At 68.5% G+C, this 55,881-nt stretch carries 50 protein-coding genes (2 of these 50 running past the window's edge); 22 read left to right on the top strand and 28 right to left on the bottom strand.

Annotated elements, in window-relative coordinates; all coding sequences use genetic code 11:
* Window positions 1-649, top strand: the 3' portion of a protein-coding gene (locus tag AC1Q87_RS15605; protein ID WP_492609832.1) for a CorA family divalent cation transporter. It extends 323 nt beyond the left edge of the window; 649 of the gene's 972 nt are visible here — the last part of the coding sequence; its start codon lies beyond the left edge, outside the window; it ends in the stop codon at window positions 647-649.
* Between the two features lie 69 nt (window positions 650-718).
* A complete protein-coding gene (locus AC1Q87_RS15610; protein WP_492609833.1) occupies window positions 719-1,774 on the top strand; it encodes an alpha/beta fold hydrolase in 1,056 nt (351 codons plus the stop codon).
* Here AC1Q87_RS15610 and AC1Q87_RS15615 read toward each other — a convergent pair.
* Both AC1Q87_RS15615 and AC1Q87_RS15620 read right to left on the bottom strand, forming a co-directional pair.
* Complete coding sequence (locus tag AC1Q87_RS15615) at window positions 1,771-3,045, bottom strand: dicarboxylate/amino acid:cation symporter (protein WP_492609834.1); 1,275 nt, start codon at window positions 3,043-3,045, stop codon at window positions 1,771-1,773. The two genes, AC1Q87_RS15610 and AC1Q87_RS15615, sit on opposite strands and share 4 nt — an antisense overlap.
* Before the next feature lie 132 nt (window positions 3,046-3,177).
* Window positions 3,178-4,764, bottom strand: coding sequence for a putative 2OG-Fe(II) oxygenase (locus AC1Q87_RS15620; RefSeq protein WP_492609835.1), 1,587 nt, complete (start codon window positions 4,762-4,764; stop codon window positions 3,178-3,180).
* A gap of 294 nt (window positions 4,765-5,058) precedes the next feature.
* Here AC1Q87_RS15620 and AC1Q87_RS15625 point away from each other — a divergent pair, with 294 nt between their 5' ends.
* Entirely contained in the window at window positions 5,059-8,046 is a 2,988-nt protein-coding gene (locus tag AC1Q87_RS15625; RefSeq protein WP_492609836.1) for a TonB-dependent receptor domain-containing protein, read from the top strand.
* Between the two features lie 212 nt (window positions 8,047-8,258).
* Here AC1Q87_RS15625 and AC1Q87_RS15630 read toward each other — a convergent pair whose 3' ends face one another.
* The 4 genes from AC1Q87_RS15630 to AC1Q87_RS15645 all read right to left on the bottom strand — a co-directional run bounded on the left by AC1Q87_RS15630 (window position 8,259) and on the right by AC1Q87_RS15645 (window position 14,329).
* Window positions 8,259-11,018, bottom strand: a complete 2,760-nt coding sequence (locus tag AC1Q87_RS15630) for a M14 family metallopeptidase (protein ID WP_492609837.1) — start codon at window positions 11,016-11,018, stop codon at window positions 8,259-8,261.
* 196 nt (window positions 11,019-11,214) lie between these two features.
* Window positions 11,215-12,705, bottom strand: coding sequence for an amidohydrolase (locus AC1Q87_RS15635; protein ID WP_492609838.1), 1,491 nt, complete (start codon window positions 12,703-12,705; stop codon window positions 11,215-11,217).
* Between the two features lie 69 nt (window positions 12,706-12,774).
* On the bottom strand, window positions 12,775-13,803 hold the full coding sequence (locus AC1Q87_RS15640) for a FecR family protein (RefSeq protein WP_492609839.1): 1,029 nt from the start codon (window positions 13,801-13,803) through the stop codon (window positions 12,775-12,777).
* Window positions 13,766-14,329: an RNA polymerase sigma factor gene (locus AC1Q87_RS15645; RefSeq protein ID WP_492609840.1), complete on the bottom strand. Its 564-nt coding sequence runs from the start codon at window positions 14,327-14,329 to the stop codon at window positions 13,766-13,768. Before AC1Q87_RS15645 ends, AC1Q87_RS15640 begins: the two co-directional genes overlap by 38 nt.
* Window positions 14,330-14,625: 296 nt before the next feature.
* On the opposite strand from AC1Q87_RS15645, the gene AC1Q87_RS15650 reads away from it, so the two are divergent.
* The 4 genes from AC1Q87_RS15650 to AC1Q87_RS15665 all read left to right on the top strand — a co-directional run bounded on the left by AC1Q87_RS15650 (window position 14,626) and on the right by AC1Q87_RS15665 (window position 22,054).
* Window positions 14,626-17,070 carry a TonB-dependent receptor gene (locus AC1Q87_RS15650; RefSeq protein ID WP_492609841.1) on the top strand — a complete coding sequence of 815 codons (2,445 nt, stop codon included), beginning with the start codon at window positions 14,626-14,628 and terminating at the stop codon, window positions 17,068-17,070.
* Between the two features lie 166 nt (window positions 17,071-17,236).
* Window positions 17,237-18,307, top strand: a complete 1,071-nt coding sequence (gene recA, locus AC1Q87_RS15655; RefSeq protein WP_492609842.1) for a recombinase RecA — start codon at window positions 17,237-17,239, stop codon at window positions 18,305-18,307.
* Window positions 18,308-18,559: 252 nt separating this feature from the next.
* Entirely contained in the window at window positions 18,560-21,199 is a 2,640-nt protein-coding gene (alaS, locus tag AC1Q87_RS15660; protein ID WP_492609843.1) for an alanine--tRNA ligase, read from the top strand.
* A 225-nt stretch (window positions 21,200-21,424) separates the two neighbouring features.
* On the top strand, window positions 21,425-22,054 hold the full coding sequence (locus tag AC1Q87_RS15665) for a PEPxxWA-CTERM sorting domain-containing protein (RefSeq protein WP_492609844.1): 630 nt from the start codon (window positions 21,425-21,427) through the stop codon (window positions 22,052-22,054).
* Window positions 22,055-22,383: 329 nt separating this feature from the next.
* On the opposite strand, the gene AC1Q87_RS15670 is transcribed toward AC1Q87_RS15665, so the two are convergent.
* The 4 genes from AC1Q87_RS15670 to AC1Q87_RS15685 all read right to left on the bottom strand — a co-directional run bounded on the left by AC1Q87_RS15670 (window position 22,384) and on the right by AC1Q87_RS15685 (window position 25,318).
* A complete protein-coding gene (locus tag AC1Q87_RS15670; protein WP_492609845.1) occupies window positions 22,384-22,761 on the bottom strand; it encodes a VOC family protein in 378 nt (125 codons plus the stop codon).
* A 67-nt stretch (window positions 22,762-22,828) separates the two neighbouring features.
* A complete protein-coding gene (locus tag AC1Q87_RS15675; protein WP_492609846.1) occupies window positions 22,829-23,530 on the bottom strand; it encodes a ribonuclease T2 family protein in 702 nt (233 codons plus the stop codon).
* Entirely contained in the window at window positions 23,527-24,090 is a 564-nt protein-coding gene (locus tag AC1Q87_RS15680) for a DUF2939 domain-containing protein (protein ID WP_492609847.1), read from the bottom strand. Before AC1Q87_RS15680 ends, AC1Q87_RS15675 begins: the two co-directional genes overlap by 4 nt.
* Window positions 24,091-24,094: 4 nt before the next feature.
* Window positions 24,095-25,318 carry an NADP-dependent isocitrate dehydrogenase gene (locus AC1Q87_RS15685; protein ID WP_492609848.1) on the bottom strand — a complete coding sequence of 408 codons (1,224 nt, stop codon included), beginning with the start codon at window positions 25,316-25,318 and terminating at the stop codon, window positions 24,095-24,097.
* A gap of 177 nt (window positions 25,319-25,495) precedes the next feature.
* Between AC1Q87_RS15685 and AC1Q87_RS15690 the strand changes: the two genes are divergently transcribed.
* The 5 genes from AC1Q87_RS15690 (at window position 25,496) to AC1Q87_RS15710 (ending at window position 29,014) form a co-directional block, all read left to right on the top strand.
* Window positions 25,496-26,272 (top strand): RNA methyltransferase, encoded by a 777-nt coding sequence (locus tag AC1Q87_RS15690; RefSeq protein ID WP_492609849.1) that lies wholly within the window; start codon window positions 25,496-25,498, stop codon window positions 26,270-26,272.
* Window positions 26,272-27,345, top strand: coding sequence for an NAD(P)H-dependent flavin oxidoreductase (locus AC1Q87_RS15695; RefSeq protein ID WP_492609850.1), 1,074 nt, complete (start codon window positions 26,272-26,274; stop codon window positions 27,343-27,345). Before AC1Q87_RS15690 ends, AC1Q87_RS15695 begins: the two co-directional genes overlap by 1 nt.
* A 66-nt stretch (window positions 27,346-27,411) precedes the next feature.
* Window positions 27,412-27,756 carry a hypothetical protein gene (locus AC1Q87_RS15700; RefSeq protein WP_492609851.1) on the top strand — a complete coding sequence of 115 codons (345 nt, stop codon included), beginning with the start codon at window positions 27,412-27,414 and terminating at the stop codon, window positions 27,754-27,756.
* 175 nt (window positions 27,757-27,931) lie between these two features.
* Window positions 27,932-28,549 (top strand): 30S ribosomal protein S4, encoded by a 618-nt coding sequence (gene rpsD / locus AC1Q87_RS15705; protein ID WP_492609852.1) that lies wholly within the window; start codon window positions 27,932-27,934, stop codon window positions 28,547-28,549.
* An 81-nt stretch (window positions 28,550-28,630) separates the two neighbouring features.
* Entirely contained in the window at window positions 28,631-29,014 is a 384-nt protein-coding gene (locus AC1Q87_RS15710; protein WP_492609853.1) for a hypothetical protein, read from the top strand.
* A 4-nt stretch (window positions 29,015-29,018) separates the two neighbouring features.
* On the opposite strand, the gene AC1Q87_RS15715 is transcribed toward AC1Q87_RS15710, so the two are convergent.
* The 6 genes from AC1Q87_RS15715 to AC1Q87_RS15740 form a co-directional block, all read right to left on the bottom strand.
* Entirely contained in the window at window positions 29,019-29,438 is a 420-nt protein-coding gene (locus AC1Q87_RS15715) for an acyl-CoA thioesterase (RefSeq protein ID WP_492609854.1), read from the bottom strand.
* Window positions 29,435-29,779: a Grx4 family monothiol glutaredoxin gene (gene grxD, locus AC1Q87_RS15720; protein ID WP_492609855.1), complete on the bottom strand. Its 345-nt coding sequence runs from the start codon at window positions 29,777-29,779 to the stop codon at window positions 29,435-29,437. The genes AC1Q87_RS15715 and grxD overlap by 4 nt, the downstream gene beginning before the upstream one ends.
* Before the next feature lie 74 nt (window positions 29,780-29,853).
* Entirely contained in the window at window positions 29,854-30,684 is an 831-nt protein-coding gene (locus AC1Q87_RS15725) for an aldo/keto reductase (RefSeq protein WP_492609856.1), read from the bottom strand.
* A gap of 88 nt (window positions 30,685-30,772) precedes the next feature.
* A complete protein-coding gene (locus tag AC1Q87_RS15730) occupies window positions 30,773-31,006 on the bottom strand; it encodes a BolA family protein (RefSeq protein ID WP_183773527.1) in 234 nt (77 codons plus the stop codon).
* An 86-nt stretch (window positions 31,007-31,092) separates the two neighbouring features.
* Window positions 31,093-31,497, bottom strand: coding sequence for a VOC family protein (locus tag AC1Q87_RS15735; protein WP_492609857.1), 405 nt, complete (start codon window positions 31,495-31,497; stop codon window positions 31,093-31,095).
* 17 nt (window positions 31,498-31,514) lie between these two features.
* A complete protein-coding gene (locus tag AC1Q87_RS15740) occupies window positions 31,515-32,747 on the bottom strand; it encodes a serine hydrolase domain-containing protein (RefSeq protein ID WP_492609858.1) in 1,233 nt (410 codons plus the stop codon).
* Window positions 32,748-32,842: 95 nt separating this feature from the next.
* Here AC1Q87_RS15740 and AC1Q87_RS15745 point away from each other — a divergent pair, with 95 nt between their 5' ends.
* Both AC1Q87_RS15745 and AC1Q87_RS15750 read left to right on the top strand, forming a co-directional pair.
* On the top strand, window positions 32,843-33,823 hold the full coding sequence (locus tag AC1Q87_RS15745) for an amidohydrolase family protein (protein ID WP_492609859.1): 981 nt from the start codon (window positions 32,843-32,845) through the stop codon (window positions 33,821-33,823).
* A 2-nt stretch (window positions 33,824-33,825) separates the two neighbouring features.
* Window positions 33,826-34,305, top strand: a complete 480-nt coding sequence (locus tag AC1Q87_RS15750) for a CinA family protein (protein WP_492609860.1) — start codon at window positions 33,826-33,828, stop codon at window positions 34,303-34,305.
* Here AC1Q87_RS15750 and AC1Q87_RS15755 read toward each other — a convergent pair.
* The 4 genes from AC1Q87_RS15755 to AC1Q87_RS15770 form a co-directional block, all read right to left on the bottom strand.
* Window positions 34,302-35,057, bottom strand: coding sequence for a DUF3313 domain-containing protein (locus AC1Q87_RS15755; protein ID WP_492609861.1), 756 nt, complete (start codon window positions 35,055-35,057; stop codon window positions 34,302-34,304). The genes AC1Q87_RS15750 and AC1Q87_RS15755 overlap by 4 nt on opposite strands.
* Window positions 35,058-35,119: 62 nt before the next feature.
* Window positions 35,120-35,545 (bottom strand): hypothetical protein, encoded by a 426-nt coding sequence (locus AC1Q87_RS15760; RefSeq protein WP_492609862.1) that lies wholly within the window; start codon window positions 35,543-35,545, stop codon window positions 35,120-35,122.
* The gene (purL, locus tag AC1Q87_RS15765) at window positions 35,545-37,746 is read right to left on the bottom strand and encodes a phosphoribosylformylglycinamidine synthase subunit PurL (protein ID WP_492609863.1); all 2,202 of its coding nucleotides are present in this window, start codon (window positions 37,744-37,746) and stop codon (window positions 35,545-35,547) included. Before purL ends, AC1Q87_RS15760 begins: the two co-directional genes overlap by 1 nt.
* Window positions 37,747-37,823: 77 nt before the next feature.
* Entirely contained in the window at window positions 37,824-39,206 is a 1,383-nt protein-coding gene (locus AC1Q87_RS15770; RefSeq protein ID WP_492609864.1) for a metal-dependent hydrolase family protein, read from the bottom strand.
* Window positions 39,207-39,472: 266 nt separating this feature from the next.
* Here AC1Q87_RS15770 and AC1Q87_RS15775 point away from each other — a divergent pair, with 266 nt between their 5' ends.
* The 4 genes from AC1Q87_RS15775 (at window position 39,473) to AC1Q87_RS15790 (ending at window position 44,538) form a co-directional block, all read left to right on the top strand.
* On the top strand, window positions 39,473-41,599 hold the full coding sequence (locus AC1Q87_RS15775; protein ID WP_492609865.1) for a TonB-dependent siderophore receptor: 2,127 nt from the start codon (window positions 39,473-39,475) through the stop codon (window positions 41,597-41,599).
* A gap of 74 nt (window positions 41,600-41,673) precedes the next feature.
* Entirely contained in the window at window positions 41,674-42,504 is an 831-nt protein-coding gene (locus tag AC1Q87_RS15780; RefSeq protein WP_492609866.1) for a thioesterase family protein, read from the top strand.
* A 109-nt stretch (window positions 42,505-42,613) separates the two neighbouring features.
* Window positions 42,614-44,215, top strand: coding sequence for an AbgT family transporter (locus tag AC1Q87_RS15785; protein ID WP_492609867.1), 1,602 nt, complete (start codon window positions 42,614-42,616; stop codon window positions 44,213-44,215).
* Between the two features lie 32 nt (window positions 44,216-44,247).
* A complete protein-coding gene (locus AC1Q87_RS15790; RefSeq protein WP_492609868.1) occupies window positions 44,248-44,538 on the top strand; it encodes a DUF6958 family protein in 291 nt (96 codons plus the stop codon).
* Here the strand turns inward: AC1Q87_RS15790 and AC1Q87_RS15795 are convergent.
* A complete protein-coding gene (locus AC1Q87_RS15795) occupies window positions 44,535-45,023 on the bottom strand; it encodes a pyridoxamine 5'-phosphate oxidase family protein (RefSeq protein ID WP_492609869.1) in 489 nt (162 codons plus the stop codon). The two genes, AC1Q87_RS15790 and AC1Q87_RS15795, sit on opposite strands and share 4 nt — an antisense overlap.
* Before the next feature lie 129 nt (window positions 45,024-45,152).
* Here AC1Q87_RS15795 and AC1Q87_RS15800 point away from each other — a divergent pair, with 129 nt between their 5' ends.
* Window positions 45,153-45,863 carry a glutathione S-transferase family protein gene (locus AC1Q87_RS15800; RefSeq protein WP_492609870.1) on the top strand — a complete coding sequence of 237 codons (711 nt, stop codon included), beginning with the start codon at window positions 45,153-45,155 and terminating at the stop codon, window positions 45,861-45,863.
* Here AC1Q87_RS15800 and AC1Q87_RS15805 read toward each other — a convergent pair.
* Window positions 45,860-48,007, bottom strand: a complete 2,148-nt coding sequence (locus AC1Q87_RS15805) for a TonB-dependent receptor plug domain-containing protein (protein ID WP_492609871.1) — start codon at window positions 48,005-48,007, stop codon at window positions 45,860-45,862. The genes AC1Q87_RS15800 and AC1Q87_RS15805 overlap by 4 nt on opposite strands.
* A gap of 30 nt (window positions 48,008-48,037) precedes the next feature.
* Window positions 48,038-48,892 carry an acyl-CoA thioesterase gene (locus AC1Q87_RS15810; RefSeq protein WP_492609872.1) on the bottom strand — a complete coding sequence of 285 codons (855 nt, stop codon included), beginning with the start codon at window positions 48,890-48,892 and terminating at the stop codon, window positions 48,038-48,040.
* A gap of 123 nt (window positions 48,893-49,015) precedes the next feature.
* On the opposite strand from AC1Q87_RS15810, the gene AC1Q87_RS15815 reads away from it, so the two are divergent.
* Window positions 49,016-49,606: a TetR/AcrR family transcriptional regulator gene (locus tag AC1Q87_RS15815; RefSeq protein ID WP_492609873.1), complete on the top strand. Its 591-nt coding sequence runs from the start codon at window positions 49,016-49,018 to the stop codon at window positions 49,604-49,606.
* Here the strand turns inward: AC1Q87_RS15815 and AC1Q87_RS15820 are convergent.
* The 4 genes from AC1Q87_RS15820 to AC1Q87_RS15835 form a co-directional block, all read right to left on the bottom strand.
* Complete coding sequence (locus tag AC1Q87_RS15820) at window positions 49,603-50,241, bottom strand: histidine phosphatase family protein (RefSeq protein ID WP_492609874.1); 639 nt, start codon at window positions 50,239-50,241, stop codon at window positions 49,603-49,605. The two genes, AC1Q87_RS15815 and AC1Q87_RS15820, sit on opposite strands and share 4 nt — an antisense overlap.
* Window positions 50,238-50,624 (bottom strand): hypothetical protein, encoded by a 387-nt coding sequence (locus tag AC1Q87_RS15825; protein ID WP_492609875.1) that lies wholly within the window; start codon window positions 50,622-50,624, stop codon window positions 50,238-50,240. The genes AC1Q87_RS15820 and AC1Q87_RS15825 overlap by 4 nt, the downstream gene beginning before the upstream one ends.
* A gap of 63 nt (window positions 50,625-50,687) precedes the next feature.
* Window positions 50,688-51,272, bottom strand: coding sequence for a TetR/AcrR family transcriptional regulator (locus AC1Q87_RS15830; RefSeq protein ID WP_492609876.1), 585 nt, complete (start codon window positions 51,270-51,272; stop codon window positions 50,688-50,690).
* Window positions 51,273-51,319: 47 nt separating this feature from the next.
* A complete protein-coding gene (locus tag AC1Q87_RS15835; RefSeq protein WP_436060535.1) occupies window positions 51,320-51,634 on the bottom strand; it encodes a DMT family transporter in 315 nt (104 codons plus the stop codon).
* A gap of 212 nt (window positions 51,635-51,846) precedes the next feature.
* Here AC1Q87_RS15835 and AC1Q87_RS15840 point away from each other — a divergent pair, with 212 nt between their 5' ends.
* A complete protein-coding gene (locus AC1Q87_RS15840) occupies window positions 51,847-52,455 on the top strand; it encodes a TetR/AcrR family transcriptional regulator (RefSeq protein WP_492609877.1) in 609 nt (202 codons plus the stop codon).
* A gap of 69 nt (window positions 52,456-52,524) precedes the next feature.
* On the top strand, window positions 52,525-54,231 hold the full coding sequence (locus AC1Q87_RS15845) for an arylsulfatase (RefSeq protein WP_492609878.1): 1,707 nt from the start codon (window positions 52,525-52,527) through the stop codon (window positions 54,229-54,231).
* A gap of 88 nt (window positions 54,232-54,319) precedes the next feature.
* Here AC1Q87_RS15845 and AC1Q87_RS15850 read toward each other — a convergent pair whose 3' ends face one another.
* Window positions 54,320-55,881, bottom strand: the 3' portion of a protein-coding gene (locus AC1Q87_RS15850; RefSeq protein ID WP_492609879.1) for a TonB-dependent receptor. 754 nt of this gene lie beyond the right edge of the window; 1,562 of the gene's 2,316 nt are visible here — the last part of the coding sequence; its start codon lies off the right edge, out of view; the stop codon is at window positions 54,320-54,322.

A 55,881-nucleotide genomic window follows, 5' to 3' on the forward strand; every position in this document is an offset into this window, starting at 1 on the left:
TCGGCTTATCACCGCCCGTCGCCAGGCCCTGCGCGTCGTCGACGAAGTGCGGCGGGAGGCCGAGCGGGGCGAGCTGCTGGAGTCGCCGGCCGAGGCGGCGATCCGCCTGATCGAACGCTATGTCGACGTCTCCGAAATGCGGCTGCACGCCGCCGCCGAGGCCCTGGACCGCGTCGAAGACCGCATGCTGAACGGTCACGGGGAAATCGATGGCCTGAAGCTGGGCCCGACCCGCCGCGGACTGTCGCGCGACCATCGGGAGTATCTCGGCCTGCGCAGCGCCCTGCACCGCGCCTGCGCCCCGCGGGCCGTCCATGGCGTCGAGGCGCTGTCCTCACAGCTGCCGCGCCTGGCGCAGGAGGCCGAGGACCTCGACCGCGAGGCGGCCAGCTTGCAGGAGCGTGCCCGGCTGATCCACGAAGAGATCGACACCCAGATAACCAGCGCCACCAACCGCAGCATGAAGGCGCTGACCGTGATGTCGAGCCTGCTGATCCCGCCGACGGTGATCGTCGGGGCCTTCGGCATGAACCTGGAAGGCATGCCGTTCGCCGCCTCGCACGTCGGCTTCGCGGTCGCCTGCGGGCTCTGCCTGGCCGTGGTCGGAGGCGCCTACTGGCTGCTGCGGCGCATGCGCATCATGTCCTGACGCCACGGCGCCCTGGCACGGCGCGGCGAACTGGTCTCAGTGGTCGTCAAAGACCGGGGAGAGAACGCCGTGAAACTGCTGAGCCTGACCCTTGCCGCCTGTCTGCTGGCCACGGGGGCGCATGCGCAAGCGCCCACCGTCGCCAAGGTCGGGGAGTTGCCCATCGCTTTCGACGATCTCGGCGCGGCGGTTCAAACCGTGAAGACCGCGGACGGCCGCACCGTCCACTTCACCGACACCGGCGAGGCCGGGTTCAGGCCGGTGCTGTTCATCGGCGGCACGGGCACCAGCGCCCGGGCGTTCGAGATGACCGAATTCCTCAAGTCGATGCGCAAGCAGCTGAAGCTGCGGTTCATCACGGTGGAGCGGAACGGCTTCGGCGACAGTCCGATCGCCGCCGGTTGGGGCTATGGCGACTATGTCGCCGAGGTGCGGGCGGTGCTCGACCACCTGGGCGTCCAGCGGATGGCCGGCGTCGCGATCTCCGGCGGCGGGCCGTACATGGCGCAGGTCGCCGCGGCGATGCCCGAACGCTTCATCTCGCTGCACCTGCTGGCCGCGGCCACCCAGCGTCCGGACGGCGATCCGATCTGCAAGCTGAGCGCCGAGCAGCTGACCGGCGTCATGAAGGCCCAGGTGCAAAACCCGAAGGTCTGGTGGGGCTTTCCGAAGGACAGCCCCACCCACCAGATCCCCGGCTTCGCCGACCGCGCCTATGACGAGGGCGCGCGCGCCTTCTACATTCGCGGCCAGATGGGCGATCCGGCGCCGGAGGTGGCGGAGATCATGCGCTACTGCGGACCGGCTCCGGACCTCTCCGCGGTGAAGGCGCCGGCCTTCATCTATCAGGGCTCGGCCGACAAGCTGGTGACCGCGGACACCGCCGAGCGGTGGAAGGCGCAATTGTCGAACGTGGTCGAGATGCGCCTCTACCCGGGCGAGGGGCACGACGTGCAGTACCGGCACTGGGACCAGCTGCTGCTGGATGTGGCCGGGCATTCCCAGCTCACCGTAGTCTGCGCCTCGGGCCGCTCGCGGGCGGTTCCCAAGGCGCATGCCGATCAGATGCTCAAGGCCGGCGCCACGCTGGGCGTCTGCGCCTGGACCAGGCCGGCGGCCGGCTAGGCGTTGGCCTTGGCGGGCTCGCCGGGGGCGTCGGGATCCTGGTCCTCGATGTCCTCGAGCTCGCCCTCCCACTTGGCCACCACCGCGGCGGCGACGGAGTTGCCGACCACGTTGGTCGCCGAGCGGCCCATGTCGAGCAGGTGGTCGACGCCGAGCACGATGGCGATCCAGGCTTCCGGCAGGCCGAAGTAGGTGAGGGTGGCCATGATCACCACCAGCGAGGCGCGCGGCACGCCGGCGATGCCCTTCGAGGTCACCATCAGCAGCAGCAGCATGAAGATCTGCTGCTGGACCGTCAGGTGCACGCCGTGCGCCTGGGTGATGAAGATGGTCGCGAAGGTGCAGTAGAGCATCGAGCCGTCGAGGTTGAACGAGTAGCCCAGCGGCAACACGAACGAGACGATGCGACGACGCACGCCGACCTTCGGTAGGGCGTCGAGGATGCGCGGGTAGGCTGCTTCCGAGCTGGCGGTCGAGAAGGCCAGCAGGGCCGGCGTGCGGATCACGCCGAACAGCGGGATCACGCGCCTTCCGATGACGAAGAAGCCGGCGATGAACAGCAGCCCCCACAGCACGCCCATGGTCGCATAGAAGCCGACGACGAACTTGCCGTAGACCGCCAGCATCGCCAGGCCCTGCGTCGCGATGGTCGAGGCCAGCGCCGCGAAGATCGCCAGCGGGGCCAGCTTCATCACGAACTCGGTGACCTTCAGCATGATCTGGGCGCCCTGCTCCACCAGGACGGCCACGGCCGGCGCACGGTCGTCGACCGCGGCGACCGCGGTGCCGACGAACAGCGAGAAGACGACGATCTGCAGGATCTCGTTCTTGGCCATGGCGTCGACGATCGAGGTCGGCACCAGGTGGGTGATGAAGCCCTTGAGCGTGAAGGCGTCGGTGCTGGCCGCGGTCGGCGCGGCGGCGGCCGCGGTCTCCAGATGCAGGCCGGCGCCCGGCTGCAGCAGGTGGACCATGAGGAGACCGACCAGCAGGGAGACGATCGAGGCGCAAATGAACCAGCCCATGGTCTTGGCGCCGATCCTGCCGACGGCTGCGGCGTCTTCCATGTGGGCGATGCCGGCCACCAGGGTGGTGAACACCAGCGGCGCGATGATCATCTTGATCAGCCGCAGGAAGACGTCGGTGATCAGCGACAGGTTTTCGGCCGCGCCCTTGGCTTGTTCGGGGCTGAGGAACTGGTTGCAGGCCCACCCGACCCCCACGCCGAGCACCATGGAAAGGACGATCAGCAGGGCGAAACGGCGGTTCATAGGCGGCTCACGGCTCGTGGAAAGCGGTCGGCGCGGGCGGGCCGCGAATTCCGACTTTCCATCAAGACGCACGCAAGGCTCGGCGCCTCATGCCAAATCGTCGCCCGGCCATAACCTTTCCGTGGGCGAGCCCTAGGTCGGGGCGATGTCGAAGGCGATGGTCGTGCGCACCTGGTCGCCGCCGAACGGGACGGTGCCGTGCCACATGTACGAGGGGAACAGCGCCAGCAGCCCGGGCTCCGGCCGCACGAAGTGCTCGGCCTCCAGCGTCGGCCGGGTCGGGATCGGCGGAGCCCCGAAGCGTAGCCAGCCGGCGCGGTCGGCTTCGTCTCCCAGTGCCTGCGGCACGTCGATGTAGCAGGCCGAGGAGATCCAGCCCTGCGGATGGATGTGGTCGACGTGGAAGCCGCCGGGCCGCAGCCGCACCGACCATGCGCCCAGCACGCGGTGGCCGCCGCCGTTGCGGCTGCGGAACATGTCGTCGCCTCCGCCGACCGCGGCGCGATACGCGGCGATCGGGCCTTCGACCGCCTGGAAGAAGGCGCGGATGACCGGATGCTCGGAGGCGAGCAGGTTCTGCGAGGTCTGGGTGCCGCCGCGGACCGATTGCTCGACCGGATGGGCCTGCAGGGCGTGCAGCTCAGCCAGCGCGACGCGCAGGTCGGCGAGATAGGCCTCCAGGCTGCTCCACCCATCGGGCGTGTCGATGGTCTGGGCGCGCACCAGCGCGCCGTAGTCCCAGAGGCCGCGGTAGCGCGCGTCGCCGGCCGCCCGCCAGGCCGTGGCGAGGGCGGCGGCGGCCTCCTGGTCGACGGGGTTCTCGATCAGCAGCTGCTCGGCGATGCGGGCGGCCTCGGTCGTGTCGCCCAGCGCCAGACAGGCATGGGCCATGGCCCGGCGCGCGGTCGGATCGCGGGGGCTGCGGGCCAGCACCGCGGCGCAGAGCTCGCGGCTGCGTTCCGGCGCGGTGTGCAGCGAAAGCGCCGCGGTCTCCAGCGCCAGTCGCGGATCTCCCGGAGCGGCCGCCAGCGCGCCCTGGGCGAAAGCCAGGGCCTGGGCTTCGCCGGCGACATGGTTCAGCAGCCGGATCTTCACGCCCGCCAGCATCGGCCGCACTGCGGCATTGGCGGTGGTCAGGGCGGCGTCGATGGGGGCCAGCGCCAAGGCCGCGTCGCCTGAGCGCATCCAGATCAGCTGGCCAAGATCGCGCAGGGCGTCGGCATAGGCCGGACGCCGGGCGACGGCGTTGCGGAACGCGGCCTCCGCTTCCTCGAACCGCCGCAGCCCTTGCAGCGCCCGGCCGTAGACGAGCCAGGTCTCCGGCGCGTCGAGTCCGAGCGAAAACGCCCGTTCGGCTTCGGCTGCGGCCTCGCGGTCGCGGCCCGCGTCGCCCAACCCGGAGGCGACGTTGTGGGCGGCGACGCCGCTGCCCGAGTTGAGCTCCGCAGCGCGCTGATAGTCGGCCAGCGACTCCGGCTTGCGGTCGAGCGCCTTCAGCGCCGCGCCTCGCGCCGAGAGCGCCTCATGCCACGGGCGCTCGCCCTGGGCGAACGGCCGGGCGAGCATCTCGGCCTCGGCGGCGCGGCCTTGCCCGGTCAGCAGCCGCGCAAGGGCGACGGCGGCCTGGGCGCAGGCCGGGTCGCCCACGAGCACGGCGCGATACAGCCGTTCGGCTTCCGGCAGCCGGCCGGCGCGACCCAGGGCGCGCGCCTGATCCAACGCCTGGGCGGTTGCGGCCGGGAGTGGGGGCGGGGCGGCGAGCAAGCGTCTCAACTTCCGTTCACTGAGCATTCGCGAGCTCGGCGCGCGAGCGTGCGCGCCCATTGTGCGAAGCACGCTGCACGCCTGTCCAGTGGGCGCCGGGCGATCAGGCGCGGCGCAAAAGCCGCACTCCGGAAGGCCGCGGCGCCGCGCTGCGAAAAATTACAGATCGGACATGTGGGTCCTTGGAACCCCTGCGTCTTGGGGTCCGGACGCGCGAGGGGTGCGTCGTCAAATAACAAGGGCGGACGGATGAATTCGAGTTCTTTGAAGTGGCTGATGGTGGGGGGCGTCGCCTACGGCGCGCTGCTCGCCGGCGGGGTGGCCCATGCGCAAGATACGACCACCGCGGTTGAAGAAGTGGTCGTCACCGGTTCGCGTATCGCCCGGCCCGACTACGTCGCCAACAGCCCGATCGTGTCCGTCGGCCAAGCGGCCATCGAGAACACCGGCCAGGTCACCGTCGAAAAGTCGCTGTCGCAGATGCCGCAGTTCACCGGTTCGTTCGGTCAGGGCAACACCGGCTCGACCTCGACCGGCCTGAACGGCGGTCAGTCGTACGCCTCGCTGCGCGGCCTCGGCGCCAAGCGCACCCTGATCCTGATGGACGGCCGTCGCCTGCAGCCGTCGAACCCGGACGGTTCGGTCGACCTCAACACCATTCCCGAAGCCCTGATCGAGAACGTCGAAGTCATCACCGGCGGCGCCTCGACCGCCTACGGCTCGGACGCCACCGCCGGCGTCGTGAACTTCCGCCTGAAGCGCAACTTCGAAGGCATCACCATCGACAGCCAGTACGGCATCTCGGAACACGGTGACGGCGAATCCTTCAAGGCCTCGCTGACCGCCGGTCGGGCGTTCGACGAGGGCCGCGGCCGCGCGGTGATCTCGGTCGACTACACCAACCGCGACATCGCCCTGCAGAGCGCCCGCGACTGGAACGTCTTCCGCCTGACGACGCCGGGCCTGTCGACCATTCCGCAAGGCACTGTGCTGTTCGGCGCCAACCTGCCGACCCTTGCCGCCGTAAACGGCGTGTTCGTCGGCAAGTACGGCACGGCCGCCCTGCCGGGCAACGCCGCCCTCCGCTACACCGGCCAGATCGGCTTCAACACCGACCAGTCGATCTTCTCGACGGCCGGCGTGAAGGTGCAGAACTTCCGCGACCCGCAGACCAACGACGCCTACATCGTCAATTCGAACGCCTCGGGCACCCAGCAGCAGGTCAACTTCGGCTACGACGGCGCCTCGATGCAGTCGGACCTCGACCGCTACTCGGTGTTCGGCAAGATCGACTACGACGTCACCGACAACATCAAGTTCTTCACGCAGTTCACGTTCACGGACTACGAGTCGGTCGGCATCTCCAACCCGACCCTGGCCTCGAACGTCTATGGCCTGACCGTCCCGGTCTCGAACCCGTTCATCCCGACCGACTTCCGCGGCATCCTGGCCTCGCGCACCACCCCCGGCGCCGACTTCACCTTCTACAAGGCGCTGAACATCCTGGGTCCGCGGATCCAGCGCTACGAGTACACCGTCTATCAGCTGACCAGCGGCCTGTCGGGCGAAGTCGGCTTCAAGGACTGGACGTGGGACGCCTACGCCTCGTTCTCGAAGGCCAAGTTCGACAACGAGCAGACCGGCGGCGCCAGCGCCAGCGCGGTGAGCCGACTGCTCCGCAGCCCGACCGGCGGCACCGAGTACTGCGCCGGCGGCTGGAATCCCTTCGGCAATCTGACGCCGTCGGACGACTGCATCCGCTACATCAGCCGCCGCACGCTGAACCAGAACGAACTGGAACAGCGCATCGTCGAAGCCAGCGTCCAGGGCGGCCTGTTCGAACTGCCCGCCGGCGAGATCCGCTTCGCGGCCGGCGTCGACTATCGCTCGAACGAGTACACCTTCACCCCGGACAGCCAGCTGAACCAGCCCGACGGCACCTCGGACGTGCTGGGCTACAGCGTCCTGCGTGACGCCTCCGGTTCGGTCGACACCTACGAAGCCTTCGGCGAACTGCTGATCCCGCTCGTGAAGGACGTGCCGTTCGTCAAGGAGCTGAACACCAACCTCGGCTACCGCTTCTCGGACTACTCGTCGGTCGGCGCGATCAGCACCTACAAGATCGACTTCGACTGGTCGGTGATCGACAGCCTGCGCTTCCGCGGCGGCTATAACCGCGCCATCCGCGCCCCGAGCGTCGGCGAACTCTACGCGCCGGTTTCGACGGGTTCGGTCGCCATCGGCACCGCCGGTCCGACCAACACCGACGGCGACCCCTGCGACGTCCGCTCGTCGTTCCGTCAGGGTGCGAACGCCGCTCAGGTCCGGGCGCTCTGCCTGGCCCAAGGCGTCCCGACCGCGATCATCGACAGCTACCAGCTGGGCACCGCGCAGGTGTTCGCCCTCACCGGCGGCAACCCGGACCTGCAGGAAGAGACCGCCGACACCTTCTCGTTCGGCGCGGTCATCCAGTCGCCGTTCGAGCACCCGCTGCTGAGCCGCATGTCGGCGTCGATCGACTACTACAGCATCAAGGTGAAGGACGCCGTCGGCAGCCTGCCGATCAAGAACTCGTTCCAGTTCTGCTACAATGCGGGCGGCGCGAACCCGACCTTCGATCCGACCAACTACTACTGCCAGCTGATCGCCCGTAACACGGCGTCCGGCGTCCCGCTGAACCCGGTTCAGCCGCTGCAGAACCTTGGTCAGTTCGAAACCACCGGCATCGACTTCCAGTTCGACTGGAACATCGATCTGATGGACGTCGGCCTGAGCGACGACGCCGGCTCGCTGGCGTTCAACGTCTCGATCGGCTGGCTTGACCAGTTCAAGATCCAGAACCTGCCGAACGCGGCGACCTACGACTACGCCGGCACCTGGGGCACGGCCGTCGAAACCAGCGCCGGTCAGGCTCACCCGGAGTGGAAGTCGGTCACCTCGGCGACCTACACCCGCGGCCCGGCCAGCGTCGGCCTGCGCTGGCGCTATATCAGCGAGATGAAGAACTCGGCCACGGTGGTCACCCCGACCAGCACCGCCCGCGGTGTGAAGGCCTACAACATCTTCGACCTCAACGGCCGCGTGAAGCTGCCGTGGGAGACCGACCTGCGCTTTGGCGTCAACAACCTGCTCAACCAGAACCCGCCGCAGGCTGGCGACACCGAGTACAACTACGACCAACAGAACTACGACGTCATGGGCCGCACCTACTACGTGGGCGTGCGCAAGCGTTTCTAGGATTAACGGAGACAGGGGCGGCCCCACCGTCCCTGTCGCCACAAGCCGCTGCGTCCTTGGCGGTGAAGGGCGTCGGTCGAAAGGCCGGCGCCCTTTCTGTTGCGCGATCGTCGCCGACGAGGCGGCGCAAAAGAAAAGAGCGCCGGACCCGAAGGTCCGGCGCTCCTGACGCGCCGGGCGTCGCCGCCCGGCGCCAAGCGTCCTGGGGACGCCTATTTCTTCGCTACGGCCGGGCCGTAGAGCAGGCCGTTGAACAGGAACTTGAAGGTCCCGTACGACTGCGCCCGCTGGGTCACTTCCGGGCCCATCACGAACAGCTTGCCCTTGCCCACGTCGATATCGAGGACGCCGGTCGAGCCCTTGAGCTTTTCCTGACCGACGGCCCAGCCGCTGCGCAGCGGAGCATCGGTGTCGAACCACGAGACGCGCGCCACGCCGCTCGCCGAAGCCTTCAGGTTGAAGGTCGGGCTGCGGTCGAAGAACACGTCCACGTCCTGCGGGATGCCGTAGGCGAGCGGCTGGCGGTTATCGACCTTGGCGCGCAGCACCGAACCCGGAATGTAGAATTCCTTGTTCGACAGGCCGACGATCTTGTCGCCGTCCTTCTTGGCCACGGCCACTTCGACCGGCGCGCCGATCACGGTCGCCAGGCGCGAGGACGAGCCGATGGTGATCACCGTGCCGCCGTTCTTGGCGAAGTCGGCCACCTGCGGCAGCGTCTTGTCGTCGGTGATCGCGCCCAGCCACGGGTGGAACTCGGCCGGGATGTTCTCGGCCTTCGGCTGCGGGAAGCCGCGGCCGGCCCGGAACGGGCCGCCCTGCGGCGCCGGGATCACGCCGTCGGCGAAGACCAGGACGTCGTAGTCCTTGGCCAGGTCGCCGGCGTCGAGACGCTGCGGGTAGACCACCTCGAAGGGCGCTTCGAACTGCTCGAACAGCCAGCGGTTCCAGCCCGAGGGCATCGAGCCCCCATAGACGTCGACCAGCCCGATGCGGACCGGCTTCAGCGGCAGGGCCTCGCCGGCCGGCTTGGCGCCGACGGCGAAGGCGTCGATGCCCAGGTCCTTCACGCCCTTGGCGATCACGGCCTGAGCCTCGGCCGAGGCCGGAACCCAGATCGCGCCAGGACCGAAGCTGTCCTTGCCCGCCTTGGCGCCGTCCTTCAGCCAGAACACCGGCTGACCCGCCTTAAGCAGGCGGTTGGTCAGGGTGAAGCTCTGGTTGGTCTCGTGGCTGATCAGCCAGCCGGCCTTGCCCGAACCCTTCACCGAACCGGCCTGCACTGGCACGAGGTCGGGCAGGCGTTCGGTCGGAGCCTCGAAGCCGTCCAGGATGCGGTCGAACTTGATCCCCATCTGATAGGCCAGGGTGTAGCCGGTGATGTCGTACGGCGCCTTCGGCGGGCCGCCCGGATACTCGAGGTCGTGCGGGTGGTCCTGCGGCTCGAACATGTCCAGCACATGCGGGCGATAGGCCTGGGCGGCCTTCACCACGTAGGAGCCGGCCGGATAGGTCTTGGCGCCGACCTTGAACGGCTTGGTGGCGCGATCGACGTCCACGCCGGTCTTGATCAGCGCGTTCACGAACGCGGTGACGGTCGGCATGTCGGCCTGGTCCGACGGGATGATGAAGCCGCGCGGATCGCGCTCCTCGGGCTTCTGCAGCACGCTGTAGAGCTTCGGATCGACCGCGCCGGCGCGGCCGAAGAACGAGGCCATCATTTCGTCCTCGGCGCCGGGCTTGGCGTTCTTGGCCGCCTCGTTCAGCTCGTCGATCTTGGTCGGCGTGGTCGTCCAGCTGTCCTTGGAGCCGCGCTCGATGCTGTTCGCGCCCATCTTGTAGATGTTGGACAGCAGACGTTCGCGGTTGCGCGAGGCGTAGTCGATGACCGCGCGGTTCATCGTCCATTGGTACTCGACGGTCTGCGACAGGTGCCAGGTCTGCGGGGCGATCGGCATCGGCCGGTCGCCGTTCGGCAACTGCAGGTTCGGCACCAGCTTCACGGACTCAGGAGTCGGGCCGCCGATGATTTCGGTCAGCAGGCCGATCGAGTTGTGGAAGTAGGCGATCGAGCGCTCCATCCCGTTGTGCCAGGTGGAGTACGAGGCCGCGCTGCGTGCGCCGGAGCCGGGCTTGTCCTCGGCGACCAGGCGGCTGTGCATCGCCATCCCGACTTCCTGCAGGGACGTCATGACCAGCGGGTCGTAGTTGTAGTTGAACGGGTCGCGGAAGGGCGGAACGAACACCACCATGCCCGTCGGACCGGTCTGGTGCTGGTTGAAGATGATCTGCGGGAACCACTCGCGGAAAAGCTGCTTGTTGACGTTGGTCGTCTCAGCCATCTGCGACATGTAGCTGTCGCGGTTGTTATCGTGGCCCACGTACTTCTGGTACAGGCGCGGGATCGAGTTGAACTCGCGCTTCTTCGGGTCCTCGTGGCGCATGTACCAGTCGGACACCAACTCCATGCCGTCCGGGTTGTCGTGCGCGAACAGGATGATGACGTCGTCGAGCATCCGGAGCGTCTCCGGATCGTTCATGGTCAGCATCCGGTAGAGCACCTGGATCTGGCCCTGCGAGGTCACAGTCTCGGTGGCGTGCAGACCGGCGTCGATCCAGACCACCGCCTTGCCCTCGGCCGCCAGCTTGGCGGCTTCTTCCTTCGACAAGCCCTCGGCCTTGGCCAGGCGCTTGGAGATGGACTTGTAGTGGTCGAGCTTGGCGAGGTTGGCGGGCGAGGAGACCACGGCCATCCACTGGGTGCGGCCCTCTTCGGACTTGCCGAAGTCGACCAGCTTGATGCGGTCGGATTGCGAGGCGAGGGTCTTCAGATAGGCCTCGTAGGCCGTGTAATCGGCGAGGAAGTAGTCACTGCCCGGGTTCTGGGCGAAGGCTTCGCTCGGCGGGGTGATGCTCGCCGCGTTGGCGGCCCCACCCATGATCATGACCAGCGCCAGGGCGGCGCCCGTCATTGCGTGTTTTCGCGTCATTCCATCCCCCGTCTCGATTGCCAGAACTGGCGGTCCCACAAATGGACCTGCCTCAGTAGACGAGACGCAAGCTGGCTTCGATTCCGCACCTGCAGTTGCGGATCAAAATTCAACGCGACGAGGGGATACCGCGGCGTTGAAAAGACGGGGGCCGGCGCGGCCGGCCCCCGCATGCGGCTTACTCGGCGCCGCCGGCCTTGCGGTAGTCGAGCGGCGGCTTGCGATCGCCAACCATCGACTTGTAGTTGAAGTCCGCGCCCTGACGCTGCTTGAGCTCGGCCTTGGCCTGAGCGATCAGCTCCGGGTTCGACAGCAGTTCGGCGCCGGTCAGCGACAGGGTCTTGGCCGCGACGGCCGCGCCCTTGAGGCCGATGCTCATGCCGGCCGCCGCGACGTTCTGCCAGCTGTGGCCGGCCGAGCCGGGCACGAAGGTGGCGGTCGAGAGGCCCACGGTCGGGGTGACCCACGAGACGTCGGCCACGTCGGTTGAACCGCCGCCGGCGTCGCCCGAGGTGTCGGCGTCCTTGTAAGCCTGGATCTTGCCGACCGACGACAGGTCGCCGCCGCCGTTCGGCAGGGACTTGGCCAGTTGCTGGGCGAACTTGGTCTCTTCAGCGGTCCAGGTGATGCCGCCGACGTCGCTCAGCGACTGGTACATCACCTTGCCCAGCACGTCGTTGGGCAGCAGGTTGTAGACGCCGCCGGTCTGTTCGAACTCGACCTTGGTGCCGGTGATCATCGCCGCGCCGTCGGCGGCCTTCTTCACCCGGTCCATCACGTCCACGACGATCTTCGGGTCGGCGTTGCGGACGTAGTAGTAGACCTCGGCGAAGTCCGGCACGACGTTCGGAGCCTTGCCGCCGTTGGTGACCACGTAGTGGATCCGGGTGCGGTCCGGGATGTGCTCACGCAGATAGTTGTTGGCGACGTTCATGATCTCGACGCCGTCCAGGGCCGAGCGGCCGGCCCACGGAGCGCCCGAGGCGTGGCTCGACTGGCCGTAGAAGCGGAACTTGCCGCTGATGTTGGCCATCGAGGTGCCCTGGTTGGCCGAGTTGGTGTTGCCCGGGTGCCAGTGCAGGGTGATGTCGACGTCGTTGAACAGGCCGTCGCGGACCATGTAGACCTTGCCCGAGCCGCCTTCTTCGGCCGGCGTGCCGTAGACGCGCACTTCGCCCTGGACCTTGTTGGCGACCATCCACTGCTTCAGCGCCACGGCGCTCGCCACCGAGGCGGCGCCGAACAGGCTGTGGCCGCAGCCATGGCCGTTGTCCTGGCCGGCGATCGGTTGCTTGGTGGGGACGGCGGCCTGCGACAGGCCGGGCAGGGCGTCGAATTCGGCGAGGATGGCGATGACCGGGCCCGTGCCGTTCTTGAAGCTGGCGACGAAGCCGGTCGGTTCGCCGGCGACGCCGGCCTGGACCTTAAACCCGGCGGCCTTCAGCTGATCCTGGAGGAGGGCGCTGCTCTTGGTTTCCTGATAGCCGAGCTCGGCGAAGCTCCAGATCTTCAGGGCTGCGTCGTTCATCTTCGGCGTGTAGGCGTCGACCGCCGCGGTGAGCTGGCTCTTGTCGGCCGCGGTGAGCGGGGCGGCGGTGGCGGCCGAGGCGGCAAGCCAGGCCGTAGCGCAGAGCGCGCTGGTCGCCAGCGCCTTCGAAATCAGTTTCATGGGTCCTCCAGGACGGCGGCGCATAGGGCGCGGCCGCTCCCCTTCAAGACGCAACGGCGTCTTGAATCCTCACTCCCCGGCGGGCGGGTAGAGGTCGATGATGTTGGGGGCGCTGTGGCCGGCCTTGACCATGCCGTAGGCCTCGAGCGTCGCAACGAAACCGGCCATATCGCCGGTCTTGAATCGTCCGCTGAGCGGGGTCGCTGCGAGATCCGCATCGGCGATGCGCACCTTGCGGGCCGAGTAGCGGTTCATTTCCTCAACGATGGACGCCAGCGGCCGGTTCTCGAACACCAGGCTGCCGTCGCGCCAGCTCGTCAGATCGGCGAGGTTGCGCTTCTCGACCGTCCACGGCGCGGCGCCGGTCTGGACCAGGTGGTGGCCGGGCGTCATGTCGACGCTGGTGTGGGCGGCCGCCACGCGGACCTTGCCCTCGACCAGGCTGACCGACCATCGGCCAGGATCGACGCGGACGTCGAACGCGGTGCCGAGCGCCGTGACCGTCCGTCCGGCGGCGGTCACGATGAACGGCTTCTCGGGGTTCTTGGCGACTTCGAAATAGGCTTCGCCCCGCACAAGGGTCAGGCCGCGCCGTTGGTTCCAGTCGGTCAGCTGCACTTCGGTGTCGGTGCTGAGCGTGACCTTGGAGCCGTCCTGCAGGGTGACGGTCTGCTGGCCGCCGACGGGCGTGCGATAGACCGCCAGCGCCTGCGGCGCAGCGGCGACCACCGCGGCCGGCACGGTGTCGATGCTTTGGCCTTGCCGCCAAGCGCCGTAGCCGAGCATGGAGCCGGCGGTGACGATGGTCGCCGCGATGCCGGCCGCCCAGCGCATGTGCGGACGCCGACGTTCGGCGGCGAGGTCGGCCTTCAGCGCTTCGCGCGCGGCCTGGATTTGCGGATCGTCCTTAAGGTCGCCGACACGGTCCCACGCGCCGCTGACCAGGGCCCAATCGTCCCTGTGGGCCGGATCGGCCGCCAGCCAGGTCTCGAATTCCTTCTGAACACCCCTGTCGTCGGGATGGCGCTGCAACCGCACGAACCACGACGCGGCGTCCGGATTACCGGAAAGACCGATTTGTCGTTGGTTGTCGTTCATCGATTTCCTGCAGCCGAATCGAGACGATCCGGAGAGCCTTGGTGACGTGCTTCTCGACAGCGCTCACCGAGATGCCGAGTTGCGCCGCAGCAGCCTTGTAGCTCAAGCCCTCGAAGCGGACGAGCATGAAAGCCGCGCGGGTGCGGGGCGAGAGTTGATTTAAGGCCTCCAGCGCCACGGAAGCTTCCTGCTTGGCCTGCAAAATCCGATCGGGAGACAGCTCGTCGAGCGGGTGGTGGGCTTCTTCAAGTTCGCAGTGCGCGCCCCGGCGCCTCACTGTGTCGCGGCGACGGCGGTCGAGCAGGACGTTGGTCGCGGTCTGGAAGATGAAGCTGGAAAGGTTTGTCACCTCGCCGCCCTGGCGACGGTTGTGCAGCCGCAGGAGTACTTCCTGAATCAGGTCGTCGATTTCGTGTCCGTCGGCCCTGCGCCGAAAGAAGGCGCGTAGGGCTTGCTGGTACGGGATCGACGCATGCGCCAATCCCTCCGGCTCGCCCCTGGCACCGGTCGTTTCCGCCCACGCCATGGAAATTTCCTGAACACCCCGAAATGTCTTATTGGCGTCATGGTTGTTGATGGGGGCGCCCAGGTCAATGACGTTTGGGAAGCCTCCACGTACGTTGCGGGGGCTGCTGTGTTTTCGTGCAACGGTGGGACGGTCGTCGGCGCCATGGGGGCGGAGAGCGGCAAAGAGCGCAGTGGTTGGCCCGCGGGGCTGGCTTTAAAACCGCGGTTGTCGGAAGGCCGTGGCGTTGGCGCGGAGCCTTGTAGCCGTTGAGTATTCTCCGTCTCGGGATCGTTGTTGCGTGCGCTTCGTCCGCCATGCTGCTTGCGACTGCGGCCGAGGCGGCCGGCCGGAAGACTCAATTTGCGATTCCCGCAGGAGCGCCGCTCGATCGCGCCCTGACCATGTTCTCGGCGCAGAGCGACCGCGACATCCTGTTCACGCCGTCCATGGTCGCCGGCCGCCGAAGCAAGGCGGTTTTTGGGCGGATGGACGCGGACGCCGCGCTCAATGCGCTGCTCCGCGGCTCCGGTCTCAGCTGGCGCGAGTTCCAAGGGCGCTACCTGGTCGAACACGCGCTTGCGCCAACGATCGAGGAACCTGAAGCCGAGATCGAAGGCCTCGTCGTCACCGCCCTGCGCCGTCCGACGCTCGATCGTCTGACGCCGATGTCCGTGCGGGCGTTCTCCGGCGAGGAGCTCACCCGGGCCGGGGCGGCCACCTTCAGCCAGGCGGCGGCCTTGATGCCGGGGCTCACCCAGACCAGCACCGGCACCGGCCGCAATCGATTCAGCCTGCGGGGCGTCTACGGTTCCGGCGAAGCGACTACCGCACTCTATTACGACGATATCCCGGTGACCGGCCCCAGCGGTACGACCGCCGATCCGGGCGGCTCCTCGCCGGAGTTCCTGCTGGTCGACATCGAGCGCATGGAGTTGCTGCGTGGGCCGCAGGGAACGCTCTACGGCTCCAGCGCCATGGGCGGGGCGCTCAAGGTGGTCTTCAAGCGGCCGGATCTGAGCGAGCCCAGCGGCTCGCTGTCGGCCGAAGCCTCGACCAATGCGGGCTACTGGGGCGAGGCCGAGACCCTGGTCGTCAACCAGCCGCTCGTGCAGGACAAGGTCGGCTTGCGGCTGGCGGCCTATCACCGCCGCGATCCGGGCTATCTTGAGAACCGTCGGCTGGGACTGAAGGGGATCAACGACAGCGCCACCTGGGGCGCACGGCTGGGACTAGGTTTCGAGTTCGACAACGATCTGCAGATCAACCTGACCGCGGCGCAACAGGACACCCGCGAAGGCGACACCAGCGGCGGCTGGGCCGGCGCGCCGCCGAACGTGTCCTATGGTTTCGTGCGGACACCCTTCGACAGCCGGATGACGATGTACGAGGGCGCGTTGTCCTGGCGCTTCTCGGGGGTGAGGCTCGCTGCCAACGCCGCATCCTACGCGTGGAAGAGCACGCGCCAGATCGACTACACCGGCACCTTGCAGAGCGAGCGGCTCAGCATCGACGGCTGCAAGCGCTATCTTCAGATCCCGATCGCCGGGACCTGCACGCCCTCGCAGCTCTCCGCCTACTCCACCTATGTCGACAGCCGCGCGCCGGGGCTGCTCTATCAGCCGATCGACCTCCACGCGGACGTCCAGGAGGTGCGGCTGCAATCGGATGAGCCCGGCTTCCTGGCCTGGACCGCCGGCGTGTTCCGCGAGGTGCGCAGCGACACCATCGACAGCCAGGTCATCGTCGGCGATCCGCTCACCGGCTTGCCGCGGCACGGCGACTTCACCGGCCGGCGCATCGTCGACAGCCGCCTGACCCAGCGCGCGGTCTATGGGGAGGTCACCCTGGGCGCGGACCGCGATACGTCCTTCGTGATGGGCGCGCGCCGCTTCGCCTATGACAAGCGGACCGAGGGCCGCGCCCTCGTCGTCAACGTGATCTCCAACACCTCCGAGGCCAACTTCCGCAACGGCGTCGAAGAGAGCGGCTGGAGCCTCAAGTTCCTCGCCAGTCATCGGTTCGGACCGTTGGCGATGGGCTATGCCCAGGCCTCCCAGGGCTTCCGGCCGGGCGGGGTCAACACCGTCCCGGGCCTGCCGCCGAACCTGGCGGTCTATGGCGCCGACTCGCTCTGGAACTATGAGCTCGGCCTCAAGAGCGCCTGGTTGAACAACCGCCTGGCGCTCAACGCGGCGCTCTATCACGTCGACTGGCGGGACATGCAATACACCGCCAACAGCACGAACGGGGCGTTCTCCTTCATCACCAACCTCGGCCGGGCGCGGGTCAACGGGCTGGAAGCCGACGTCAGCTTCGTCTTCAACCCGGCGCTGCGCGGGGGGGCGAACCTGGCTCTGACCGACGCGATCCTCACCAGCGACCAGGCCAGCGCCGACGGGGTGGGCCTGGGCTCGGCCGGCGACCGCATTCCGGCGGTGCCGCGCGTGGCGGCGGACGGCTGGCTGGAATATCGGCGCGACCTGGGCGGCGGGCTAGAGCTCTTGCTGCGCGGCGACGCAGCCTATGTCGGGCGCTCGAACAGCACGTTCGACCCGGGCGTCGGCAACGATGTGGCGCTTGGCGACTACTGGCTGCTCAACACCCGGGCCGCCGTGCGGGCCGCCCGCTGGACGATCGGCGCGTTCGTCGAGAATCTGACCGATGTCGATGATCCGAGTTTCGCCACGACCGCCCGCCAGCCGCTGACGATCGCGCCTCGGCCGCGCCGGTTCGGACTGACCGCCACCTACGACTTCTGAGACCTTGCTGGTCCTGCGTCAGTTCCGGACGTAGAGTGAATGTTGGCGCAAAAAGAACATCTTGTGAACCCGGAACAAAGCGCGTACGCCTTGTTCCGACGGACGCGGACGCCACTTGCGGGCACGGACTGTCGGGTTGGAATCATGCAACAAGGGGCGCCTTGAAATGAGTCAGTCGGCGTTAAAGCTCGTGGGACGAGAAGAAGGCGATAAGCAGCGCGCTCTGGAAGCGGCGATTGCACAAATCGATCGGGCCTTTGGCAAAGGCTCGGTGATGAAGCTGGGCGAAAAGAGCCATATCGAGGTCGAGGCGGTGTCCACTGGCTCGCTCGGGCTCGATCTGGCGCTCGGTATCGGAGGTCTGCCCAAAGGGCGGATCGTCGAGATCTACGGTCCGGAAAGCTCGGGTAAGACCACCCTGGCGCTGCACGTCGTGGCCGAGGTGCAGAAGGCCGGCGGCGTCGCCGCGTTCGTGGACGCCGAGCACGCCCTGGATCCGCAGTACGCCAACAAGCTGGGCGTCAATCTCGACGACCTGCTGGTCTCGCAGCCGGACACCGGTGAACAGGCCCTGGAGATCACCGACACCCTGGTGCGTTCCGGCGCCATCGACGTGATCGTCATCGACTCGGTGGCGGCGCTGACGCCGCGGGCCGAAATCGAAGGCGAAATGGGCGACCAGCTGCCCGGCCTCCAGGCCCGTCTGATGAGCCAGGCGCTGCGCAAGCTGACGGGGTCGATCTCCAAGTCCAAGACCCTGGTCATCTTCATCAACCAGATCCGCCACAAGATCGGGGTGATGTACGGAAGCCCGGAGACCACGACCGGCGGCAACGCTCTGAAGTTCTACGCCTCGGTGCGTCTCGACATCCGCCGCACCGGCTCGGTGAAGGTGCGTGACGAGATCCTCGGCAACAACGTCCGCGTGAAGGTGGTGAAGAACAAGGTCGCCCCGCCGTTCCGCGAGGTCGAGTTCGACATCATGTACGGCGAGGGCATCTCGAAGCTCGGCGAGATCATCGACCTGGGCGTCAAGGCCGGCGTCATCGAGAAGTCGGGGTCGTGGTTCTCCTGGAACTCGACGCGGATCGGTCAAGGGCGCGACAACGCTCGGGAATTCCTGAAGAACAATCCCGACATCGCCCAGCAGATCGAACGCCAGGTCCGCGGCGCCAAGGAAGCGATCGAGGAAGAGCTGCTGGTCGGGCCGACCGGCGACGAAGACGCCGAGGACTAGGATCCGCATCGCCGGGGCGGCCGCCACGGCCGCTCGGACCCGGACGCCTCCAACCCGACGTTCGGACCCGCCCGAGCCGGCTGAGCCCCCGCGCGGCCGCTTCGGAAGATGCGCAAGGACGCTTGGACGCACGTCGTTCAAGCGTCCTTTTCCTTTGCGGGTGTCGACAAAATCCGTAAACGGTCGCGCGCGGGGCGGCGCAACGGTGCGCGAGCCCTTATCTATTTTTTTCGCTTCAACGTCCGACGAGCCATGCCGAGCCTCAACGAAATCAGAGCTGCGTTCCTGGGCTACTTCGAGAAGAATGATCACCTGATCATTCCGTCGGCCCCGCTCGTGCCGCAGAACGACCCGACCCTGCTGTTCGTCAACGCGGGCATGGTGCCGTTCAAGAACTACTTCACCGGCGCCGAGACCCCGCCCGGTCCGCGCGCTGCGTCGTCGCAGAAGTCGGTCCGCGCCGGCGGCAAGCACAACGACCTGGACAATGTCGGCTACACCGCGCGCCACCACACCTTCTTCGAGATGCTGGGGAACTTCTCCTTCGGCGACTACTTCAAGGCCGGCGCGATCGAGCACGCCTGGACCCTGCTGACCAAGGAATTCAAGATTCCGGCGGAGAAGCTGTGCGTCACCGTCTACCACACCGACGATGAGGCGGCTGAGCTCTGGAAGAAGATCGCCGGCCTGCCGGACGAGAAGATCATCCGCATCGCCACCAACGACAATTTCTGGTCGATGGGCGACACCGGCCCCTGTGGTCCGTGCTCGGAAATCTTTTACGACCACGGCGAGCACATCCCCGGCGGCCCGCCCGGCAGCCCGGACGAGGACGGCGACCGGTTCGTTGAGATCTGGAACCTCGTCTTCATGCAGTTCGAGCAGTTCGCCGATGGGCGGCGCATCGACCTGCCCAAGCCGCAGATCGACACCGGCATGGGCCTGGAGCGCATCGCCGCGGTGCTGCAGGGCGTGCACGACAACTACGACGTCGACCTGTTCCGCACGCTGATCGCCGCCTCCAAGCAACTGGTCGGGGACGGCACGAACGGCCCCTCGCACCGGGTCATCGCCGACCACCTGCGTTCGACCAGCTTCCTGATCGCCGACGGCGTGTCGCCGTCGAACGAGGGCCGCGGCTACGTGCTGCGCCGGATCATGCGCCGGGCCATGCGCCATGCGCACCTGCTGGGCGCGGAAGAGCCGTTGATGCACCGTCTGGCGCCGGTCCTGGTCGCCGAGATGGGCGAGGCCTATCCCGAACTGCGCCGCGCCGAGCCGGTGATCGTCGAAACCCTGCGCCAGGAAGAGGAGCGGTTCCGCCGCACCCTGGGCCGCGGCATGACGTTGCTCGACGAGGCCACCGCCAAGATGAGCGCGGGCGACATGCTCTCGGGCGAAACCGCCTTCAAGCTCTACGACACCTACGGCTTCCCGCTCGACCTCACCCAGGACGCGGTTCGCAACAAGGGCATCAGCGTCGACCTCGCGGGCTTCGAGGATGCGATGAAGCGTCAGCGCGACCAGGCCCGTGAGGCCTGGACCGGGTCTGGCCAAGCCGCGCAGGCGGCGGAGTGGTTCGCCATCCGCGAGCGGCTCGGCGCGACGCAGTTCCTCGGCTACGACACCACTGAAGCAACCGGCAAGCTGCTGGCCCTGGTCGCGGGCGACGGGGAAGTCGAAGGTGCGACGACCGGTCAGACCGTGCTGGCGGTGTTCGACCGCACGCCGTTCTACGCCGAGAGCGGCGGCCAGGCCGGCGACGTGGGCGAGATCGAGTGGAACGGCGGCAAGGCCCGCGTGCTCGACACCCAGAAGCAGGCCGGCGACCTCTTCGTCCACGAGATCGAAGTGCTGCAGGGCGAACTGGCGGTCGGCGCGGAGGCGCGTCTGGCGGTCGATCCTGATCTGCGCACCGCGACCCGTGCCAACCACTCGGCGACCCACCTGCTGCACGCGGCGCTGCGCAACGTGCTGGGGCCGCACGTGTCGCAGAAGGGCCAGATGGTCGATGGCGAGCGCATCCGCTTCGACTTCAGCCACGGCGGTCCGCTGACCGCCGAGGAGATCGAGAAGATCGAGACCGAGGTCAACGCCGTGGTCCGCCAGAACCTGCCGGCCGAGACTGAGGTGATGGCGCCCGAAAAGGCGATCGAGGCCGGGGCCATGGCGCTGTTCGGCGAGAAGTATGGCGACTCGGTCCGCGTTCTCACCCTCGGCAAGTCGCTGGCGGGCGAGGGCGACTACTCGGTCGAGCTCTGCGGCGGCACCCACGTGGCGCGGACCGGCGACATCGCGATCTTCAAGATCGTCTCCGAGAGCGGCGTCGCCGCCGGCGTGCGGCGGATCGAGGCGCTGACCGGCGAGGCGGCGCGCCGCTGGCTGATCGAACAGGCGAGCGTCGCCAAGGCGCTGGCCGACCAGTTCAAGGTGCCGGTCGTTGAAGTCGCCGCGCGGGTCGAGGCGCTCGAGACCCAGCGCCGCAAGCTTGAGAAGGAACTGGCCGAGGCCAAGCGTCAGCTGGCCATGGGCGGCGGCGCCGGCGGCGCGGCTGCGGGCCCTGAGGACATCGGCGGGGTGCAGGTCATCGCGCGTGTGATGGACGGCGTCGGCGGCAAGGACCTGCGTCCCATCGCCGAGGAGTTCAAGAAGCAGCTGCCGGACGGCGTCATCGCGCTGGTCGGTTCGGCCGAGGGCAAGGCGGCGGTGACCGTCGCGGTCACTGGCGCGGCGGCCGGCAAGTTCAGCGCCGTGGATCTCGCCAAGGCGGCGGTCCAGGCGATGGGCGGGCAAGGCGCGGGCGGACGTCCCGACTTCGCCCAGGGCGGAGCGCCCGACGGCGCGAAGGCCAACGAGGGCCTCGCGGCGATCAAGGCCTTGCTGGGGGCCTGATTCGGCTCAATGGGGTTCTGAGGAGGGGGCGCTGATGCGCCCCCTTTTTTTGTCGATCGCCCCTGGGTTAACCCTGATTTGCAAAAAAGCGAACGCCGCTCGGCGAAACGTAAAATTTGCATACCCGTGTGAGGCGAGTGGCGTTGCCAGCGATTGCATTAAGCTCTAGTTCACCATCCAGAGGGGCGCCTTACGGGGCGCAGGATCAACGTAAGGATGGGTTCAATGTTCAAGTATCTGCCCGCTGCCGCCGCTGCGCTGGCGCTCAGCTTCGCCGCCGTTCCGGCCGCTGAAGCCGCGACCGTTTTCTCGGGCGGCGTCAATAATGTCACGTCCAACAGCACCGATCCGGGCCTCGTCGTCCAGACCGGCAACTACAACACCTTCAGCCTGCCGCTCGAAGTCGGCGTGACCAGCGCCCCGGTCGGCCTGTTCTCGATCTGGACCAACGAAGGCTCCATCAACCCCGACGATTGGGCCCACAAGCCGATCTCGGTCCAGCTGCAGTTCACCGCGCCGACCGGTCCGTGGTCGGGCGGCCCGATCACCGGCGACACCTTCGGCATCAACGGCTTCCTGGTTCAGGGCGGCCACATCGAGTGGGATGGCCCGGCCATCTACACCTTCGGCAACGGCGGCAAGCTCGAAGTGTCCCTGAAGGACACCAACTTCAACTGGGGCCTGTTCGGCACCAACCCGGGCCAGAAGTACGGCGCGGTGGTTGAAGCCAACTTCAAGCTCATCGACCTGCCGTCGGCGGTGCCGGAACCGGCCACCTGGGCGATGATGATCACCGGCTTCGGCCTGGCCGGCGTGGCCATCCGTCGTCGTCGTGAGACGCTCGTCGCGGCCTAAATCGCGCGAACAGTCAGCAGAAAGGCCGGGGGTGACCCCGGCCTTTTTTGTTTGCGCCGCTCAAATCTGCACAAGTCGCGGAATTCATTGAACTTACGGCCTGCTAGGAGGCGAATTCGGCCAAGGACGCGCGCGCGTGGGGTGCCGAGGTTTGCCGGCGGGCAAGGGCGGACGCCCAATGAGGCCCCGTTCCCGCCGAACTCCAGCGGCGTGGGCCGGGGGCTCGGCGGGGCCTTACGCCGCCGCTCGCCGCGCATCGGCGAGAACGTCCGTCCCCACGGAGGAGGAGGGCCGCGAAACCCCACGCGGTCCTCCTTTGCGCTTGAGGTCTAGGGACGGGTGAAGATCGCGATCTTGTTGCCCGTCGCGTCGCGCACATAGGCCCCATAGAACGTCGTCGAGTCGGCTGGTCGCGGACCTGGCGCGCCCTCGTCGGCGCCGCCGAAGGCCAGCGCCGCGGCATGGGCCGCATCGACCGATTCCTTGTTCGGGCCGCGGAACGCGATCATGACGCCATTGCCGCCCCGCGCCTGTTGGCCGTCGAAGGGCGGACAGACGAAGGTGTTCGCCTCCTGGCCCTTCGGACCATAGCCGGCCCAGCCGCTGTCGAAGAATTGCCGTTCGTAGCCGATGGCGCCCAGCACGGCGTCGTAGAACGGCATGGCGTCCTCGACGTTCAGCGCCCCGATCGTAACGTAGCCGATCATGTCGTGCGTCTCCCTGATGTCAGGGCGCGACGCTAGTCTTGCGATGCGAACATAACAAGAACAAATGCTAATGCTGGATGCGGATCCGAGCGTGGTCCGGCGCGCCCAGGCCGCCCCGGCACGCCGCCGGCCGAAACGCCAGATCGTGGCAGATGCGGACTTCCTGCAGGCGATTGCCGTCCGCGACCTTCACATAGAGGCCGTTGCGGCGAAGGCTGCGGTTGCGGGCGAGGAAGGCGTCGCGGACGTCGCCGGCCGTGACCTCCTTGCCCGTGGGGAACGTCAGGCTCGGCGCGTCGATCGAACTCCAGAGCATCCGCGCCCGATCGAAATAGGCCTCCGGTGATGTCCAGCCGCACGTGCCGTGCGCGGCCCACTCGTGCTGCAGCAGCTCGGCGGAGGGGGTCATGCAGTAGTTCTTGCGGACGGTCGCGGCGTTGATGCCGGGGGCGGGCCCGCAGTAGCGGGGATGGCGCTTGCCCGGTCCGTTGGGCCACAGGCCATGGACCACGAAACCCATGTGGTTCTGGCGGCATTGAAACCGCGCCTCGGCGGAGCCGCCGCGGGTCCGGCACCACTCCGGCGACCAACTCAGGGCCAGCATGTACGAGGCGACCGGCATGCCGCGGACGATCTGGCGTTCCGGGGGGCGCTCGGCCGGCGCAGGCGTCACGTGGGCCGGCGGCGTGCAGGCCCGCAGCGGCGCGGCTGCGGCGAAGCCGGCCGCCGACCAGGTCGCCAGCAGGGTGAGGAGAAAGCCGCCCCTCACGCGCCGGCTTTGACGGGCAGGCGGATCTGCACGAGCTTCCAGGTGAACAGGCCGCGGCGCTCGAAGGTGAACACCACGCCCTGGTCGGCCGACTTCACGCCCTTGGCCAGCACCAGGAAGCGGGCGCGGTTGGGGTCCCAGTAGCGCAGGCGCGGAAACGCCCGGTCGGCGGCGTCCGCCGGCGCGGCGCCTGGCGCATAGCCGCGCGCCAGATCGTAAAGGCCGGCCGCGCTCAGATAGGGCTCGACCTGGGGCGGCGTCGGCACGATCGGCTCGATGGCGCGCTTCATCGCGCCGATCGGGTCAGTCCAGACATCGGGCGGCGGCGGGGCGGGGACGGCGCGCTCGGCGACCTGCGGGCGCAGCCCCTGGCGCACGGCGACGTAGTCGACCAACTGGGCCAGCGCCTGGCCGTCGCCGTCGCGGGCGGCGGCCTTGGTGGCCCGAAACGCAAAGAACGGCGCGGTCGCGAAGACCAGCGCCGTTCCCACGATCAGAGTGACGATCAAGCGGAAGACCGCGCGGGCAAGGCTCCAGTCCTCGCGCACGCGGTCGTTCATGCTCTTAGGCAGGCGACTTCGCCAACGCCGCTTCCAGATTGGCCGCGACCTTGTCGATGAAGCCTTCCGTCGTCAGCCAGCCCTGGGTGTCGCCGACCAGCAGCGCCAGATCCTTGGTCATCGAGCCGGCTTCGACGGTGTCGACGCAGACCTTCTCCAGGGTGTCGGCGAAGTGGGCGAGCTCGGCGTTGCCGTCGAGCTTGGCGCGGTGCTTCAGGCCCTGGGTCCAGGCGAAGATCGAGGCGATCGAGTTGGTCGAGGTCGACTCGCCGCGCTGATGCTGGCGGAAGTGACGGGTCACGGTGCCGTGGGCGGCTTCCGATTCCATGATCTTGCCGTCCGGCGTGATCAGCACCGAGGTCATCAGGCCCAGCGAGCCGAAGCCCTGGGCGACCTGGTCGGACTGGACGTCGCCGTCGTAGTTCTTGCAGGCCCAGACGAAGCCGCCGGACCACTTCAGGGCCGAGGCGACCATGTCGTCGATCAGGCGGTGCTCGTAGACGATGCCGGCTTCCTTGAACTTGCCGGCGTATTCGGCCTCGTAGACCTCGGCGAAGATGTCCTTGAAGCGGCCGTCATAGGCCTTGAGGATCGTGTTCTTGGTCGACAGGTAGACCGGGTACTTCCGCTGCAGGCCGTAGTTCAGGCAGGCGTGCGCGAATTCGCGGATCGAGTCGTCGAGGTTGTACATGCCCATGGCGACGCCGCCGCCGGGGAACTCGAACACTTCGTGCTCGATGGTGTCGCCGTTCTCGCCTTCCCACTTGATGGTCAGGCGGCCCTTGCCGGGCACCTTGAAGTCGGTGGCCTTGTATTGGTCGCCGAAGGCGTGACGGCCGACGATGATCGGCTGGGTCCAGCCCGGAATCAGGCGCGGGACGTTCTTGCAGATGATCGGCTCGCGGAAGACGACGCCGCCGAGGATGTTGCGGATGGTGCCGTTCGGCGACTTCCACATCTTCTTCAGGCCGAACTCTTCGACCCGCGCTTCGTCCGGGGTGATCGTGGCGCACTTCACGCCGACGCCGTGGCGCTTGATGGCCTCGGCCGCGTCGACGGTGACCTTGTCGTCCGTGGCGTCGCGGTGCTCGATTCCCAGGTCGTAGTAATCCAGATCGATATCCAGATGCGGGAAGATCAGCTTGTCCTTGATCCACTTCCAGATGATGCGGGTCATCTCGTCCCCGTCGATGTCTACGACGGGGTTCGCGACTTTAATCTTGGCCATGAGGGCAGAGCGCTCCGGGGGCGTAACGGCTAGGATAGGGTAGGGTAGATAGGGTAAGGGCCGTATACTAGGCCAAGGCCCGGACGCAAAGGGTGGGTCACCCCGTATTGACCTGGGATTAGCGCGATCGGGCAGGCGGCGCTTGCATTCTGCGCCCCTCGCATCTCAAAACGCGGCATGGAATCCGCCGCTCCGCCCTGCATCATCCTCAACGTGCCGCAACTGGCGCAGAACATCGGCGCCGTCGCCCGCGTGATGGCCAACTTCGGCCTGACCGACCTGCGCCTGGTCAATCCTCGCGACGGCTGGCCGCAAGAACGCGCTTGGGCGGCCGCGTCCGGGGCCGAATGGCCGCTGAACGCCGCGCGCGTCTATGACAGCGTCGAGGCGGCCATCGCCGACCTGCATCTCGTCTATGCCACGACCGCCCGCCCGCGCGAACTGCAGCTTCCGGTCATCGGACCGCGGGAAGCGGCGGCGAACCTGGCGCACGAGGTGGCGGAAGGCCGCTCCACCGGCCTGCTGTTCGGCGGCGAGCGCGCCGGGCTGGAGACCGCCGACATCGCGCTCTGCCAGGCGGTGGTCACGCTGCCGATCGATCCGCGCTTCCGCTCGCTTAACTTGGCCCAAGCCGTGGCGATCAACGCCTATGAGTGGCGCATGACGGTCGAATCGGGTGCGCCGCCGATCTTCCGCGAAGGCCCGCCGCCGGCCGACGCTGCGGCCATGCTCGGCCTCTACGAGCACTTCGAACGCGAGCTGGACGACGCCGGTTTCTTCCATCCGCCGGAAAAGAAGCCGTCGATGATGCAGAACCTGCGCTCGGCGCTGGGCCGCGCGCGGTTTTCCGACCAAGAGGTCCGCACCTTCCGCGGCGTGGTCACGGCGCTATCTAAGGGACGCGGGCGTTCCCTCGAGAAGCTGGCCCGCAAGAAGGCCGACGGAGAAGGCTGATGGCGTTGCGCGACCTGTTGGACCGTCTGGCGATCCCGATTCTCCAGGCTCCGATGGTCGGCGCGTCCCCCCCGGAAATGGCGCTGGCGGTGTCACGCGCCGGGGCCATGGGTTCGCTGGCGGCCGGCGCGCTCGCGCCTGACCAGATCGAGCCGGAGGTCGAGCGCCTGCGGGCGGCGACCGACGCGCCGTTCGGCGTGAACCTGCTGATGGCGCCGCGCGCCGAACCCGACGGCGTGGTGGTCGAGGCGGCGCTCGCCAGGCTGGCGCCCTGGTACGCCGAGCTGGGCGAGGCCTTGCCTGGCCATCCCAACAGTTTCGCGCCGGACTTCGAGGCGCAGTTGGCCGCGCTGACCCGCGCCGCCCCGCCGCTGGCCTCGTTCACGTTCGGCATTCTCGCCGCCGATCAGGTCGAGGCGCTGCACCGCGCCGGCACGATGGTCGTCGGCACGGCCACCACGGTCGCCGAGGCGCGGGCCTGGGCCGAGGTCGGCGCCGACGGCATCTGCGCGCAAGGCTTCGAGGCCGGCGGGCATCGGGGCCACTTCCTGGCCGATCCGGAGGCCAGCTTGGTCGGGACGCTGCCGCTCACCTCGCTGATCCTCGACGCGGTCGACCTGCCGGTCATCGCCGCTGGCGGGATCATGAACGGGCGCGGCGTCGCTGCGGCTCTGGCGCTGGGAGCCAGCGCGGTCCAGATGGGCACGGCCTTCCTGCTGGCCGACCAGACGGGGGTCAGCGCGCCCTGGAAGCGGGCGATCGAAGCGGCCGACGACGAAGTCACGCGCCTGACCCGCGCCTTCACCGGCCGCTATGCGCGCGGCATCGAGAACCGCTTCATGCGCGAGCTCCAGGCGCAACAGGACGAGGTCCCGGCCTATCCCGTGCAGAACCGCCTGACCCAGCCGCTGCGGGCCGCAGCCGCCAAGGCCGGCGATCCGGAGATGATCTCGCTGTGGGCCGGGCAGGGCGTGCGGCTGGCGCGTCCCGGCGACGCCGGCGACCTGGTCCGACAGTGGTGGAGCGAGGCGCAGGAGGCCGCCGGTCGGCTGTCACGACGCGCCGGGATCTAGCCCCGCTCCTGGCGAGCGCGGCTGTTTCACGCTAGGGTGGTCCAAGCTAACGCTTGAGGTGCGCCTGTGAAGATCTTCGCCCTGACCCTCGCGGTCCTGACCGTCGCCGCCAGCCCCGCCGCCGCCCAGGTGATGTGCCGCGACGATGTCGGCCGCGTCACCTGCTACGACATCTACGGCAACTCGGTGGTCGGCACGAAGGACGTGCTGGGCAAGGCGACCTGGGTCGACGAGTACGGCAACCAGGTCTCGGTCCGCCGCGACGTGCTCGGCAACCGAATCATCGAGGACAGCGACGGCAACCGCACCACCGTCCGCCGCGACGTGCTGGGCAACACGGTGGTCAGCGACGAGCGTGGAAACAAGACCAGCTGCCGCGTCGACCTGCTGGGTAAGGCGCGTTGCAAATAGGCGCAAACGCCTGCCCCGATTGACTCTTCGGCCTGCGGACGTCATACACCGCCCCTTCGCGCCGCCGGACCTCGTCCGGTGGTCTGCGATCTATGACGGGTGACCTGACGCCGCCGTTGAGATCGCGTTCCCACTTGCGGGGACGCCGGCCCAGGTCCGATTGAAAGAGACGAGTATGTCGAAGCGCCAGAGCGCCAAGTACAAAATCGACCGCCGGATGGGCGAGAACATCTGGGGTCGCCCGAAGTCGCCGATCAACTCGCGCGCCTACGGCCCCGGCCAGCACGGCCAGCGTCGCAAGTCCAAAGTTTCGGACTTCGGCCTGCAGCTGCGCGCCAAGCAAAAGCTGAAGGGCTACTACGGCAACCTGACCGAGAAGCAATTCTCGCGCACCTACACCGAAGCGGCCCGTCGCAAGGGCAACACCTCGGAAAACCTGATCGGCCTGCTGGAAGCCCGTCTGGACGCAGTCGTCTACCGCGCGAAGTTCGTGCCGACCGTGTTCGCGGCCCGTCAGTTCGTGAACCACGGCCACGTCCTGGTGAACGGCAAGCGCGTCAACATCGCCTCGTACCGCGTGAAGGTCGGCGACGTGGTCACCGTGCGCGAGCGTTCGCGCAACATGGCCCTGGTGCTGGAAGCCCTGCAGTCGGCGGAACGTGACACCCCGGACTACATCGAGGTCGATCCGAAGGCCATGAGCGCCAAGTTCATCCGCGTCCCGGAATTCGCCGAGGTCCCGTACCCGGTGAAGATGGAGCCGAACCTGGTTATCGAATTCTACGCGTCCTAATCGGCGCCGAAGACGATCTGCGAAGGCCCCGGAGCGATCCGGGGCCTTTTGCTTTTGGGCGATCTGTGGCCGAGTCCACGGATGAATCGTCGAGTAGTGCTTTTGGCGGGCCTGGGCCTGCTGGCCGGGTGCGCCACCGCGCCGACGGTCGTCACGCCGTCCGGGGCGTCTGCGCCCACGCATCCGGAGCTGGAGGCCGTCTACTCTGCGATCGCCGGGCGTGACGCGTTGACGATCCAGGTCGCCTCGAACGGCTGCACGCGGAAGGACGACTTTGCGTTCTACGTCGATCGCAAGGGGCTGGCGCCGACGGTGTCCTTCGCTCGTAAGCGCCTCGACCAATGCCGGTCGTTCGCGATGGGCAAGACGGAGCTGCGCTTCACCTGGGCCGAGCTTGGCCTGGAGCCGCGCGCGACGGTGTTCCTGCTCAATCCGGTGACCGCCTGGACCGGTCCAGGCGTCTAGCGCGTCAGGTGAAGCGCTCGATGATGTCGGGCGTCACACGCTTGGGGCGGCCGCTCGCGGCGTCGATCATGCACCACTCGGTGCGCGCCTGCGCGCACATGGCGCCGTCGGGGCCGTCGATCCGCACGAAGCGGTCGAAGCGCGGGCCCTCGGCGGTCTCGGCCACCCAGGTGCGGCCGACGGCCGTCTCGCCGGGCATCAGCGCGCGCCGATAGTCGATTTCGTGGCGCAGCACGATCCAGGCCCAGCGGGCCTGGTCCTCGGCCGGTTGCCGGGACGCCCAGTGCGAGGTCGCCATGTCTTGAATCCAGCGCACATAGACCACGTTGTTGACGTGGCCGTTGGCGTCGATATCCGACGCTGACGGCGTGAACTGGAGCGTGAAGACCTGGCGGCCGGGCGGCGGTTCGAGCAGACGGCTCACGCCGTCAGGACGCCCTGTTCCGTCAGCAGGGTCTTGAGTTCGCCCGACTGGAACATCTCGCGGACGATGTCGGCGCCGCCGACGAATTCGCCCTTCACGTAGAGCTGCGGGATGGTCGGCCAGTCCGAGAACGTCTTGATGCCGTCGCGCAGGTGCTCGCTCTGCAGCACGTCGACGCCGACGAAGTCCGCGCCGAGGTGGTCGAGGATCTGCACCACGACCGAGGAGAAGCCGCAGCGCGGTTCTTCCGGCGCGCCTTTCATGAACAGCACCACCGGATGGTCGGCCACTGCCTTGGCGATGAAGTCGTGGACGGGGTTGGCGGTCGCGGAGTCGGTCATGACTTGAGCCTTTGCGGCGAAGAATTCGTCCCAGAGCTAGGGAGCCCGAGCGCCGGGGTCAAGCGGCGGCGTCGTCAGGCGCGGCGCTGTGCGGCGATCTGGCCGAAACGGGCCATCTCGATCTGGGCGGCGACGCCGGTCGGCAGGTCCTTGTCGGTGACCGTGGCCATGCGGTCGACCATGTCGGCGCGGCCCGCCTCGAGCTGGATGGTCGCGAAGGCCGGCTCGGTCAGGGCGAAGGCCAGGCACAGCTCTTCGTAGGACCAGCCCGGCGTGTCGTGCAGGAAGCCGTAGACGTTGGCGCCGGCCGTGGGCTCGTGACGGCGCCCGCCCAGCAGCCCCCGGCGCATCGGCCGCTCGATCTCGCTGCGGGCCGAGGGCCCCGATTGCAGGCCGGTCGGGAAGGGATCGCAGCCGATCAGCGTCATGTTCGCGGCCGAGGCGTCGCGGATGCGGCGGCGCGTCTGCCAGTCCGACACCAGGTTGAAGCCGGTGGCCAGGACATCGAAGGTGTCGTTGGCGATGCATTTGTCGATCACCGGGCCCTCGCCGACCACGCCGATCTGCAGGCAGACGCCGGCGTTGCGCAGGTCGGCCAGATAGGTGAAGGCGTCCGAGGTCATGGTCTCGGCCGCCGTCTCGTCCAGCATCAGCAGGTCGAGATAGCCGGCGCGGGTGCGTTGGAGCGCGGCGCGGACATGGTCGGCGATGTCGCGGGCGGTGACGGCCCCGGCCGGATTGCCACGCAGGCGCCAGCCCAGGAAGATCAGTCGCCGCTCCACGACGCTGAGCGCTTCGCCCAGGCCCATGGCCAGGACGTCGGACCCCGCGGTCGCCTCGAAGCTGTTCACGCCGCTTTCCATCGCCGAGATGACGAGGCTGCGCCATGCGCCCGGTGAGCCCATGTTCGGCGCGTCCCGCAATAGCAGGCTGACGGCGGAAACCGCCTTTCCCGATGCGCCGAACGGACGGTAGCGCAAAGGGCGGGCCCTCCTAGGCCGGAACGGAGGTTTCGAGCGCCAGGGCGTGCAGTTCGCCGCCCACCTTGCCTTTCAGGGCCGTGTAGACGAGCTGGTGCTGCTTGACCCGCGACAGCCCGGCGAAGGCGGGCGAGACGATGCGCGCGCGATAGTGGTCGCCGTCGCCGGCCAGATCGTCGATGGCGATCTCGGCGTCCGGGAACGCTTCTCTCAGATTGGCTTCCAGGTCAGCGATGGACATGGGCATCGGGGGAACTCCACTCGGCGAATCTTTAGTGCGGCAGAAAGCTTAACAACCGCTGGATTGCCATATGGGTCCGCCGGGCGTCGCTCTCAGATCGCAGGCGCGATCTCGTCGTATCCGCGGTTCAGAAACTGCAGCAGGCAAAAGCCGTTGCCGAACGGATCGGCGAGCACGGCGATGCGGCCCCAGACGTGGGTGCGCGGCTCGGAATCCAGGGTGGCGCCGGCGGCCAGCGTCCGGGCGAGCGCGGCGTCCAGGTCATCGACCACGACGTCCAGATGCACCGGCGTCCAGTGGCGCACGTAGCGGCGCAGTTCGTCGCCGGCGCCGACCGATCCCTCAGGCTTTTCCAGCAGATAGATCCGCGCGGGCAGGCCCGACAGCTCGACCCCGCCGTCGCCGAAGCGGCGCGTCACAGTCAGTCCGAAGGCGGTGGTGTAGAAGGCCTCGGCCGTGGCCAGGTCGGGGACGTCGATGTTGACGAGCAGGTCCATCGACGTCCCCTCCGGCGTCAGTCGACGATCGCCGAGTAGATAAGGCTCTTCAGCTGGCCGCGGAAGTTGAAGGTGCCCGACGGCATCAGCTGGGTCATGAACACCACCGACAGCTCTTCCTTCGGATCGACCCAGAAGATGGTCGAGGCCGCGCCGCCCCAATAGTAGTCGCCGGCCCCCAGCGAGGCGGTCTCGACCTGGCCCTTGGTGGACGCGAAGCCCAGGCCGAAGCCGACGCCGTCGTTGGCCGTCTCGGAGAAGCTGCCCAGCGCCATGGTCGACAGGTCCTGGCCGCCCGGCAGGTGGTTCATGTGCATCATCTCGAGCGTGCGGGGGCCCAGGATGCGGGCGCCGTCGAGTTCGCCGCCGCGGCGGAGCATCTCGCAGAAGCGCATGTAGTCGTCGGTGGTGCCGGTCAGGCCGCCGCCGCCCGACATGAAGCCGGCCGGGCGCACATAGGCGCTGGTCGCGGGATCATCGATCAGCTTCAGCTTCTTGTCCGGGCCGCGCTGATAGTTGGCGCAGAAGCGGTCGGCCTTCTCCGGCGCGACCGAGAACGCGGTGTCCTTCATGCCTAGCGGGCCGAAGATCTCGTCCTGCAGGTACTGGTCGAACGGCTTGCCGGAGATCACCTCGACCAGCGCGCCGCAGACGTCGGTGGCCAGCGAGTACATCCAGCGCTCGCCGGGGTGGAACAGCAGCGGCACCTGCGCCAGCTTGTCGAGGAAGCCTTGCATGGTGTCTTCGCCGCCGAAGGTGCGGACCTTGAGGCCGCGATAGACCTTGTCGACCGGGTGCTGCACGCCGACGCCGGGCAGGCCGCCGCCATAGGTCAGGCCCGAGGTGTGGCTGAGCACGTCGCGGAACGACACCGGCCGGCGCGCCGGTTCGGTCACCAGGTCGTCGCCGTCGCCCGAGACATAGACGCGGTGGTCCTTCCAGGACGGCACGAAGCGGCTGATCGGGTCGTTGAGCTGGAAGTAGCCCTTTTCGTAGAGCGTCATCAGCGCGACCGAGGTGATCGGCTTGGTCATCGAGTAGATGCGGAAGATGGCGTCGTCGGCCATCGGCTTGCCGCGCTCCAGGTCCATGGACCCGTACGACTTGCGATAGGCCTGCTGGCCGCGCCGCGAAATCGCGATCTGGGCGCCCATGATCTTCTGCGGGCCGATGTAGTTGCGCTGCATGTGGTCGTCGATGCGCGCCAGGCGCTCGGCGTCCAGGCCCGTCCACTGAGATTGGGCGTCCATAAAAATCCTCCCGAAGAAATGGCGGTCGTTCTAATTGGCGGGCATCATGAGCGCGCCGGCGTACGGAAGCCAAGAAAAACCAACGGGGGAAGGGCGTGACCGAGGAGATCATCGAACCGGATCTGCCGATCTGCGATCCGCACCACCACCTCTGGGACTTCCCGAACGGCCGTTACCTGCTGGACGAGTTGCTGGCCGACCTCGGCTCCGGGCACAACGTCGAGAGCACGGTCTTCGTCGAGTGCGGGGCCATGTACAGCGCCGACGCCAGCCGGCTGATGTCGCCCGTCGGCGAGACCGAGTTCGTCAACGGCGTCGCCGCGATGTCGGCCAGCGGCCGGTATGGCCCGGTGCGGGCCTGCGTGGGAATCGTCGGGTTCGCTGACCTGACCGACGTCGACGTCGGCGCAGCGCTTGCCGGCCACATCCGGGCCGGCGGCGGGCGGTTCCGCGGCATCCGCCACACCGGCGCCTGGGACCCCAGCGACGACGTCCGCAACGGCCACTCCAATCCGCCGCAGGGCCTGTACGGACGCGAAGACTTTCGGCGCGGCTTCGCCCAGCTGGCGCCCAACGGCCTGTCGTTCGAGGCCTGGCAGTTTCACCCGCAGCTGCCGGAAGTCGCCGACCTCGCCGCCGCCTTTCCGGACACCACGATCGTGCTGGACCATGTCGGCGGGGTGCTGGGCATCGGCCCCTACGCCGGCCGCCGCGACGAGGAGTTCGCCCGCTGGAGGCGCGACATGGCGCTGGTGGCCCAGCAGGACAACGTGGTCGTCAAGCTGGGCGGTCTGGGCATGGCGATCTGCGGCTTCGAGTTCCACAAGCGCGAGACCCTTCCGTCCTCGGCTGAGCTGGCCGAAGCCTGGCGGCCCTACATCGACACTTGCATCGAGCTGTTCGGGCCGCGGCGGGCGATGTTCGAAAGCAACTTCCCCGTCGACCGGGTCAGTTGCGACTACGCCACCCTCTGGAACGCGTTGAAGCGGCTGGCGTCCGGCGCCAGCGCCGACGAGAAGGCGCTGCTGTTCCGCAACGTGGCGCGATCCACCTATCGACTGGACGAGGAGCACTGAGAATGCAGGCGTTGATGGCCCAGGCCGCCCAGATCGGCGAGCAGTTGAAGGCGCGCAAAGAGAAGGTCGCCGTGGCCGAAAGCTCCTCCGGCGGATTGATCAGCGCCGCGCTGCTCAGCGTGCCCGGCGCGTCAGCCTACTATCTCGGCGGCGGAGTGGTCTACACGCCCAAGGCCCGCGTCATGCTGATGGAGATCCCGCGAGAGGCGCTGGAGGGCATGCGCTCGGCCAGCGAGCCCTACGCCATGCTGCTGGCCCGCACCGTGCGCGAGCGGTTCGGCGCGACCTGGGGGCTGTCGGAGACCGGCGCGGCCGGGCCGACCGGCAACGGCTATGGCGACGCCGCCGGCCATACTTGCGTGGCGGTGTCGGGCCCGGTCGAGTTCGTAGCCACCATCGAGACCGGATCGGACGACCGCGTCGCCAACATGGAGGCGTTCGCGGCCGCCGCGCTCGAGCTGCTGGCCAAGGCCAGCGCCTAGCGCTCGCCGTCTTCCTTGGCCTTCGCCCCGCTCATCTCCGGGACATAGAGGCCGGTGGCGAACTTGGCCGCCCAACCTTCCGGGCGAAAGCGCGAGCCGAACTCCGCGCAGGGGTCAGGCTTGGGGATTGGCCGCGACTTGAGGCCCTCGGGCGTCATCGCCGCGGCGACCGCGTCGGCGAACGGTTCGGCGAACTGCAGCGCATCGCCGACCCGGCTCAGCGAGGGATCGTCCGTGCCGATGGCGGTGGCGCTGCGGCTCCAACTGACGGCCACGATCTGTCGCTCGCCTTGCAACATCTCCGCCTCCGCCGAGAGCGACCCGAGCGTTCCTGGCGCGCGCAGTCCCAGCGGGCCGGGAATGAAGAAACCCGCGGCCGCGGAGGCGACCGACGCGGCGCGGCCGGTCGGATCAACGCGGGTGATCGCCACGCGCACCCGGTTGGGCGCGGCCGGATCGATCTCGAAACGTTCGGAGAGCTCGAAGCAGAGCTGCGCGTCGAGCTCTCGTTGCAGCAGCACCCGCTCGCCGGGGGTGAGCCAGTCGCCAGGTCCGTGGAGAACGGTCGGCTCGATGGCGACCTGACGGACATCGGCCAGGATCGCCTCTTCGCGCTTCTGCTCGACCTTGGCGCGGACCGTATCGGTGCGCGGCGTCAGGCCGTCATAGCTGGAGAGGAAGCCCGAACGGGTCGGGGCGCTGGCGCAGGCGGCCAGCAGCAGGAACGGGGCGAGGGCGAGGAGGCGGGTCATGTTCCTACCTACGCGCGAGCCTCGAACCCGGATGCAACGATTTAGCGCCGATCGCGCCGGAATTAGCGCCGATCGCGCCGGAACTTGGCGGCGTCGGCGGCGAGCGACGAATAGACCGCCTCGTCCGGATCGGCTTCGGCCTGGAACGGCAGTTCGCCGGCCACGCCGCGCAGGGCGAGCCAGAGCTGCGGCGCGAAGTGGTCGAGCATCCGCAGCGGTCGGCGCTTGTCGTCGGTGACGTCCCAGCCCTCGGCCTCGAAGGCGATGACCTGATCGCGAGTCGGCTTGCGGTCGATCCGGTCCCAGCCCTCGGGGCGCGGCACGTCGTCGGCCTCGTCCTGGGTGATCCCGAACAGGCTGCGTGAGACCTCGTCGATCTCGGGATAGGTCGTGCGGGCGTCGGCGTCCGCATAGCGCGGCTGCATCAGCGCCTTGTCTTCAAGGTCGCGGATGCCGGGCAGGTCGATGAGGCGGCGGAGCGTCGACATCAGCCGCCCATATAGGCCGGCATCCAGCCCTCGTGCTCGCTGCGCAGCTTGGCGAGCGGCAGGGCGAACAGCCCCGCCACCGCGACGTCGTCGCCGCCGGCCTTGCCGATGACGCCGGCCTCGACGCCGGCCGCCTGGGCCGCGGCGAGGATCGGCGCGGCGTCCTTTACGGCGACCAGGTAGCGGGCCTGGTCCTCGCCGAACAGCAGCGCGTGAGCGGGGATCGAACCATCGGCTTGCAGCGTGAAGCCGACCTTCGAGGCCAGCGCCATCTCGGCTGCGGCCGCGATCAGGCCGCCGTCGGAAAGGTCATGGCAAACAGTGACTTGGTCCGAGAGAATCAGGCTCCGCACGAAGTCGCCGATCTTGCGTTCCAGCGCCAGGTCAACGGGCGGCGGCGCGCCGGCTTCCTGGCCCTGAACCTCGCGCAGGTACATCGAGGCGCCCAGCTCGCCGACGGTCGAACCGATCAGCACCAGGGCGTCGCCGTCCGTCATGCCGGCGAAGTCGGCGCGGTGCGCGTAGTCGGGGATCAGGCCGACGGCGCCGACGGTCGGGGTCGGCGGGATCGCTGCGCCGTTGGTCTCGTTGTAGAGCGAGACGTTGCCGCTCACGACCGGGAAGTCGAGGTCGCGGCAAGCCTCCGCCATGCCCTCGATGGCGCGCACGATCTGGCCCATGATCTCGGGGCGCTCGGGGTTGCCGAAGTTCAGGTTGTCGGTGATGGCGACCGGGTCCGCACCGACGGCGGTCAAGTTGCGCCAGGCTTCGGCCACGACCTGCTTGCCGCCCTCGAACGGGTCGGCCAGCACGTAGCGTGGGGTGCAGTCGGAGGTGACGGCCAGCGCCTTTTTGGTGCCGTGCACGCGCACGATGCCGGCGTCGGCGCCGGTGGCCGAGTCCTCGAGCGTGTCGGCCATCACGTGACGGTCGTACTGCTCCCAGAGCCAGCGCTTGGACGCCATGTCGGGGCTGCTCATCAACTTCAGCACCGCCTCGGCGTAGTCAGTCGGCGCGGCGACGTCGGCCGGCGTCAGGCGCGGCAACTGCGGCGAGGCGACCCACGGCCGGTCATACAGCGGGGCGTCGTCGAACAGCGGCGCCAGCGGCACGTCGCAGACCGTCTCGCCCTTGTGCTTCAGCACCAGGTGGCCGGTGTCGGTAGTGACGCCGATGATCGCGGCGTCCAGGCCCCACTTCTCGAAGATGGCGTGGCCGTCGCGCTCGCGGCCGGGCTTGAGGACCGCCAGCATGCGCTCCTGGCTTTCCGACAGCATCATCTCGTAGGCGGTCATGCCCTCTTCGCGCTGAGGCACGTTGTCGAGGGTCAGCTCGATGCCGACGCCGCCCTTGCCGGCCATTTCGACCGACGAGGAGGTCAGGCCCGCCGCGCCCATGTCCTGGATGGCGGCGACCGCGCCCGAGGCCATCAGCTCGAGGGTGGCCTCGATCAGCAGCTTTTCGGCGAAGGGGTCGCCGACCTGCACGGTCGGGCGCTTCTCGTCCGAGGCGTCGTCGAACTCGGCCGAGGCCATGGTCGCGCCGTGGATGCCGTCGCGGCCGGTCTTCGAGCCGAAGTAGACGACGCTGAAGCCGGCGGCCGGGGCGGCCGAGTAGAAGATCTTGTCGGCGTCGGCCAGGCCCACGCACATGGCGTTGACCAGGATGTTGCCGTCATAGCCGCGGTGGAAGTTGGTCTCGCCGGCGACGGTGGGCACGCCCACGCAGTTGCCGTAGCCGCCGATGCCGCTGACCACGCCCGACACCAGGCGCTTGGTCTTGGGGTGCGACGGGTCGCCGAAGCGCAGGGCGTTGAGCAGCGCCACCGGGCGCGCGCCCATGGTGAAGACGTCGCGCATGATGCCGCCGACCCCGGTCGCCGCGCCCTGATAGGGCTCGATGTAGGAGGGGTGGTTGTGGCTCTCCATCTTGAAGATGCAGGCCTGGCCGTCGCCGATGTCGATGACCCCGGCGTTCTCGCCCGGACCGCAGATCACGCGGGGCCCCGTGGTCGGGAACTTGACCAGGTGCTTCTTGCTCGACTTGTAGGAGCAGTGCTCGCTCCACATCACCGAAAACACGCCCAACTCGACCTCGTTGGGCTCGCGGTTCAGGCGTTGAAGGATGACGTCGAATTCTTCCGACTTCAGGCCGTACTCGGCGGCCGTTTCGCGAAGGGTCTTGCCAGGCTGAGCGCTCATGGGCGCGCATATAGCGGGACTCTGCCGCAAGGGGGAGGGGGGAGGGGCAAACTGCGGCGTTGGGCGCGACGTCGGCCTCAGTTCGCCAGCGTGTTCTTGTAGATTTTCCCGTCCTTCATGATCACCAGGAAGTTCCGAGCCGGATCGGCGACGAGGTTGAGGTTGGTCAGCGGGTCGCCGTCGACCAGGATCAGGTCGGCGTAGGCGCCCTGCTCCACGACGCCGAGCGCGCGCGGATAGGGGTTGCGGCGGCCCGACAGGCGCAGCAGTTCGGCGTTGGTCGAGGTGGCCATGATCAGCGCTTCGGCCGGCGTGTACCAGCGCGACAGGGAGGCCAGGATCGCGCCCTGCTGCTGGGCCAGCGCCTGGGAGAACAGCACGTCGGTGCCCCAGGCGGTCTTGAGCTTGTACTTGCGGGCCAGGCGGTAGGTGCGGTCGATGCCGGGCCAGACCTCGTCGGCACCCTCGCGCTGGACCGAGCCGACCGGGAAGCCCTCGCGCAGGGCCTCGGGCAGCGGTTGGAGGCTGAGCCAGACGCCCTTCTGGGCGATCAGCTGGGCGGTGGGCTCGCTCATCAGGAAGCCGTGCTCGATGACCTTCACCCCGGCGTCGATCGAGCGGCGGATGGATTCGTCCGAGAACGCGTGGGCGGAGACATAGGTGCCCCAGTTCTCGGCCGCCTCGACGGCGGCGCGCAGCTCCGGCTCGGTGAAGGCGGTGACGTCGACCGGGCTGAACGGCGAGGAGACCCCGCCGCCGGCCGTCACCTTGATCTGCGATGCGCCGTGCATGAGCTGCTCGCGCGCCCGCATGCGCATCTCGTCAGGACTGTCGGCGATGGCCGCGCCGCCGAGTTCCTCGACCCGGGTGAGCTGGCCGGCCCGGCGCGGCAGGTCGGTGAGCTGGCGGAAGTCGCCATGGCCGCTGGTGATGGTGATCATCGCACCGGACGGATAGATGCGCGGGCCGTCGATCACGCCCTGGTCGATGGCGTGCTTGAGGCTGAACGCCGGACCGCCGACGTCGCGCACGGTGGTGAAGCCGCGCAGCAGGGTGTCGTGGGCCTCGGCCCCGGCCAGAAGGTTGGAGTATCCGGCGTCGCCGGAGAGGATTTCGGCCGGGGTGCCCCGGATCAGCATGGCGTGCCAGTGGGCGTCGATCAGGCCGGGCATCAGGGTGCGGCCGCCTCCGGCGATCACGCGCGCGCCGGGGCCCGCGTCGATGGGGCCGGTCGATATCTGCGTGATGAGGTTGCCCGACACCAGGACGTTGGACGGGGCCGACAGAGTCCCGTGCTTGCCGTCGAACACGCGGACGTTCTGGAACAGGGTCGCCGTGCTCTCCGCGGCGGGCGGCGCCTGGTCGGCGCGGGCGCTCGGCGCGCCCGCCAGCGACAGAGCGGCGGCGCACAGCGCGCCCGCCCAGCTACGCGAGCCGCGGATCTTGCGGGTGGAAGTCATGGCGGAGCCCAATCCCCAGCACGCGTCGCGCGACCGCCCGACGCTCGTTCTCTCCCGCCTAGCTTGAGAACATCGGTATCCGGGGTTGGTTCCGTACTCGCCAGGTGAGGCCTGCAGGACGCAGGCGGCGCGCCATGAACGACCGCGTCCTGGCGATATCTTGCAAGTGACTCTTAGATGCAATACGCGGGCCTCATTCCAGTAACGAAGAACAGGGCGGGCGTCGCATGGCTTGGATGCATCCAGGGGTCGCAGGACGGGGCAGGTTGGCGCGCCCGGCGTCAGTGCTGGCGCTCGCCGCGGCGCTGATTCCGGCGGCCGCGGCCGCCGAGGACGCAGCCGCCGAGGACAAGACCCAGGTCGAGGCGATCGTGGTCTATGGGCGCGGCGCCACCGCGAACACGACGGCGACGGGGCTGAACCTCACGCCGCGTGAAACGCCGCAGTCGCTCAGCGTCATCACCCGCCAGCAGATCGAGGACCAGGGTGCGTCCAAGGTCGCCGACGTGCTGGCCTACACCACCGGCATCTCGCTGAAGGCCGTCGATCGCGGCCGCAACCAGCTCGCCGCGCGCGGCTTCGAGATCACCAACTTCCAGCTCGACGGCGTGCCGTTCGAGAACGGCAACATCGGCCTGGAGGAGACCAGCACCGCGATCTACGAGCGGGTCGAGGTCGTGCGCGGCGCGACCGGCCTGCTGCAAGGCGCCGGCGAGCCGTCCGCGTCGATCAACATGATCCGCAAGCACGCCGACGCCCGCGAGTTCTCGGGCGAACTGACCCTTGAGGTCGGTTCCTGGGACCACGTCTCGGGTATGGCCGACGTCACCGTGCCGATCACCCGTGACGGCTCGGTGCGCGGCCGTTTCGTCGCCCAGATCTACGACCAGGACTCGTTCGTCGATCTCGAAAGCTCCAAGGGCTACACGCTCTACGGCGTGATCGACGCCGACCTGGGCGAGGACACCCGTCTCAGCGTCGGCGTCAGCCAGCAGGTGGATGAGCGCAGCGGCGTGCTCTGGGGCCAGCTCCCGTACTGGAACACCGACGGCACGCGCACCAACTGGCCGACCTCGAAGACCAGCGCGGCGAAGTGGAACCAGTGGGACACCACCGAGCAGACGGCCTTCGTCACCGTCGAGCACCAGCTCAGCTCGCGTTGGTCGATCCGCGGCGACGTCAGCTATCACCGCCAGGACGAAGACTCGAAGCTGCTCTGGATTTTGGGCTCGATCGACCCCCAGACCGGGCAAGGCATGAGCGCTGAGCCCTACTGGTACAAGACCGCCCCCGAGCAGTGGAACGCCAGCCTGTCGATCAAGGGCGCCTACGACCTGTTCGGCCGTGAGCACGAGCTGATCGTCGGGGCGATGTACAACCGCCTGCTAAACGGCTGGAGCAACCAGGCCGCGGTGAGCGCGCTCCCCGATCCCGGCGATTTCCGGATCTGGGACGGCAGCTATCCCGAACCCGTCTGGGGCCCGCGCTACGACATGTCCGGCGTCGGCACGACCGAGCAGAGCGGCTTCTACGCCGCGACCCGGTTCCAGATCCTGGACAACCTGAAGCTCATCGCCGGCGGCCGCCTCTCCAACTGGAAGCGCGAAGAGGAGGTGGCGCAGTACACGCCCGTCGCCTTCACGCTGAAGGAAAGCAACGTCTTCACGCCCTATGTCGGCCTGATCTACGACTTCAACGACACCCTGTCGGCCTATGTCAGCTACACGAGCATCTTCGATCCGCAGAACTATCGCGATCGCGACGGCAAGTATCTCGACCCGCTGGAAGGCGACAACTACGAGGCCGGCCTGAAGGCGGACATGATGGGCGGCCTGCTGCGCGCCTCGGCCGCCATCTTCCGCGTCGAGCAGAACAACTTCCCGGTGGTCGACGACGGCTACTTCGTGCCGGGCACCATCGATCCGGCCTACCGCCCCGCCGAGGGCACGGTCTCCAAGGGCTACGAACTCGAGCTCGCCGGCCGCCCGCTGCCCGACTGGGACATCAGCGTTGGCTGGAGCCAGTTCACCGCCCGCGACGGCGACGGCGTGCACGTCCAGGCGCACCACCCGCGCAAGGTTCTGCGGCTCTCGACCAAGTACGAACTATCGGGCGCGCTGGACCGTCTGAGCGTCGGCGGCTCGCTGCGCTGGGAAAGCCGCCCGCCGCAGACCGCGAATAACCCGGGCACGGGCTTGAACGAAGCCGTCGGCCAGCCGTCCTACGTCGTCGCGAACCTGATGGCGCAGTACGACTTCACCGAACAGACGACGCTGCAGCTCAACGTCAACAACGTCTTCGACGAGACCTACTACAGCAACAACGCCTGGTTCGCCGGCTTCGTCTACGCCGAGCCGCGCAATGCTCAGCTGACCCTGCGCCACCGGTTCTGATCCGCCAGCCGGCCGCTGGCATCTCCAGCGGCCGGCGGCCTTGCGCGCGAGCGCCGGGCCAGTAGAACGGCGATATGCCCACCACGTCTTCGAACCCCGCCTACGACATCGCCCTGCGCGCCGCCGCGCCCGGCCGCTGGACCACCTTCGCCGCGCCCGAGTGGCGCAATCCCGGCGGCGGGCTCTGGGGCGGCTACGCGCTGGGCCTCTGCGTGCGGGCGCTGGAAGCCGAGCCGGAGGCGACCGGCGAGGTGCTGTCGATGACCCTGACCTACGCCGCCGGCCTGCCGTCGGGCGAGCTGGACGTGCGCACGCGCCGTCTGCGCCAGGGCGGATCGATCGGGGTGTGGGAGGTAGAGCTGCGGCCGCAAGGGGTCGAGGACGTCGGCGTCCACGGCATGATCACCATGGCGCGGCGGCCGCCCACGGCGCCGTTCGCCTTCGCGACCCTGCCGCAGGCGCCGTCGCCCGACGAACTGCCCAGCCCCGACCACCCGGCCGGGCCGCTGCACTTCGGCGCCTCGGCGTTCGAGCGGCGAACCCTGGACGGCTTCCCGCCCAAGCCGGGCGGCGACTCGCGGTCGCTGGCCTGGGTGCGGCCGCGCAACGGCGTCTGGGACAAGGCGCTGCTGGCGATGGTGACCGACAACTCCGCGCCGCGCGCGATGTACGCCCTCGACCGGGTGATGACGACGACCCTGTCGCTGACCGCCTATCTGCACGCCAGCGTCGAGCAGATCGCCGCCCTGGGCGACGACTTCATCCTCATCGAGTGCGAGGGCCGGGTCGGCGGCGGCGGGGCGTCGGACGAGCGCTCCAGCTACTGGTCGCGGGACGGGCGGCTGCTGGCCACCAGCGAGCAGCTGGCCTGGTATCGTCAGGCCCCGCCGCCCGTGCCCGAATAGCGGCCGTCGGGCGCTGGCGCGGGGCCGGTCAAATAGAAGTTGATGGTCGGCATTCAAAGGCTTGGCTAGACAGGTCGCCCCTTTCAAGCGGCGCTGCACAGGAGCCCCGATGACCGACGAAACCCGACCCGACCGCCAGCGCGGCTTCCTGGGGTTCGTCGAGCGCGCAGGCAATCTGCTGCCCGATCCGACGATCATCTTCGTCTATCTGATCTTCGCCCTGATGCTGCTGTCGGCGTTCGGCGCGGCGATGGGCTGGCAGGCCTCGCTGCCCTATTCGGGGGCCAAGGCGCCCGAGCACGCCGAGCTGGCGAACGGCGTCCTGACCTATCGCGCCGCCAGCCTGTTCTCGCAGGACAACATCGCCCGGCTCTTCGCCGACATGCCGCGCACCTTCGCCGGCTTCGCGCCGCTCGGCCTGGTGCTGACCATCATGCTGGGCGCGGCGGTGGCCGAGCGCTCGGGCATGTTCTCGGCCCTGATCCGCGCCTCGCTGGGCAACGCCCATAAGGCGCTGCTGACCCCGATCGTGGCGGTGATCGGCATGGTGTCGCACCACGCCTCCGATGCGGCCTATGTGGTGTTCATCCCGCTGGCGGCGATCACCTTCGCGGTGGCGGGCCGCCATCCGCTGGCCGGCCTGGCCGCGGCGTTCGCGGCGGTGTCCGGCGGCTATGCCGGCAACCTGATCCCCGGCCAGATCGACGTGCTGCTGCTGAGCTTCACCCAGGAGGCGGCCCGGATCGTGCAGCCGGACTGGACCATGAATCCGCTCGGCAACTGGTACTACATCTGCGCCATCGTCCTGCTGTTCACGCCGATCATCTGGTACCTGACCGACAAGGTGGTCGAGCCGCGGCTGGGCGTCTGGAACGGCGTCGTCGACGAGGAACTGCGCGCCGACCTGGATAAGGCGGGGCTGACTGCGGAAGAACGCAAGGGCCTGCGCTGGGCGGGCCTGGCCGCGCTGGCGGTGGTGGCGAGCTTCACCGCCCTGGCCCTCTGGCCCGGCTACACCCCGTTCATCGACCAGGACGCTGTCGGGCCGGCGCGCCTGCAGCCGCTCTACGCCTCGCTGATCGCCGGCTTCTTCCTGCTGTTCATCCTCAGCGGCATCGCCTTCGGCCGCGCGACCGGCACGGTGCGCTCCGCCAACGACGTCGTCGAGATGATGCAGCACGGCGTGCGCACCATGGCGCCGTACCTGGTGTTCGTGTTCTTCGCCGCGCACTTCGTGGCGATGTTCAACTGGTCGCGGATCGGGCCGATCGTCGCCATCAACGGCGCCGAGGCGCTGCAGGCCATGGCCCTGCCGCCGGCGGTGCTGCTGGTCTGCGTGCTGCTGCTGTCGTCGTTCCTGGACCTGTTCATCGGCTCGGCCTCGGCCAAGTGGAGCGCGCTGTCGCCGGTGGTGGTGCCGATGTTCATGCTGCTGGGCGTCAGCCCGGAGATGACCACCGCCGCCTATCGGATGGGCGACAGCTACACCAACATCATGACCCCGCTGATGAGCTACTTCCCGCTGATCCTGGCGTTCGGCCAGCGCTGGGACCGGGGCATGGGCGTGGGCTCGCTGCTGGCCCTGATGCTGCCCTATGCGCTCTGCTTCATGGCCGCCGGCATCGCCATGACCGTCGGCTGGGTGCTGCTGGACCTGCCGCTGGGGCCGGGGGCCCAGGTGCACTATCCGGGCGCCGCCGCCGCGAACTGATCACAACAAGACGGCAAAGGGAGAAGACGCGCATGTCGGACAAGGTCGAGGTCGAGAACCCCAACAGCCCTGGCCGCACCACGCGCGTCGACGCCGCCAAGTACGGAGCGATGAAGACCGCCCTGCTGGCGGCGCTGCCGGGCGAGGCGCCCGGCCTGACCGTTGCGGCGGCCAAGGCCGCCCTGCTGCCCCAGCTGCCAGACGACCTGTTCCCGGGCGGGGACAAGGCCGGCTGGTGGCTGAAGTGCGTGCAACTGGACCTTGAGGCCAAGCGCGTGATCGCTCGCGCGCCTGGCTCGCCGGTCCGGCTCTACCGCGTCTAGTTGAGGCGCACCTCGGCGGTCTTGTCGGCGAAGTCCTTCTTCGGGTCGGCGCCGAGCAGCATTTTCACGCCGGCGAACAGGCTGTTTTCGTTCAGCCAGATCTGCGCACGCTCGGGTTCGAAGCGCAGCAGCAACAGCTTGGGGTCGGTCTTGCCGCCCTCGAACCAGGCCGCGACCCACTTGTTCCAGAGCCGGTCGATCGTCGCCGGGTCGTTGTCGACGACCAGGTCGCCGTGCAGGGTCGCGAACAGGTCGTGGCCCTTGTCGATGTAGTGGGCGACCGCCTCGTGTCGCGCGCCGAGCGCGTGGGCCAGATCGGTGTCGCGCGAGGTGAAGAACCAGATCGCGCGGGTATCGTCGCCGTCGAACTGGGCCGTCATCGGCTGTCCGTGACCTTCGTCGACGCCGGCCAGGCCGAGCATCAGGGTCTTGTCGGACTTCAGGGACTTCCAGAGCTTTTCGCGCAGGTCGGCGGGGTTGGTCATGGCGTTCCTCCTGGGGATGGCTGAGGCAGCAAGGAACGAGGACCCGGCGCGGTTGTTCCAGCCGTAGCCATGGGCGGCGGGCGCAAACCGTGCTCTTAAGGGGAAAACAAAGTCGATCAGGAGGAAGCCATGCCCAAGCTCTATTCGGGCGATCTCAGCCCCTATTCCGCCCGCGTGCGGATGCAGATCTACGCCAAGGGGATCACCGACATCGAGTTGGAACGGCCGGCCGACTTCGGCATGCCCTCGTTCCGCAAGCGCCTGCCGATCGGCCGCATTCCGGTGCTGGATATCGACGGCGACCTGATGCCGGAATCCGACGTCATCGCCGAGTACATCGAGGAGGTTTATCCGCAGCCGTCGCTGCTGGGCGCGACCCCGCGTGAGACCGCGCACATCCGCACCCTGGCGCGCATCGGCGACGTCTACCTGATGAACAACATGTTCATGCTCGGCCCGCAGTCGCGGGCGGAGAGCCGCGACCAGGGGATCGTCGACCTGCTGGGAGGCCAGGTGGTCCGCAACGTCAAGGCGCTGGACAAGATGATCGGGACCGACGGCTACGCTTTCGGAGCGCGGCTGACCCTTGCCGATTGCGCGCTGGTGCCGGCCCTCTTCCTGATCGAGAACGTGCTGCCGGGGACCGGGGTCGAGAACCCGGTGCCGAAGGCGCCCAACGTCGCGGCCTGGTGGGCGGCGATCCAGACCAACGAGCACGCCGCCAAGGTGCTGGCCGAATTGCACCGCGGCCTGGAGGAGCGCCGCGAGCTGATCCGCAGCGGCGCCTTCGCCAAGATGATGGCCGCGGCCAAGGCGGCGATGGACGCCGCCGACGCCTAGAACCGACCCGACACCTGGACCCCGATGGCGCGCGAGCCCTCGGGGCCGCCGTCGGACAGCCGCTCCTCGACCCGGTCTATCTGGTCGCCGGCCCGCGAGCCGAGGAAATAGGTCCGCGTCCGCTCCTCGGACGAGGAGAGGATGTTGTTGACGTAGAGCTTCAGGGTCACCGGCTTGATCAGCGTGGTCTCGAAGAAGACGTCGATCCGCGGCTTGGGCCGGACATAGCTGATGATCTCGGCCCGGCGATACTCCTCGCGCTCGGCCCACTGCACGGCGGCGACGCCCCAGGCCGACGAGATCGCCGGCAGGTTCTGACGGAAATTGACGACGTAGGCCCAGTCCTTGTTGCCGGCGTTCAGCACCGGCGCGCCCGAGGCGGTGCCCTGGCGCTCCAGCGGCACGGAAAACGAGCGCTTCTGGCCGGTGATCGGGTCGGTGACGCGGGTCTGCTGGTAGAGGCCGTTGAACCGCAACTCGGCGCCGGCCAGGCCGAGTTGGTCCAGCGGCACGGTCCCGCGGACCTCGGCTCCGACCCGCGTGCCGTCGCCGATGTTGCCATAGGCGTCGAAGCCGCCGATCTCGACCAGGTCGTGGACGTCCTGCACCGCATCGGCGAAGGCCGCCAGGGTGACCGCCGCGCGCTTGCCGAAGCGGCCCTCCCACTCGACCCGCGACTTCCAGGCCGATTCCGGGACCAGGTTCGGATTGCCCTGGATGGTCGACGAATTCACGAAATCGATGGTGCTGCTGAACTCTGCGAAGTCGAGCTGGGAGACGTCGCGCACCAGGCTGAAGCGGACCGTATGGTCGGGGGTGAGCACATAGGTGGCGTTCAAGCGCGGTTTGACGAAGTTGAACTCGCGCTCCTGCTCCTGGTCGCCGGTCTGCGAGATGCGCGAGAACTCGACATTGACCCCGCCCTCCAGCGTCAGCTTTTCGGACGCCGACCACATGTCGGTGACGAACACCTCGCCGCGGACCTCCTCGACCCGAGCGTCGGCGACGGGCAGGGGCACGCGCACCGGCGTCCCGCCGCGCGGCTGGTTGACGATGTCGAGCGTCGTGTCGCGGAAATTGAAGGCGCCTTCGCCCCCGAACTCCAGGGCGTGACGGGAGATGGCGTTCCACTTCACCACGCCGCGGGCGATGCGCTCGCCGCCGCTGGTCGTGCGGTCCTGGGTGCGGATCAGGTAGGCCGCCGGCGCGGTGAAGATGTCGTAGACGTCCTGCTGCACGACGCTGGACTGCGAGATCAGCCCGATCAGCTTGACCGACAGGGCCTGCGAAAAGCGGTGCTCCCAGTCGCCGCCGACCTCGGCCGTGTAGTTGTCGTCGTACTCGGTGCGCCCGACCAGGCTGCTGCGCAGGGCGGTGGTGGCGATGGCTTCGTACTGGACGGTGTCGGTCTTGTTCCAGGCCGGCACATACTGAGCGTTGAGGTTGACCACGTCCTGCGAGTTGGGCCGCCAGCGCAGATGGGCCGAACCCTGCAGGCTGACATTGGTCGACTGGCCGATCTGGTAGCGGGCCCCGGTCAGGTCGCCGGCATTGTTGTAGAGCAGGTCGCGGATCTCGCCGCGGCCCAGGATGTTGGGCGTCTGCACGTCCATCGACAGGTCGGCGGTGTCGGAGAGGGCCATCGAGCGCGAGGCCTGCAGCGTCCAGCCGACGCGCTCGGAGTACTGGATCTGGCGCAGGCCGGCGACGAAGGTGGTCGAGGGCTTGCGCGCCGCCGACTGGTTGATGACCAGGTTGACCACCTGGGTCTGGCCGCTGACGTCGGACGAGGCGTTGGTCGCCGACATCACCTCGACGCGGACGACGTCGCCGGCCGGGATCCGCTTGAGGATTTCCGAGGCCGCGGTCTTGGAGCTGGGGCGCTCGCCGTTGATCAGCAGGTTGCCGGACGAGCCGCCGAAGCCGCGGCGGTCGTCGCCGTCGCGCAGCTCGAAGCCGGGCGTGCGGGCGACCATGTCGGCGGCGGTGACGGGATTGTACTGGGCGAAGAAGGCGGCCGGGAACGTCGCGGTTCCATCGTCGGCCTTGGCCGGCTGCGCCATCGCCGGACCGGCCAGCAGCCAACCCAGCGCGACAAGCGAGGCCGCGCCCAGATGGGCGCGCCCGCGTCGAATTCCCCCCATGACTCCCCCGTCGTGTTCTTTTTCGTTCTTCTAGTCTTTGAACCACACCAACTGGTGCGAGACCGCAAGCAGCGACTTGGCGTCGGACCACAATTCGACGCTCTGGTCGTGGAAGCCATGGCGCGCGGCGCGCGGTTGCGCCTGCCCCAGGATCGGGCGCACGTCCTGCGCCGCCAGTTCGTCCGGCGCGGCCAGGAAGTAGGTCGACAGGCTGACGGTCGCAGCCGGCGCGCGCACGCCGCGCATCAGGAAGACCCGCGGCGCGAAGGCGTCCGCCATCGAGGCGAGCGCCAGATAGTCGAGCGGCCGGGCCTGGCGATCGCGCAGCCAGGCGTGGGTGAGGCCGGTCTCGGACGCGACATCGAGGCTCGGCGCGCCATGGTCGAAACGCATCTCGTACTGCGAGAACCAGGCGGTCAGCGCCTGGCTTGCGAACACCGGCACGTCGGCCGCGTCGCGGGCGGCGGGCGGCTGCGAGGGCTGGGCGTTCCAGGTGTCGCGCTCGGGGCCGGTGACCAGGGTGGCGTTGGCCGCCATCTGCCCGGCCTGTTCCAGGCGCACGCTCCAGTGCTGGGTCGACTTGCCGTCGCGTTCCAGCACGACCTTCAGCACGAACGGCTCGGGCGTGACGGCGGCGCAGAAGTTGACGGTCTGGGCCAGCGGCCGGCCGCGCATCGCGGGATGCTCGAGCACGCCCTTCATCAGCGTCGCGGCGGTGACGCCGCCGAACGGTCCGGCCATGTTCCAGTAGAGCTGGCTGGGAACGCCCTCGTAGACTCCTTCGGCGATGGTTCTGAGGGTCAGCGCCTCATCGAACGGATGGGCGGCGGCTTCGGCCAAAATGGTGGCGGCGGTCATCGAAATCTTCCGGTCGGCAATCTGCATGATGGTCAACATCTATCTGCATGAAGTCAATCATTCAGATTCATGAGGAAAATCATGCATGACTGTTGCCAATGCGCAGATTGTGCTAGCCCTGGCGTTGGTCAGCCGTGAGGTCCGGAGCCGATGGGACATTCGCAAGTCGAGAAGGCGGAGAGCCGTGAGCGCATCCTGACGGCGGCCGCCGACCGGATCCGGGCCGGCGGCCTGGAGAACCTCAGCATCGACACCCTGATGAAGCAGGCCAGCCTGACGCGCGGCGGCTTCTACGGGCACTTCCGGTCGCGTTCGGCGCTGGCGGTGGCGGCGCTCGGGCGGGCGCTGGACGAGACCTTCGCCGTGCAGCGGGCGGCCCAGCAGAAGGCCGGCGGCGGTTTCCGGGCCATGGTCACGCGCTATCTCAGCCGATCGCACCGCGACGGCATCGGCCAAGGTTGCCCCATCGCCTCGCTGGCCGCCGACGTCGCGCGCTCGGACGATCCGCAGGTGCGCGCGCTGATGGCCGATCGGCTGGAGGGCGTGTTCGAGCGCACGGCCAAGTCCATGGGCGAGCCGGACGGCAAGACCGACGCGGCCGTGGCGGCCTGGAGCACCATGCTCGGCGGGCTGCTGCTGGCGCGGGTCTTCGGACCAGGCGCACGCGGCGACGAGATCCTCGCCATCGCCCGTCAGGCGGCGCTTGCCTGCGAGCCGCCGCGCGACGCCGACAACGCCTAGTCGGCGCCGGCCAGATGGCCGGTCTCGCTGAGGCTCATCAGGTAGCGGTTGAACCAGCGGTCGTCCTCGCGCAGGTGGCTGATCGCCCCCGAGCTCGACCGGAAATTCACCCAGCCGACCGACTCCAGCGGCATCCGGATCCAGGCGGCGATGGCGAAGGTCACCGCATAGCCGTGGGTGACGACCACCTGCACCGGGCAGGGACTGGCGGCGATGGCGTCCATGGCGCGGTAGAGGCGGGCGGCGAACTCGCGCTTGGTCTCGGCCTCGATCAGGCCGTCGCGGTGATCGAGGCGGTTTCCGTGCCTGGGCGCCAGGACCGTGCGCTCCTCCAGCCAGGCGTCGGGCTTGCCGCCGGCCTCGCCGTAGCTGCGCTCGCGCAGGTCGCTCCAGTGGACGACCTCGACCCCAAGCGCGCGGGCGATCGGGGCCGCGGTCTGGGCCGTGCGGCGCAGGTCCGAGGCGTAGACCTCGACTGACGGCGCGCCGGCCAGGCGCTCGGCCAGGCTGGCGGCGATGGCCTGCGCCTGGCGATGGCCCCGCTCGGTCAGCTCGCTGTCGTACCAGCCGCCGACCAGGCCCTGGACGTGGTGCTGCGCCTCGCCATGGGCGACGATGTAGATGTCCTTGCTCATCGCGCCGCCTGCTGGCGCAGCACCGCCCGCGCCGAGATGATCGTCAAGATCAGCGGCACGCCCCACAGCAGCAGCTTGAAACCGATGACGACGCCCTGGTTGTCCTCCCAGGTCTCGCCGGTCAGCTGCGCCTCCAGCTGCTTCCAGAAGCTCGAGGACATCATGCCGGTGGTGTAGGCCGCGGCGAGCAGCATCACGACCCAGCCGCTGGGTCGGCGCTGGGCCAGAAACAACGCCGCCCATAGCAGCAGCGCGCCGGCGACATAGTCCTCCAGCAGGGTGACCGGCGTGGTCAGCCAAGCCGAGAACCCGCGCCGCAGGGTCTCCAGCAGCGGAAACAGCACGCCGAGCAGGGCGGCCGAAATGACGGCGAAACGGGGCATCCTGGCCTCCTCCTATTATTTCATGCAGCGTGCATGAAATAATAGCGGCGCGCAACCGGCGGCTCAGGGGCGGGCGGCGAGCCGCGCGATCATCGTTTCCAGCGCCGCGCGCGGGGCGGGGTCGCCAGCGCTCTGGGCCAGGGCCGCCTGGACGCCGGCGCCCAGCAGCACCTCGGCGTAGCCGGCGACTTCGTCCTCGCCCAGCAGACCTTCCGACACCCAGTGGCCGAGCGCGTGGCGCAGCAGCGGCTCGAAGGCGCCGCGCAGGCCCGCGCGCCAGTCGTCCCAGCCGAGCACGATCGGGGCCTCGACGAACAGCAGCCGCCGCCGGTGCGGGTCGAGCGCCATGTCCATGAACACCCCGACGCCTTCGCCCAGCTCGGCGACCGAGTGGGCGCGTTCCATGGTGCGGTCGTAGAGGTCGCGGGCGGTCTGGCTCAGCACGTGCTGGAAGACTGCGGCGAACAGGCCGCGCTTGCCGCCGAACTGATACTGGATCGCGCCGCGCGTCAGGTCGACGCGGCGGGCGATGGCGTCCTCGCTCAGCGCGTCGAAGCCATGCTCGCCGAACGCCTCCAGACCCGCCGCGATCAAGCTCGCGTGGGTGGCGTCCGACCAGCGGCGCGGCGCTTTATCCGACTTCGGCATCGCCAAGGTGATGGAGCCGCGGGCGGTCCGGTGTCAACGCGGGGCCGTCAGGCGGCGAGCTTGGTCCCGACCACGCCGACCACGATCAGGGCCATGAAGCCGATCTGCACGCCCGACAGCTTCTCGCCGAACAGCAGCGCGCCGCAGATCCCAACGCCGACGGCGCCCAGACCGGTCCAGACCGCATAGGCGGTGCCGGCCGGCAAGCCGCGCATGGCCCAGGCCAGCAGGCCCATGTTCACGAAGCTCAGCGCGATCGGCACGCTGGCGGCCTGCCAGGTGGCCTGCACCCCGGCCCACTTCAGGCTCAGCGCCCAGATGATTTCGGTCACGACGGCGACGCCGAGGACGAGCCACGCCATGGGATGTCTCCTGCATGCGGGCTCGGGGAGGAGGCGGCGGCTGGAAACCCGAAAGAGGCCGCGACGCCCGACCGCTCCTAGCGAAAATCCTCGGCCGGGCCAAGGGCTTGGGGGTCGCAGGGCTTGACGGCCGAGCACGGCGGGGGCCTCTAGACCTGAGCGCCGGCCGGTTCCGCCGGCCGCGGATTCGGCGCGGGGAGACTTCCAAGGTCATGAGTTCGACCGAGGCCAAGGCGGCAGAGCCGGCGCGCCGGGGACGCGGGCGTCCGCGCGACAGCGGCCTGCAGGAGCGTATCAAGGCGGCGTCCCTCACGGTGCTGGCCCGGCACGGCTATTCCGGCATGACGCTCGAACGCGTCTGCGCCGAGGCCGGCGTCACCAAGGCCACCTTCTACCGTCGCTGGGACACGCCGACGGCCTGTGTGCTCGAGGCCTTCCTCGAGGTCTGGAGCGAGGCCGATTTCAAGGACACCGGCGCTCCCGCGGCCGACCTGGAGGCCTTCGCGCACAAGCTCATCGAACTGTACGGCCACTCGCACCTCGGCGCCTGCTCGGTGGCGCTGCAGACCGAGGCTCGGGTGAACCGGGACATCGCCGCGCCGTTGTTCGCCGGCACCAAGGGCCGCCGCAGCCGCAACACCGGCGCGCTGGCCCAGGCGCTGGAGCGGATGACGCCGCCGCCGGCGCTGCCGGCCGCGGTGATCCTCAACGCGCTGAACGGCGTCGCGCGCAACACCCATACGCTGAACTGGCCGGTCACCGACGACGAACTGCGCACGCTGATCCAGAGCCTGCTGACGGCGCCCGGGCCTGTGCGCTGAATTACGATACTATAAAGTTGACATAATATCGGAGCGGGTCGAAACCTGAGCGGAACCTCGGAGTCCGCCATGATCCATCGCCGCGTCCTGCTCACCTCTTTGCTGGCCTCGACCGCCTTGGCGCGCGCCGCCGCCGCGGCGACGCCGAAGCCGGCGGGCGGCGCGCGGCCCAACATCATCACCATCGTCCTCGACGACGTCGGCTTCTCCGACCTGGGCTGCTTCGGGGCCGAGATCCGCACCCCGCATATCGACGCCCTGGCCGCGCGCGGCCTGCGCTACAACCGCTTCGACACCAAGGCGGTCTGCTCGACCACGCGGGCGGCGATGATCACCGGCCGCAACGGCCACACGGTCAACATGCCGGACGTGCCGGACGTCGCCGCGGTCATGCCGACCGCCTTCCCGAAGGACGCCTTCGACGTCCCGAAGAACGCCCAGACCATGGCCCAGGCGCTGAAGGGCGCCGGCTACGCCAACTGGCTGGTGGGCAAGTGGCACCTGATCCCGATGAGCCAGCTGGGCGAGGGGGCGGGGCGCGACGCCTGGCCGCTGCAACGCGGCTTCGACTACTTCTACGGCTTCGCGCGCGGCTGGACCGACCAGTACAAGCCCGACCTCGTGGAGAACAACGGCTACATCCATCCGACCCTGCCGGCCGACTACCACCTGTCGAGCGACCTGGTGGACAAGTCGATCGCCCTGATCGGCGAGCACCAGGGCAAGGCGCCGGCCCAGCCGTTCTTCCTCAACCTGGGCCTCGGCGTCGCCCACGCGCCGCTGCAGGTCCCGGCGCGCTACGCCGACGCCTACAAGGGCGTCTACGACAAGGGCTGGGACGAGATCCGTCGCGAGCGGTTCGAGCGCATGAAGGCCATCGGCATCATCCCGGCCGACACCGTGCTGCCGCCGTCGGCCGAGGGCGACCGCCCCTGGGCCGAACTCAGCGAGGACGAGCGCGCCGTCTATGCCCGCTACATGGAGGTCTATGCCGGCTTCATGCAGCACGCCGACGAGCAGATCGGCCGGCTGCTGGCCTATCTCGAGACCTCGGGCCTGAGCCGCAACACCATCGTCGTGCTGTTTTCCGACAACGGCGCGGCGCCGGAGGCCGGCCAGACCGGCTCGTTCGACGGCCTCTATCGCCCCAACACCCTGACCCCCGCCCAGCAGCGCGCGCGCCTCGACGAACTGGGCACCGTGAAGACCCAGGCCGAGTATCCGCGGCCGTGGGCGATGGCCGGCGTGACGCCGTTCCGCCGCTACAAGCTCTGGCCGCACCTGGGCGGCGTACGCACGCCGCTGATCGTTTCCTGGCCGGCGGTGATCAAGGACGGTGGAGCGGTGCGCAGCCAGTACGCCGACGTCGTCGACATCGCCCCGACCTTGCTGGCCGTCGCCGGGACGAAGTTCGCCGAGAGCGTCGGGGGCGAGCGTCAGCTGCCGGTCGCCGGCCGCTCGTTCGCCGCGACCTTCGCCGACTCTAAGGCCCCGCCGGCGCGCACGACCCAGTACTTCGAGCTGCGCGGCAACCGGGCGATCACCGACGGCGGCTGGCGGGCGGTGGCCCTCTACAAGTGCGACGAGGGCCAGGATCGCTGGGAGCTCTACAACACCGACGTCGACTTCGCGGAGTCGGTCGACCTGGCCGCGCGCCATCCGCAGGAGCTGGCGCGCCTGCAACGCCTGTGGGACCAGGAATGGGGCAAGTACGGCTCAGCAGAGCGGCCGCCGACGGATCTGGTCTGTCGCTTCGCCCGCTACTTCGAGCACTAGATACGAAAAAGGGCGCCGCGATCGCGGCGCCCTTTCTCTTTTGGCCTTGGGGGCGAAGCGGCCCGCTGGAGCGGGCCGCCGGCCGGTCCTAGAAGTGGACCTTGGCCTCGATGCCGACCCGGCGGAACGCGTCCTGGGTCAGGCTCTGGGTGTAGCCCGCGCCGGTGGCGTTGGTGTCCAGGAAGCCGGTGCCGATGCCGGAGTAGAACTGCTCGTCCAGCAGGTTGCGCGCGAAGACGGTGACGCCGTAGCGACCGTCCTGGCTCTGCAGGCCGACATTCATGTTCAGCAGGCCGTAGCCCGGCTGGACGGTGTTCGGGTCGCGGAAGGTGAAGAACACCGACGAGCGGTAGCTGTAGGAGAGATCCGCCGTCAGGTCGAACGGGATGGCTTCCAGCGGGCGGTTGTAGTTGGCCGTCACGGTGTAGGACCACATCGGCGCGTTGGTCAGCGCGCTGCCGGTGACTTCCTGGCGACCGCCGACGCAGCCCAGCGCCGCCGTCTGGCCCGGGTAGCAGGCCGGGGCGAAGTCTTCGACCCGGGTGTCGGCATAGGCGAAGTTGCCCGAGAACTGGAATTCCTGGTTCGGACGGTACTGGGTTTCCAGTTCGACGCCGCGCGAGCGCAGCATGCCGGCGTTCGCCAGCGCGAAGGTCGTGGTGTTGGCGTCGTAGGTCTGGGCCTGGAAGTTCTCGATCTCGGTCTGGAACAGCGTGATGTTGAAGATCATCCGCCGGTCGAACGGCGTGGTGCGCAGGCCGACCTCGTAGTTGTTCACGATTTCCGGGGCCAGGACGTACTTGCCCGAGTTGACGGTCGCGGCGCTGAGGTTGTTCAGCAGGTTGATCGCCTTGCCCTTGTAGCCGCGCGAGTAGGTCGCATAGGCCATGACGTCGTCATTGACCTTGTACTGCACGCCGAGCTTGCCCGAGACGTCGTCGTCGCTGGCGTTCAGGTGCGGGGCGTCGAGCGCCGGGCCGCCGAGGCTGGGAACCGCCGCGCGCGCGCCGGCCGGAATGGTGCGCAGGAAGCGCGCCTTCAGCTCCTCGTTGGTGTAGCGCAGGCCGCCGATCAGCCGCAGTTGTTCGGTGAAGTTGAAGGTCGCCTGGCCGAACGCGGCGTAGTTGCGGGTGCTGATCGCCCGATCGATGAAGTTCTCGAAGTACTGCCCGGCCGGCAGCACCTGGCCGAAGTTGCCGAGGATTTCGGTCGTCGTGGAGACGTCCTGGTCGAAGTAGAACAGGCCCGCCACGTACTCCAGCCGCTGCCCGGCCGGCGAGGTGATGCGAAGCTCCTGGCTGAACTGGTCCTGCTTCTGGTGGGCGCTGTTGATGTTCAGCATCGCCAGCGGACCGCCGTCGGCGTCGTTGTTGTCCTCGACCTCGAACGCCCGATAGGCGGTGATCGAGGTCAGGGTGAAGGCCTCGAACTCCTTGTTCATCTCGACCGAGGCGCCCCAGGTGTTCTGGTCGTTGAACGCCTTGCCGTCGAAGTTGGCCTCGCGGCTGTAGGGGCCGACCTCGACGCCGGTGAACAGCGAGGCGCGGGTCGGGCCGGTGGCGCCAAAATAGCGCGTGGTCGGCAGGATCGAGCGCACGGTGCTGACGCAGCAGTCCTGGTCGGCGCGGGTGTAGTCGAGCGTGGCGTACA

Source organism: Phenylobacterium sp. GW823-FHT02A09, assembly GCF_058797775.1.

What these genes read in the sequence shown, in the direction of transcription:
- AC1Q87_RS15710 (WP_492609853.1), top strand. Translation starts at nt 28,631, where the DNA reads ATGAATCGTCGAGTAGTGCTTTTGGCGGGCCTGGGCCTGCTGGCCGGG.
- rpsD (WP_492609852.1), top strand. Translation starts at nt 27,932, where the DNA reads ATGTCGAAGCGCCAGAGCGCCAAGTACAAAATCGACCGCCGGATGGGC.
- AC1Q87_RS15630 (WP_492609837.1), bottom strand. Translation starts at nt 11,018, where the DNA reads ATGACGGGCGCCGCCCTGGCGCTGGTCATGATCATGGGTGGGGCCGCC.
- AC1Q87_RS15690 (WP_492609849.1), top strand. Translation starts at nt 25,496, where the DNA reads ATGGAATCCGCCGCTCCGCCCTGCATCATCCTCAACGTGCCGCAACTG.
- AC1Q87_RS15830 (WP_492609876.1), bottom strand. Translation starts at nt 51,272, where the DNA reads ATGCCGAAGTCGGATAAAGCGCCGCGCCGCTGGTCGGACGCCACCCAC.
- AC1Q87_RS15840 (WP_492609877.1), top strand. Translation starts at nt 51,847, where the DNA reads ATGAGTTCGACCGAGGCCAAGGCGGCAGAGCCGGCGCGCCGGGGACGC.
- AC1Q87_RS15780 (WP_492609866.1), top strand. Translation starts at nt 41,674, where the DNA reads ATGCCCACCACGTCTTCGAACCCCGCCTACGACATCGCCCTGCGCGCC.
- AC1Q87_RS15785 (WP_492609867.1), top strand. Translation starts at nt 42,614, where the DNA reads ATGACCGACGAAACCCGACCCGACCGCCAGCGCGGCTTCCTGGGGTTC.
- AC1Q87_RS15815 (WP_492609873.1), top strand. Translation starts at nt 49,016, where the DNA reads ATGGGACATTCGCAAGTCGAGAAGGCGGAGAGCCGTGAGCGCATCCTG.
- AC1Q87_RS15800 (WP_492609870.1), top strand. Translation starts at nt 45,153, where the DNA reads ATGCCCAAGCTCTATTCGGGCGATCTCAGCCCCTATTCCGCCCGCGTG.
- AC1Q87_RS15835 (WP_436060535.1), bottom strand. Translation starts at nt 51,634, where the DNA reads ATGGCGTGGCTCGTCCTCGGCGTCGCCGTCGTGACCGAAATCATCTGG.
- AC1Q87_RS15825 (WP_492609875.1), bottom strand. Translation starts at nt 50,624, where the DNA reads ATGCCCCGTTTCGCCGTCATTTCGGCCGCCCTGCTCGGCGTGCTGTTT.
- AC1Q87_RS15740 (WP_492609858.1), bottom strand. Translation starts at nt 32,747, where the DNA reads ATGGACGCCCAATCTCAGTGGACGGGCCTGGACGCCGAGCGCCTGGCG.
- AC1Q87_RS15680 (WP_492609847.1), bottom strand. Translation starts at nt 24,090, where the DNA reads ATGAACGACCGCGTGCGCGAGGACTGGAGCCTTGCCCGCGCGGTCTTC.
- AC1Q87_RS15650 (WP_492609841.1), top strand. Translation starts at nt 14,626, where the DNA reads ATGCTGCTTGCGACTGCGGCCGAGGCGGCCGGCCGGAAGACTCAATTT.
- AC1Q87_RS15635 (WP_492609838.1), bottom strand. Translation starts at nt 12,705, where the DNA reads ATGAAACTGATTTCGAAGGCGCTGGCGACCAGCGCGCTCTGCGCTACG.
- AC1Q87_RS15730 (WP_183773527.1), bottom strand. Translation starts at nt 31,006, where the DNA reads ATGCCCATGTCCATCGCTGACCTGGAAGCCAATCTGAGAGAAGCGTTC.
- AC1Q87_RS15805 (WP_492609871.1), bottom strand. Translation starts at nt 48,007, where the DNA reads ATGGGGGGAATTCGACGCGGGCGCGCCCATCTGGGCGCGGCCTCGCTT.
- AC1Q87_RS15770 (WP_492609864.1), bottom strand. Translation starts at nt 39,206, where the DNA reads ATGACTTCCACCCGCAAGATCCGCGGCTCGCGTAGCTGGGCGGGCGCG.
- AC1Q87_RS15760 (WP_492609862.1), bottom strand. Translation starts at nt 35,545, where the DNA reads ATGTCGACGCTCCGCCGCCTCATCGACCTGCCCGGCATCCGCGACCTT.
- AC1Q87_RS15820 (WP_492609874.1), bottom strand. Translation starts at nt 50,241, where the DNA reads ATGAGCAAGGACATCTACATCGTCGCCCATGGCGAGGCGCAGCACCAC.
- alaS (WP_492609843.1), top strand. Translation starts at nt 18,560, where the DNA reads ATGCCGAGCCTCAACGAAATCAGAGCTGCGTTCCTGGGCTACTTCGAG.
- AC1Q87_RS15845 (WP_492609878.1), top strand. Translation starts at nt 52,525, where the DNA reads ATGATCCATCGCCGCGTCCTGCTCACCTCTTTGCTGGCCTCGACCGCC.
- AC1Q87_RS15795 (WP_492609869.1), bottom strand. Translation starts at nt 45,023, where the DNA reads ATGACCAACCCCGCCGACCTGCGCGAAAAGCTCTGGAAGTCCCTGAAG.
- AC1Q87_RS15755 (WP_492609861.1), bottom strand. Translation starts at nt 35,057, where the DNA reads ATGACCCGCCTCCTCGCCCTCGCCCCGTTCCTGCTGCTGGCCGCCTGC.
- AC1Q87_RS15645 (WP_492609840.1), bottom strand. Translation starts at nt 14,329, where the DNA reads ATGGCGTGGGCGGAAACGACCGGTGCCAGGGGCGAGCCGGAGGGATTG.
- AC1Q87_RS15810 (WP_492609872.1), bottom strand. Translation starts at nt 48,892, where the DNA reads ATGCAGATTGCCGACCGGAAGATTTCGATGACCGCCGCCACCATTTTG.
- AC1Q87_RS15640 (WP_492609839.1), bottom strand. Translation starts at nt 13,803, where the DNA reads ATGAACGACAACCAACGACAAATCGGTCTTTCCGGTAATCCGGACGCC.
- AC1Q87_RS15625 (WP_492609836.1), top strand. Translation starts at nt 5,059, where the DNA reads ATGAATTCGAGTTCTTTGAAGTGGCTGATGGTGGGGGGCGTCGCCTAC.
- recA (WP_492609842.1), top strand. Translation starts at nt 17,237, where the DNA reads ATGAGTCAGTCGGCGTTAAAGCTCGTGGGACGAGAAGAAGGCGATAAG.
- AC1Q87_RS15670 (WP_492609845.1), bottom strand. Translation starts at nt 22,761, where the DNA reads ATGATCGGCTACGTTACGATCGGGGCGCTGAACGTCGAGGACGCCATG.
- AC1Q87_RS15695 (WP_492609850.1), top strand. Translation starts at nt 26,272, where the DNA reads ATGGCGTTGCGCGACCTGTTGGACCGTCTGGCGATCCCGATTCTCCAG.
- AC1Q87_RS15790 (WP_492609868.1), top strand. Translation starts at nt 44,248, where the DNA reads ATGTCGGACAAGGTCGAGGTCGAGAACCCCAACAGCCCTGGCCGCACC.
- grxD (WP_492609855.1), bottom strand. Translation starts at nt 29,779, where the DNA reads ATGACCGACTCCGCGACCGCCAACCCCGTCCACGACTTCATCGCCAAG.
- AC1Q87_RS15750 (WP_492609860.1), top strand. Translation starts at nt 33,826, where the DNA reads ATGCAGGCGTTGATGGCCCAGGCCGCCCAGATCGGCGAGCAGTTGAAG.
- AC1Q87_RS15725 (WP_492609856.1), bottom strand. Translation starts at nt 30,684, where the DNA reads ATGGGCTCACCGGGCGCATGGCGCAGCCTCGTCATCTCGGCGATGGAA.
- AC1Q87_RS15665 (WP_492609844.1), top strand. Translation starts at nt 21,425, where the DNA reads ATGTTCAAGTATCTGCCCGCTGCCGCCGCTGCGCTGGCGCTCAGCTTC.
- AC1Q87_RS15735 (WP_492609857.1), bottom strand. Translation starts at nt 31,497, where the DNA reads ATGGACCTGCTCGTCAACATCGACGTCCCCGACCTGGCCACGGCCGAG.
- AC1Q87_RS15615 (WP_492609834.1), bottom strand. Translation starts at nt 3,045, where the DNA reads ATGAACCGCCGTTTCGCCCTGCTGATCGTCCTTTCCATGGTGCTCGGC.
- AC1Q87_RS15685 (WP_492609848.1), bottom strand. Translation starts at nt 25,318, where the DNA reads ATGGCCAAGATTAAAGTCGCGAACCCCGTCGTAGACATCGACGGGGAC.
- purL (WP_492609863.1), bottom strand. Translation starts at nt 37,746, where the DNA reads ATGAGCGCTCAGCCTGGCAAGACCCTTCGCGAAACGGCCGCCGAGTAC.